46 protein-coding genes, 1 tRNA gene, 1 other RNA gene, 2 pseudogenes, 2 riboswitches and 1 other annotated feature are annotated in these 52,510 nt (G+C 68.6%); of the genes and pseudogenes, 28 read left to right on the top strand and 22 right to left on the bottom strand.

Going from position 1 to position 52,510, the window contains the following annotated elements; genetic code table 11:
- Nucleotides 1-123: 123 nt before the first annotated feature.
- Nucleotides 124-978 (bottom strand): annotated as a pseudogene (locus tag Taqua_RS08540) (sigma 54-interacting transcriptional regulator); the annotation flags it as partial.
- 52 nt (nt 979-1,030) lie between these two features.
- Here Taqua_RS08540 and Taqua_RS08535 point away from each other — a divergent pair.
- Nucleotides 1,031-1,498, top strand: coding sequence for an RNA-binding S4 domain-containing protein (locus tag Taqua_RS08535; protein ID WP_144326272.1), 468 nt, complete (start codon nt 1,031-1,033; stop codon nt 1,496-1,498).
- A 24-nt stretch (nt 1,499-1,522) separates the two neighbouring features.
- Complete coding sequence (locus tag Taqua_RS08530) at nt 1,523-2,110, top strand: peroxidase-related enzyme (RefSeq protein ID WP_144326271.1); 588 nt, start codon at nt 1,523-1,525, stop codon at nt 2,108-2,110.
- 14 nt (nt 2,111-2,124) lie between these two features.
- On the opposite strand, the gene Taqua_RS08525 is transcribed toward Taqua_RS08530, so the two are convergent.
- Nucleotides 2,125-2,550, bottom strand: coding sequence for an acyl-CoA thioesterase (locus tag Taqua_RS08525; RefSeq protein WP_144326270.1), 426 nt, complete (start codon nt 2,548-2,550; stop codon nt 2,125-2,127).
- A 152-nt stretch (nt 2,551-2,702) separates the two neighbouring features.
- On the opposite strand from Taqua_RS08525, the gene Taqua_RS08520 reads away from it, so the two are divergent.
- The 4 genes from Taqua_RS08520 (at nt 2,703) to gcvP (ending at nt 9,221) form a co-directional block, all read left to right on the top strand.
- Nucleotides 2,703-4,388 carry an electron transfer flavoprotein-ubiquinone oxidoreductase gene (locus tag Taqua_RS08520; protein WP_144326276.1) on the top strand — a complete coding sequence of 562 codons (1,686 nt, stop codon included), beginning with the start codon at nt 2,703-2,705 and terminating at the stop codon, nt 4,386-4,388.
- Between the two features lie 27 nt (nt 4,389-4,415).
- A riboswitch (glycine riboswitch) is annotated at nt 4,416-4,519 on the top strand.
- A 16-nt stretch (nt 4,520-4,535) separates the two neighbouring features.
- Nucleotides 4,536-4,668, top strand: a riboswitch (glycine riboswitch).
- Between the two features lie 50 nt (nt 4,669-4,718).
- Entirely contained in the window at nt 4,719-5,852 is a 1,134-nt protein-coding gene (gene gcvT, locus Taqua_RS08515) for a glycine cleavage system aminomethyltransferase GcvT (protein WP_144326269.1), read from the top strand.
- Nucleotides 5,853-5,893: 41 nt separating this feature from the next.
- Nucleotides 5,894-6,259, top strand: a complete 366-nt coding sequence (gcvH, locus tag Taqua_RS08510; RefSeq protein WP_144326268.1) for a glycine cleavage system protein GcvH — start codon at nt 5,894-5,896, stop codon at nt 6,257-6,259.
- A gap of 25 nt (nt 6,260-6,284) precedes the next feature.
- Nucleotides 6,285-9,221, top strand: coding sequence for an aminomethyl-transferring glycine dehydrogenase (gcvP, locus tag Taqua_RS08505; protein ID WP_144326267.1), 2,937 nt, complete (start codon nt 6,285-6,287; stop codon nt 9,219-9,221).
- A 33-nt stretch (nt 9,222-9,254) separates the two neighbouring features.
- Here the strand turns inward: gcvP and Taqua_RS08500 are convergent, their stop codons facing one another.
- Complete coding sequence (locus Taqua_RS08500) at nt 9,255-9,506, bottom strand: trimeric intracellular cation channel family protein (protein WP_144326266.1); 252 nt, start codon at nt 9,504-9,506, stop codon at nt 9,255-9,257.
- Between the two features lie 57 nt (nt 9,507-9,563).
- Between Taqua_RS08500 and Taqua_RS13725 the strand changes: the two genes are divergently transcribed.
- The 3 genes from Taqua_RS13725 to Taqua_RS08485 all read left to right on the top strand — a co-directional run bounded on the left by Taqua_RS13725 (nt 9,564) and on the right by Taqua_RS08485 (nt 12,093).
- Entirely contained in the window at nt 9,564-10,217 is a 654-nt protein-coding gene (locus Taqua_RS13725; RefSeq protein WP_281287776.1) for a tetratricopeptide repeat protein, read from the top strand.
- Nucleotides 10,218-10,403: 186 nt separating this feature from the next.
- On the top strand, nt 10,404-11,663 hold the full coding sequence (locus Taqua_RS08490; protein ID WP_144326265.1) for a D-amino acid dehydrogenase: 1,260 nt from the start codon (nt 10,404-10,406) through the stop codon (nt 11,661-11,663).
- Nucleotides 11,664-11,790: 127 nt separating this feature from the next.
- A complete protein-coding gene (locus Taqua_RS08485) occupies nt 11,791-12,093 on the top strand; it encodes a hypothetical protein (RefSeq protein WP_144326264.1) in 303 nt (100 codons plus the stop codon).
- Between the two features lie 34 nt (nt 12,094-12,127).
- Here the strand turns inward: Taqua_RS08485 and Taqua_RS08480 are convergent, their stop codons facing one another.
- The gene (locus Taqua_RS08480) at nt 12,128-12,934 is read right to left on the bottom strand and encodes a DODA-type extradiol aromatic ring-opening family dioxygenase (RefSeq protein WP_144326263.1); all 807 of its coding nucleotides are present in this window, start codon (nt 12,932-12,934) and stop codon (nt 12,128-12,130) included.
- Nucleotides 12,935-13,153: 219 nt separating this feature from the next.
- Here Taqua_RS08480 and aroE point away from each other — a divergent pair, with 219 nt between their 5' ends.
- The 6 genes from aroE (at nt 13,154) to Taqua_RS08450 (ending at nt 16,720) form a co-directional block, all read left to right on the top strand.
- Complete coding sequence (gene aroE, locus Taqua_RS08475; protein ID WP_144326262.1) at nt 13,154-13,987, top strand: shikimate dehydrogenase; 834 nt, start codon at nt 13,154-13,156, stop codon at nt 13,985-13,987.
- A 32-nt stretch (nt 13,988-14,019) separates the two neighbouring features.
- The gene (tal, locus tag Taqua_RS08470; RefSeq protein ID WP_068609018.1) at nt 14,020-14,976 is read left to right on the top strand and encodes a transaldolase; all 957 of its coding nucleotides are present in this window, start codon (nt 14,020-14,022) and stop codon (nt 14,974-14,976) included.
- Nucleotides 14,977-14,998: 22 nt separating this feature from the next.
- Complete coding sequence (locus Taqua_RS08465; protein WP_068609858.1) at nt 14,999-15,694, top strand: glutathione S-transferase family protein; 696 nt, start codon at nt 14,999-15,001, stop codon at nt 15,692-15,694.
- A gap of 42 nt (nt 15,695-15,736) precedes the next feature.
- A complete protein-coding gene (locus tag Taqua_RS08460; RefSeq protein ID WP_144326261.1) occupies nt 15,737-16,240 on the top strand; it encodes a MerR family transcriptional regulator in 504 nt (167 codons plus the stop codon).
- A gap of 10 nt (nt 16,241-16,250) precedes the next feature.
- Nucleotides 16,251-16,327: transfer RNA gene (locus Taqua_RS08455), tRNA-Pro, on the top strand.
- A 135-nt stretch (nt 16,328-16,462) separates the two neighbouring features.
- Nucleotides 16,463-16,720: a hypothetical protein gene (locus tag Taqua_RS08450; RefSeq protein ID WP_144326260.1), complete on the top strand. Its 258-nt coding sequence runs from the start codon at nt 16,463-16,465 to the stop codon at nt 16,718-16,720.
- 277 nt (nt 16,721-16,997) lie between these two features.
- Here the strand turns inward: Taqua_RS08450 and Taqua_RS08445 are convergent.
- The 5 genes and pseudogenes from Taqua_RS08445 to ompA form a co-directional block, all read right to left on the bottom strand.
- Nucleotides 16,998-17,371: pseudogene (locus tag Taqua_RS08445) on the bottom strand (transposase); the annotation flags it as partial.
- A 351-nt stretch (nt 17,372-17,722) separates the two neighbouring features.
- Nucleotides 17,723-18,099: a transfer-messenger RNA gene (gene ssrA, locus Taqua_RS08440) on the bottom strand.
- Between the two features lie 13 nt (nt 18,100-18,112).
- Nucleotides 18,113-18,781 carry an HAD family hydrolase gene (locus tag Taqua_RS08435; protein WP_144326258.1) on the bottom strand — a complete coding sequence of 223 codons (669 nt, stop codon included), beginning with the start codon at nt 18,779-18,781 and terminating at the stop codon, nt 18,113-18,115.
- The gene (gene ubiG, locus Taqua_RS08430; protein WP_144326257.1) at nt 18,781-19,497 is read right to left on the bottom strand and encodes a bifunctional 2-polyprenyl-6-hydroxyphenol methylase/3-demethylubiquinol 3-O-methyltransferase UbiG; all 717 of its coding nucleotides are present in this window, start codon (nt 19,495-19,497) and stop codon (nt 18,781-18,783) included. The genes Taqua_RS08435 and ubiG overlap by 1 nt, the downstream gene beginning before the upstream one ends.
- Before the next feature lie 146 nt (nt 19,498-19,643).
- Nucleotides 19,644-20,222, bottom strand: a complete 579-nt coding sequence (ompA, locus tag Taqua_RS08425; protein ID WP_144326256.1) for an outer membrane protein OmpA — start codon at nt 20,220-20,222, stop codon at nt 19,644-19,646.
- 342 nt (nt 20,223-20,564) lie between these two features.
- On the opposite strand from ompA, the gene gyrA reads away from it, so the two are divergent.
- The 9 genes from gyrA to lapB all read left to right on the top strand — a co-directional run bounded on the left by gyrA (nt 20,565) and on the right by lapB (nt 32,139).
- Nucleotides 20,565-23,195 (top strand): DNA gyrase subunit A, encoded by a 2,631-nt coding sequence (gene gyrA, locus Taqua_RS08420; protein WP_144326255.1) that lies wholly within the window; start codon nt 20,565-20,567, stop codon nt 23,193-23,195.
- 5 nt (nt 23,196-23,200) lie between these two features.
- Nucleotides 23,201-24,343, top strand: coding sequence for a 3-phosphoserine/phosphohydroxythreonine transaminase (gene serC / locus Taqua_RS08415; RefSeq protein WP_144326254.1), 1,143 nt, complete (start codon nt 23,201-23,203; stop codon nt 24,341-24,343).
- Between the two features lie 8 nt (nt 24,344-24,351).
- Nucleotides 24,352-25,470: a prephenate dehydratase gene (gene pheA, locus Taqua_RS08410; RefSeq protein WP_144326253.1), complete on the top strand. Its 1,119-nt coding sequence runs from the start codon at nt 24,352-24,354 to the stop codon at nt 25,468-25,470.
- Nucleotides 25,467-26,360, top strand: a complete 894-nt coding sequence (locus tag Taqua_RS08405; RefSeq protein WP_144326252.1) for a prephenate dehydrogenase — start codon at nt 25,467-25,469, stop codon at nt 26,358-26,360. The genes pheA and Taqua_RS08405 overlap by 4 nt, the downstream gene beginning before the upstream one ends.
- A 19-nt stretch (nt 26,361-26,379) precedes the next feature.
- On the top strand, nt 26,380-28,446 hold the full coding sequence (locus tag Taqua_RS08400) for a bifunctional 3-phosphoshikimate 1-carboxyvinyltransferase/cytidylate kinase (protein WP_144326251.1): 2,067 nt from the start codon (nt 26,380-26,382) through the stop codon (nt 28,444-28,446).
- A gap of 134 nt (nt 28,447-28,580) precedes the next feature.
- Nucleotides 28,581-30,260 (top strand): 30S ribosomal protein S1, encoded by a 1,680-nt coding sequence (gene rpsA, locus Taqua_RS08395; protein WP_144326250.1) that lies wholly within the window; start codon nt 28,581-28,583, stop codon nt 30,258-30,260.
- A gap of 121 nt (nt 30,261-30,381) precedes the next feature.
- On the top strand, nt 30,382-30,684 hold the full coding sequence (locus Taqua_RS08390) for an HU family DNA-binding protein (RefSeq protein ID WP_144326249.1): 303 nt from the start codon (nt 30,382-30,384) through the stop codon (nt 30,682-30,684).
- Nucleotides 30,681-30,995, top strand: coding sequence for a lipopolysaccharide assembly protein LapA domain-containing protein (locus Taqua_RS08385; protein WP_144326248.1), 315 nt, complete (start codon nt 30,681-30,683; stop codon nt 30,993-30,995). Before Taqua_RS08390 ends, Taqua_RS08385 begins: the two co-directional genes overlap by 4 nt.
- Entirely contained in the window at nt 30,985-32,139 is a 1,155-nt protein-coding gene (gene lapB, locus Taqua_RS08380; protein ID WP_144326247.1) for a lipopolysaccharide assembly protein LapB, read from the top strand. The genes Taqua_RS08385 and lapB overlap by 11 nt, the downstream gene beginning before the upstream one ends.
- A 26-nt stretch (nt 32,140-32,165) precedes the next feature.
- On the opposite strand, the gene Taqua_RS08375 is transcribed toward lapB, so the two are convergent.
- From Taqua_RS08375 to Taqua_RS08335, 9 genes are all read right to left on the bottom strand, one after another.
- A complete protein-coding gene (locus tag Taqua_RS08375; protein WP_144326246.1) occupies nt 32,166-32,879 on the bottom strand; it encodes a Crp/Fnr family transcriptional regulator in 714 nt (237 codons plus the stop codon).
- A gap of 148 nt (nt 32,880-33,027) precedes the next feature.
- A complete protein-coding gene (gene fba, locus Taqua_RS08370; protein WP_132963285.1) occupies nt 33,028-34,095 on the bottom strand; it encodes a class II fructose-bisphosphate aldolase in 1,068 nt (355 codons plus the stop codon).
- A 61-nt stretch (nt 34,096-34,156) separates the two neighbouring features.
- Nucleotides 34,157-35,362, bottom strand: a complete 1,206-nt coding sequence (locus Taqua_RS08365; protein ID WP_144326245.1) for a phosphoglycerate kinase — start codon at nt 35,360-35,362, stop codon at nt 34,157-34,159.
- A gap of 85 nt (nt 35,363-35,447) precedes the next feature.
- On the bottom strand, nt 35,448-36,470 hold the full coding sequence (gene gap, locus Taqua_RS08360) for a type I glyceraldehyde-3-phosphate dehydrogenase (protein ID WP_144326244.1): 1,023 nt from the start codon (nt 36,468-36,470) through the stop codon (nt 35,448-35,450).
- Between the two features lie 65 nt (nt 36,471-36,535).
- Nucleotides 36,536-37,264, bottom strand: a complete 729-nt coding sequence (locus Taqua_RS08355; RefSeq protein ID WP_246094664.1) for an HAD-IA family hydrolase — start codon at nt 37,262-37,264, stop codon at nt 36,536-36,538.
- Nucleotides 37,261-39,300, bottom strand: coding sequence for a transketolase (gene tkt, locus Taqua_RS08350; RefSeq protein WP_144326243.1), 2,040 nt, complete (start codon nt 39,298-39,300; stop codon nt 37,261-37,263). The genes Taqua_RS08355 and tkt overlap by 4 nt, the downstream gene beginning before the upstream one ends.
- Nucleotides 39,301-39,351: 51 nt before the next feature.
- Entirely contained in the window at nt 39,352-40,236 is an 885-nt protein-coding gene (locus Taqua_RS08345; RefSeq protein WP_144326242.1) for a phosphoribulokinase, read from the bottom strand.
- 50 nt (nt 40,237-40,286) lie between these two features.
- Nucleotides 40,287-41,369 carry a class 1 fructose-bisphosphatase gene (locus Taqua_RS08340; protein WP_144326241.1) on the bottom strand — a complete coding sequence of 361 codons (1,083 nt, stop codon included), beginning with the start codon at nt 41,367-41,369 and terminating at the stop codon, nt 40,287-40,289.
- A gap of 36 nt (nt 41,370-41,405) precedes the next feature.
- Nucleotides 41,406-42,131 carry an HAD-IA family hydrolase gene (locus Taqua_RS08335; RefSeq protein WP_144326240.1) on the bottom strand — a complete coding sequence of 242 codons (726 nt, stop codon included), beginning with the start codon at nt 42,129-42,131 and terminating at the stop codon, nt 41,406-41,408.
- 95 nt (nt 42,132-42,226) lie between these two features.
- Between Taqua_RS08335 and Taqua_RS08330 the strand changes: the two genes are divergently transcribed.
- Both Taqua_RS08330 and Taqua_RS08325 read left to right on the top strand, forming a co-directional pair.
- Nucleotides 42,227-43,168, top strand: a complete 942-nt coding sequence (locus tag Taqua_RS08330) for a LysR family transcriptional regulator (RefSeq protein WP_144326239.1) — start codon at nt 42,227-42,229, stop codon at nt 43,166-43,168.
- 382 nt (nt 43,169-43,550) lie between these two features.
- Nucleotides 43,551-43,856, top strand: coding sequence for a DUF167 domain-containing protein (locus Taqua_RS08325; protein ID WP_144326238.1), 306 nt, complete (start codon nt 43,551-43,553; stop codon nt 43,854-43,856).
- Here Taqua_RS08325 and Taqua_RS08320 read toward each other — a convergent pair.
- The gene (locus tag Taqua_RS08320; RefSeq protein WP_185969592.1) at nt 43,853-44,470 is read right to left on the bottom strand and encodes a TetR/AcrR family transcriptional regulator; all 618 of its coding nucleotides are present in this window, start codon (nt 44,468-44,470) and stop codon (nt 43,853-43,855) included. The two genes, Taqua_RS08325 and Taqua_RS08320, sit on opposite strands and share 4 nt — an antisense overlap.
- 115 nt (nt 44,471-44,585) lie before the next feature.
- Here Taqua_RS08320 and Taqua_RS08315 point away from each other — a divergent pair, with 115 nt between their 5' ends.
- Nucleotides 44,586-45,683 (top strand): efflux RND transporter periplasmic adaptor subunit, encoded by a 1,098-nt coding sequence (locus tag Taqua_RS08315; RefSeq protein ID WP_221933930.1) that lies wholly within the window; start codon nt 44,586-44,588, stop codon nt 45,681-45,683.
- On the top strand, nt 45,680-48,742 hold the full coding sequence (locus tag Taqua_RS08310; protein ID WP_144326236.1) for an efflux RND transporter permease subunit: 3,063 nt from the start codon (nt 45,680-45,682) through the stop codon (nt 48,740-48,742). Before Taqua_RS08315 ends, Taqua_RS08310 begins: the two co-directional genes overlap by 4 nt.
- Nucleotides 48,743-48,773: 31 nt before the next feature.
- On the opposite strand, the gene Taqua_RS08305 is transcribed toward Taqua_RS08310, so the two are convergent.
- The 3 genes from Taqua_RS08305 to Taqua_RS08295 all read right to left on the bottom strand — a co-directional run bounded on the left by Taqua_RS08305 (nt 48,774) and on the right by Taqua_RS08295 (nt 52,252).
- Complete coding sequence (locus tag Taqua_RS08305; RefSeq protein WP_185969591.1) at nt 48,774-50,147, bottom strand: hypothetical protein; 1,374 nt, start codon at nt 50,145-50,147, stop codon at nt 48,774-48,776.
- A 175-nt stretch (nt 50,148-50,322) separates the two neighbouring features.
- Nucleotides 50,323-51,581 (bottom strand): IS3 family transposase gene (locus Taqua_RS08300; RefSeq protein ID WP_144326234.1). Its coding sequence is split into 2 segments (ribosomal slippage): nt 50,323-51,299 and nt 51,299-51,581, totalling 1,260 coding nucleotides; the frame shifts between segments, so codons are not numbered across the junction.
- Nucleotides 51,187-51,303 (bottom strand) — a sequence feature (AL1L pseudoknot). Its footprint overlaps the gene before it by 117 nt.
- Nucleotides 51,578-52,252, bottom strand: coding sequence for a hypothetical protein (locus tag Taqua_RS08295; RefSeq protein WP_185969590.1), 675 nt, complete (start codon nt 52,250-52,252; stop codon nt 51,578-51,580). Before Taqua_RS08295 ends, Taqua_RS08300 begins: the two co-directional genes overlap by 4 nt.
- Nucleotides 52,253-52,510: the final 258 nt, after the last annotated feature.

The following is a 52,510-nucleotide window of genomic DNA, read 5'->3' as shown; positions in this document are numbered from 1 at the left end:
CGGCCTCCGCCTCACGCAGGAAGCCGATGATCTGCTCTTCGGTAAAACGCTTCTTCACGTCCAATCTCCTTGTCGTTGGGGATTGGACTCCAGATCGCGGCGCTACTCAAAACCGGGGGGACGTCGCAGCGCGCGCAGCAGCTTGACCTGCACCGCCGGCGGCATGTCGCCGATCTCATCCAGGAACAGGGTCCCGCCATCGGCCAGCTTGAACTTGCCCTCACGCGCCTTGCGGTCGGCCCCCGTGTAGGCCCCTGGCGCCACGCCAAAGAATTCCGCCTCGAGCAGCGTCTCAGGCACCGCGGCGATGTTGACGCCGACAAAGGCCCTCCCGGCACGGGCGGACGCGGCGTGGATGGCATGGGCTAGCAACTCCTTGCCCGTACCCGTCTCGCCCAGCAGCAGCACGGGGGAGGAGCTCTGCGCCGCGCGCCGCGCCTGCCGCTTGACCTCCAGCGCCGCCGGGCTGCGCCCGACGAAGCTGGCGAAGGTGTACTTGCTGCGCCGTTGTCGGGCCAGCTCGCGCCGGGCCTCGTCCAGATCCTGCTGCAATCGGGCAAACTTGGCGATCAGCGGCTGCACCGTCGTCTCGGGATGGTCGAACAATACGATGCCAAGCGCCCCGATGACTGCCCCGTCCGCATCGCGCAACGGGATGCGGCTGACGACGAACGTACCCGCGCGGTTGCTCAGCAGGTCGACCAGGATGGGCTGCCCGGTCTCCAGCACGCGGTGCATTTGCGTGTTCGGCACGACCGCGGATACCGGCTGGCCGACGAAGTCCGACTCGCGCTCGAAACCCAGCGCCGGTAGAAAACGCCGGTACTGGTCGTTGATCCAGACCACACGCGCCTGACGGTCCACCAGCATCATCCCCTGCGTCGCATTGGCAAACAGCTCGAACATCGAGCGCGCCGCCAGCTCCAGGATTCTGCGGGCATCGCTGGGTAATTCAACAGATAGGGGCTGTGCAAGCATTATGCGGGTATGGTAGCGGCTGCCTGCGGCCGGCGCGTTACCATAACCAGCCATGATCCGCCCCGCCAAGTTCGATCCCGACGACCGCCCCGGCCGCATCCGCCTGGACAAATGGCTGTGGGCTGCACGGCTGTACAAGACGCGGGCGCTGGCGGCGGAGATGATCGAGCGTGGGCGCGTGCTCGTCAACGGCGCACCGGCCAAGCCCAGCCGCGAGCCGCGCGTGGGCGATGTGATCCGCGCCCGCACCGGCGACGTCGACCGCACCGTGGTGGTGCGGGCGCTGTCCGCCGTCCGCGGGCCTGCCGCTCAGGCGGCTTTGCTGTACGAGGAAACCCCCGAGTCCATCGCGGCACGCGAAGCGCACGCACAACAACGCCGGCTGGCGCCGGAGCCCGGCGCGAGCTACCCTCGCGGCCGCCCCACCAAACGCGACCGACGCGAACTGCAGCGTTGGCGCAACCAGCCGCCGGCGCCACCCGCTTGGAACGAACGCTGGCGCGCCGCCCTGGACGATTGACCCCCTGCCACCCGAGGAGACTTCATGAGCCCCCGCTACCCGCTGCCCGACCTGGCCGACGTGCCCGAAGACATCCGCGCCCGCATCCTGGAGGTGCAGGCCAAAGCCGGCTTCGTGCCCAACGTCTTTTTGATGCTGGCGCGCCGCCCGGCCGAGTGGCGCGCGTTTTTTGCCTACCACGACGCGCTGATGATGCCCGAGACGGTGGGGCGGCGCTCCAACCTGACCAAGGGCGAGCGCGAGATGATCGTCGTGGCCACCAGCGCCGCCAACCAGTGCCTGTACTGCGTGGTGGCGCACGGCGCCCTATTGCGCATCTACGAAAAAAAGCCGCTGGTGGCCGACCAGGTCGCGGTCAACTACCGCAAGGCCGACATCACGCCGCGCCAGCGCGCGATCCTCGACTTTGCGATGAAGGTGTGCCAGCGCTCGCACGCCATCGACGACGCCGACTTTGCCGCGCTGCACGCGCACGGGCTGGACGATGAAGACATCTGGGACATCGCCGCCATCACGGCGTTTTTCGGGCTGTCCAACCGCATGGCCTCGTTCAGCGGCATGGAGCCCAACCCCGAGTTTTACCTGATGGGCCGCCTGCCCAAAGGCGCCTGAAGCGCAGCGCCGCTTTAGCCGGCGGTCAGCCGCTGGCGCAGCGTGGGCGGCAACGGCACCGAGCGTTGCGCCGGGAAATCCACCCACACCACGGTGGCGCCGCCGTTGGCATACACCGTATCGCCGCCGTCGGTGCGCAGCATCTCGTGGAACATGTCAAACGAGCGCTGCCCCACCGCGCCCACGTAGCTGCGCACGACCACCTCGCCCGGGTATTCGAGCTGGCGTAAAAAGTTGCAAAACGCGTTGACGATCACCGGCCCCTCGCCCCTGGGGTTGGCCGGCATGCCCCAATCGCCCATCCACTGCAGCCGCGCGCATTCCATATAACGAAAGTACAGCGTGTTGTTGACATGGCCCATCGCGTCCATGTCGCCCCAGCGTATCGGTATCGTCATCGTATGCACCAGCCGGCGTTCGGTGGGCAGTTCCAAGCGCATCGTGTAACTCCTCGTTGGGTGCAGCGCGCTGTCGGCGCAACGACAACCATCGTACGCCAGCGGCCACTACAATGCGTCGCCAATCCGACAACCGCCTTGGGGTGCTGCGCCCACTGCGGCGGCGCCCCCGTCCCGAGGAAGACCCCAACGCCATGAAAACCCCGGCGCATCTGATCGAACAGTACGGCCCGCGCGAGGCCATGGAGTACGACGTCGTCATCGTCGGGGCCGGCCCGGCCGGGCTGGCCACGGCCATCCGCCTCAAGCAGCTGGCGGCCCAACACAACAGCGACGTCAACGTGTGCGTGCTGGAAAAAGGCGGCGAGCCGGGCGCGCACATCCTGTCCGGCGCGGTGATGGACCCGCGCGCGTTGACCGAATTGATCCCCGACTGGAAGGAGCGCGGTGCGCCGCTGAACCAACCTGTCACCGGCGACGAGGTGCTGTTCCTACAGCCCGACCGTGTGCTGCGCACGCCGTCGTGGGCCATCCCCGAATGCTTTCACAACGAGGGCAACTACGTCATCAGCCTGGGCGCGGTGACGAAGTGGCTGGCCGAGCAGGCCGAGGCGCTGGGGGTGGAGATCTTCCCCGGCTTTGCCGCCGCCGAGGTGCTGTACGACGAACACGGCCGCGTGATCGGCGTGGCCACCGGTCACATGGGCCTGGGCAAGGACGGCCAGCCCACCGAAGCGTTCCAGCTCGGCATGGAGCTACGCGCCAAGTACACCGTGTTCGCCGAGGGTGCGCGCGGCCACCTGGGCAAGGAGCTGATCGCGCGCTACCGCCTGGACGAGGGCAAAGACCCGCAGACCTACGGCATTGGCATCAAGGAGCTGTGGGAGATTCCCGCCGACAAGGCCAAGCCTGGCCTGGTGGTGCACACCGCCGGCTGGCCGCTGGACGAGCACACCTACGGCGGCGGCTTCCTGTACCACCTCGAAGGCAACAAGGTCACGCTGGGCTTCGTCGTCGGGCTCGACTACCAAAACCCTTGGCTGAGTCCGTTCGAGGAGATGCAGCGCTGGAAAACCCACCCGGCGATCCGTGCGCACCTCGAGGGCGGCAAGCGCATTGGCTACGGCGCGCGCGCCATCACCGCCGGCGGGCTGCTGAGCCTGCCCAAGACCATCTTCCCCGGCGGGGCGCTGGTCGGCTGCGACGCGGGCTACCTCAACGCCGCGCGCATCAAGGGCAGCCACGCCGCCATCAAGACCGGCATACTGTGCGCCGAGGCCGCCTTCGAGGCGTTGCAGGCCGGCCGGGCGCACGACGAGCTGACCGCCTACCCCGCCGCGTTCGAGCGCAGCTGGTTGTACGACGAGCTGCACCGCGCGCGCAACTTCAAGAGCTGGTTTAAAAAAGGCAACACCATCGGTGCGCTGATGACCGGCATCGAGCACTGGCTGCTGCCCAAGCTGGGCATCCAAAGCCCACCGTGGACCGTGCGGCGCCACACCCCGGACCACGCCCGGCTGCACGCCGCCAGCCAGGTCGAACCGATCCGCTACCCCAAGCCCGACGGGGTGCTGACGTTCGACCGCTTGAGCAGCGTGTTCCTGTCCAACACCAACCACGAAGAAAACCAGCCCGCGCACCTGACGCTGAAAGACCCCACGGTGCCGGTGGCGGTCAACCTGGCGCTGTACGGCGGCCCGGAAGGGCGCTACTGCCCCGCGGGGGTGTACGAATTTGTCGAGAAGGACGGCGCGCCGCAGCTCGTGATCAACGCGCAAAACTGCGTGCACTGCAAAACCTGCGACATCAAAGACCCCACGCAGAATATCGTCTGGGTCACCCCTGAAGGCGGCGGCGGCCCCAACTACGCCGGCATGTAAGCCACGCTGGGCAGGCACTCGGCTACAATCGCGCCATCAGGAGAGAGCCGCCGCGCGCCCTGGGTGGGCGTGGGTGGCCGCCGAAGGCGCAGGCCCGCGGGCCGAACGCTCAGGCAAAAGGACTGATGCAGCGCCCCTGCCCCGGGGCGCTTGCCTGCTGGAGAGAGGCGTGCCACCGCGACCCCGGTGCTCGCCCACCGAAGGAGCAAACGCCGACACGCCGACCCGAGGGGTGCGGCGCTGCGTGAATCTCTCAGGTAAAGCGGACAGCAGGTGGCCCGACGCTCCCTTGGAGGGCGCCGGTCGAACCACCATTGCCTGGATACCGTCATGTCCGCCGAACCGACCCCGCTGCTGCACACTCCCTTGCATGACCTGCACCTGGCGCTGGGCGCGCGCATGGTGCCCTTTGCCGGCTACGCGATGCCGGTGCAGTACCCCAAAGGCTTGTTGCACGAACACCAGCACACGCGGCGCGCGGCGGGGCTGTTCGACGTGTCGCACATGGGCCAAATCACCCTGCACGGCCCCGACGCCGCTGCCGCGCTGGAAAGCCTGATGCCGATGGACGTGCTGGGTCTGGGGCAACACCGGCAGCGCTACGGCCTGCTGCTGAACAACGACGGCGGCATCCTCGACGACCTGATGTTCGTCAACCGCGGCAGCGACCTGTACCTGGTCGTCAACGGGGCTTGCAAGCACGCCGACTTGGCGCACCTGCAAGCGCGCATCGGTCAGCGCTGCAGCGTGCAGCCGCACTTCGAGCGCGCCTTGCTGGCCTTGCAGGGCCCGCTGGCGGCGCAGGCGCTGCAGCGGCTGCTGCCCGAGGTGCATGCCCTGGTGTTCATGACCGGCATGCCGGCCCGCTGGGAAGGCGCCGACCTGTACATCACCCGCAGCGGCTACACCGGCGAAGACGGCTTCGAAATTGGCCTGCCGGCCGAGGCCGCGCGTGCCTTCGCCGAGGCGCTGCTGCGCCAGCCCGAAGTCGAACCGGTGGGCTTGGGCGCGCGCAACTCGCTGCGGCTGGAAGCCGGCCTGTGCCTGTACGGGCAGGATATCGACACCACCACCACCCCGGCCGAAGCCGCCTTGGGCTGGGCGATTCAAAAGGTGCGCCGCAGCGGCGGCGCGCGTGCGGGGGGCTTTCCTGGCGCCGAGCGGGTGCTGGCGCAGCTCGACGGCCGCGAGCCCCCGTCGCGCTTGCGCGTGGGTTTGCGGGCGTTGCAACGCGTGCCGGTGCGCGAGCCCGCCGCGCTGCACCTGCCCGGGGCCGACGCCCCCGTGGGCCACGTCACCAGCGGGCTGCTGTCGCCCACGCTCGACCAACCGATTGCAATGGGCTATGTCGCCCGTGACCACACCGCCACCGGCACCGTGCTGCATGCCATCGTGCGTGGTAAGCCGGTGCCGACGGAGGTGGTGCCGCTGCCGTTCGTCACCCCACGCTACCACCGCGGCTGAACCCTTGCCACCGTTGCCAACCTGTTGCTGGAGAACCCACGATGACCCTGCGCTACACGCCCGAACATGAATGGATCCGCGTCGACGGCGACATCGCCACCGTCGGCATCACCCACCACGCCCAGGACGCGCTGGGCGATGTGGTGTTCGTCGAGCTGCCCGAGGTGGGCAAGTCGCTGCAGCAAAAAGACGTGGCCGGCGTCGTCGAGTCGGTCAAAGCCGCGGCCGACGTCTACGCCCCGGTCAGCGGCGAAGTGGTCGAAGTCAACGAGGCGCTGCGCGCCGACCCCTCGCTGGCCAACAGCGACCCGCTCGGCGCGGGTTGGTTTTTCAAGGTGCGGCTGAGCAACCCCAGCGAGCTCGACAGCCTGCTGGACGAGGCCGCCTACCAACAAATCGCCCACTAAACAGCCCGCCCCGGGAGCCCCCGCCATGACCGCCCCCACCCCGCTGTCGGCCCTGGAGCCGGCCGGTGAATTCATCGCCCGCCACATCGGCCTGGACGATGACGACCAGGCCCGCATGCTGGCCGCCATCGGCGAAGCCAGCCTGGATGACCTCACGCGCAGCATCGTGCCACAGGCCATCGCGCGCATCGACGCCATGCAGCTGCCGGCGCCGGCCAGCGAGGCCGAGGCGCTGGCCGAGCTCAAGGCCATCGCCAGCCGCAACCGGCTGCTCAAGAGCTTCATCGGCCAGGGCTACTACGGCACCCACACGCCCGGCGTCATCCTGCGCAACATCCTGGAAAACCCCGCCTGGTACACCGCCTACACGCCGTACCAGGCCGAAATCTCGCAGGGGCGCATGGAAGCGCTGATCAACTTCCAGACCATGGTCGCGGAGCTGACCGGCATGGACATCGCCAACGCCTCGCTGCTCGACGAGGCCACCGCCGCGGCCGAAGCGATGACCCTAGCCAAACGCTCGGTCAAGGCCGGCGGCGCGGTATTCGTCGTCAGCGCCGACTGCCATCCGCAGACCATCGAGGTGGTGCGCACGCGCGCCGAACCGCTAGGGCTGCAGGTGCTGGTGACGACCAGCCGCGAGCAGTGGCTCGCCGCCCTGGCGCGCGACGACATCTTTGCCGTGCTGACGCAGTACCCCGCCACCACCGGCCGCATCGACGACTGGCGCGACGACGTGGCCACCGTGCACGCCAAGGGGGCGGCCTTCATCGTGGCCACCGATTTGCTGGCGCTGACGCTGCTGACGCCGCCGGGCGAATGGGGCGCCGACATCGTGGTCGGCAGCGCGCAACGCTTGGGCATGCCGATGGGAGCGGGCGGGCCGCACGCGGGCTTTTTGGCTTGCCGTGACGCCTTCAAGCGCTCGATGCCTGGGCGGCTGGTGGGCGTCAGCGTCGACACCCACGGCCAGCCCGCGTACCGCCTGGCGCTGCAAACGCGCGAACAGCACATTCGGCGCGAGAAGGCCACCTCCAACATCTGCACCGCGCAGGTGCTGCCGGCCGTCGTGGCCAGCATGTACGCGGTCTACCACGGACCGCAGGGGCTGCGCCGCATCGCCGAGCGCGTGGCGCGCTACACCGCCATCCTGGCCGCGGGGCTGACGCAACTGGGGCACGCCCCCGCCAACGGCACCGCGTTCGACACCCTGACGCTGTACCTCGGCCAAGGGGTGGCCGCGGCGCTGGCGCGCGCCCGCGCCGCTGGCTACAACCTGCGCGATATGGGCCACGGCAACGTGGGCATCGCGCTGGACGAAACCACCACCCGCACCGACGTGCAAGCCCTGTGGCAAGCGCTGGCGCTGCCGGGGCAAGCGCTGCCGGACTTCGACGCCCTGGCCGAGCGCGCCGAGCCGTTGCTGCCCGCCACGCTGCGGCGCACCTCGGCGTACCTCACGCACCCGGTCTTCAACACCTACCACAGCGAAACGGCCATGCTGCGCTACCTGCGCCGGCTGGCCGACAAGGACTTGGCGCTGGACCGCACGATGATCCCGCTGGGCTCGTGCACGATGAAGCTCAACGCCACCAGCGAGATGATCCCCATCACCTGGCCGGAGTTCGCCCACGTGCACCCCTTTGCGCCAGCCGACCAACTCGAAGGCTACCGGCTGCTGGACGAACAACTGCGCGCCTGGCTGTGCCAGGCCACGGGCTACGCCGCCATCAGCCTGCAGCCCAACGCCGGCTCGCAGGGCGAATACGCCGGGCTGCTGGCCATTCGCGCCTACCACGCCGCGCGCGGCCAGGCGCAGCGCGACGTGTGCCTGATCCCCACCTCGGCGCACGGCACCAACCCAGCCAGCGCCCAAATGGTCGGCTACCGTGTCGTGCCGGTGGCGTGCGACGCCCAGGGCAACGTCGACATGGCCGACCTGCGCGCCCAATGCGAGCGGCACAGCGAGCGGCTGGCCTGCGTCATGATCACCTACCCCAGCACGCACGGCGTGTTCGAAACCGAAGTCGCCGAGCTGTGCCGCATCGTGCACGCCCACGGCGGCAAGGTGTACATCGACGGCGCCAACATGAACGCGCTGGTGGGCCTGGCCGCGCCGGGCCAATTCGGCGGTGATGTCAGCCACCTGAACCTGCACAAGACGTTTTGCATTCCCCACGGTGGCGGCGGCCCCGGTGTGGGGCCGGTGTGCGTGGTGGACGACCTGGCCCCCTACCTGCCCGGGCACGCCAGCGCACACGCCGCCGGCGCCTACACGGGTGGCGCGCGCCCCGACGCTGCGGTGGGTGCGGTATCCGCCGCGCCGCTGGGCAACGCCGCGGTGTTGCCCATCAGTTGGATGTACATCCGCATGATGGGTGCGCAGGGCCTCAAGCGCGCCACGCAAACGGCGATCCTGGCGGCCAACTACATCAGCGCCTGCTTGCGCCCGCACTACCCGACGCTGTACGCCAGCGCCAACGGGCACGTGGCCCACGAGTGCATCCTGGACTGCCGCGGCTTCAAGGACAGCGCGGGGATCATGGCCGAAGACATTGCCAAGCGTCTCATCGACTATGGCTTTCACGCGCCCACGCTGTCGTTCCCGGTGCCCAACACGCTGATGGTGGAGCCCACCGAAAGCGAAAACCTGGCCGAGCTGGACCGCTTCATCGACGCGATGATCGCCATCCGCGAGGAGATCCGCGCGGTCGAGCTGGGCGTGTGGCCGCGCGACGACAACCCACTCAAAAACGCGCCCCACACGGCCGAGCACTGCCTGCAGGGCGATTGGCGCCACCCCTACCCGCGCGAGCAGGCGGCGGCCCTGCCGTTTCACCGTGCGCACGGCGGCGCGGGCAGCAAATATTGGCCGCCGGTGGGCCGGGTGGACAACGTTTACGGCGACCGCAACCTGTTTTGCAGTTGCGTCCCCGTGGCGGAGCTGGCCGAGCAGGCTTGAGGTGCGGCGCGGTCACCGGGTAGGCGGCCCCGGTCACGGCTCGCGTGGGCGCCAACCAGGCAACCGCCAACCCAAGGCCACGGCCAGCAACCGACTGCCCGTGGCCACCACCACGCCGACCAGGCTGGCCCACCCCGGCCCCACCAGCAAAGCCGTCAACCCCAGATACACGGCGCTGCCCGCCAGCGCGCACAGCGCGTAGGGACGGTGGTCGCGGTACACGTGGGGCACCTCGTTGCACAGCACGTCGCGCGCCACCCCGCCGACGCAGGCGGTTTTCAACACCCGGCATGCGCGTTAAGCTCGCATGCGTTCTGCGATCAGAAAAGAGGAAAGCGCAACATGATGCAGGCTTTTTTATCGAAACTCGTAACCTTTGGCTGTGCCATCACGCTTGCCTTCGGCACCCTGTCGGCGCATGCGGGGTTTGACGAAGGTCTGGCTGCATACGAACGCGGTGATTACGCAACCGCCCTCAAGGAGTGGCGACCACTTGCACGGCAAGGACATGCCTCCGCGCAGTACAACCTCGGGGTCATGTACGACCAAGGCCGCGGCGTGCCGCAGGATTATGCCGAGGCGGTGAAGTGGTACCGCCAAGCGGCGGCGCAGGGGCATGCCAAAGCGCAGTCCAACCTCGGGCTCATGTACGCGAAAGGCCGCGGCGTGCCGCAGGATTATGCCGAGGCGGTGAAGTGGTACCGCCAAGCGGCGGCGCAGGGGCTTGCCGCCGCGCAGTACAACCTCGGGGTCATGTACGACGAAGGCTGGGGCGTGCCGCAGGACAAGGTGCTTGCCTATGCCCTGTACAATCTCTCGGCGGCGGGCGACCCATCCAAAGACAACAAAGCACCCCGTAACCGCGAGAGCATTGCTCAGGGCATGAGCCGCGAAGCAATCCTGGCCGGGCAGGCGCTCACGCGCGAGCTGGCTAAGCCGGGGAATTTCGCCCAAGCACTCGATGCCCATCTTAAAGCAAGCCGAAGACCGCGATAAGCCCAACGCGAGCGGCATCAAAAGATCCCTATCCTCCGGGTCGGCCACCGTCAGCCGATCCACCGCAGGAGCAAGTGGCAGCCAGCGGCCCGCCATGAATCTCTCAGGTTCCAAACAGAGGGGGCGCACGCCGCACGCACGGTGCGGGCGGCGCGCTGATCCACCCGACGACCTGGAGCCTGAACCATGCAATCGATCGCCGTCATCGGCGGTGGCATCACTGGTGTCACCACGGCCTACGCGCTGGCCAAGCGCGGCTTTTCCGTCACCCTGTTCGAGCGCCACCGCTACGCCGCGATGGAGACCTCGTTCGCCAACGGGGGGCAGCTGTCCGCCTCCAACGCCGAGGTGTGGACGCACTGGTCCACGATCCTCAAGGGCCTGAAATGGATGCTCAAGAGCGACGCGCCGCTGCTGGTCAACCCCAAGCCCAGCTGGCACAAGATCAGCTGGTTCGCCGAGTTCATCGCCAGCATCCCCGACTACCGCCGCAACACCATCGAGACCGCCCGGCTGGCCATCGCCGCGCGCGAGCACCTGTTTGCCTGGGCGGATGCCGAAGGGATCGATTTCGACCTCAAGCGCCAGGGCATCCTGCACATCTACCGTGACAAACAGGGCTTCGACCACGCGGCCGAGGTCACCCGACTGCTGGCCCAGGGCGGGCTGTCACGCCGGCCCGTCACCCCGCAAGAGATGCGCGCCATCGAGCCGACGCTGGCCGGCGACTACTACGGGGGCTTTTACACCGAGAGCGACGCCACGGGCGACATCCACAAATTCACCGTCGGCCTGGCGGCGGCGGCCGAGCGGCTGAGTGTGCGCTGCCACTGGGACAGCGACGTTGTCCGGGTGCGCAGCGATGGGCGACGGGCCAGCGTCACCCTGCGCACGGCCGATGGTGAACAGATTCAAGACTTCGACGCGCTGGTGGTGTGTGCGGGGGTGGGCAGCCGCGCCATCGCCGCGCAACTGGGGGACCGGGTCAACGTCTATCCGGTCAAGGGCTACTCGATCACGGTGAACCTGCTGGACGAAGCCAGCCGCCGCTCGGCCCCCACCGTCAGCCTGCTCGACGACGAGGCCAAGCTCGTCACCAGCCGGCTGGGCGTCGATCGATTCCGCGTCGCCGGCACCGCGGAGTTCAACGGCTTCAACCGCGACATCCGCGCCGACCGCATCCGCCCACTGATCGACTGGGTCAATCGCTGCTTCCCCGGCATCAACACCCGCCAGGTGGTGCCGTGGGCCGGCCTGCGCCCGATGATGCCCGACATGATGCCCCGGGTGGGCGCGGGCCGGCAGGCCAACGTGTTCTACAACACCGGGCACGGCCACTTGGGTTGGACACTGTCCGCGGTCACCGCAGAGCTGGTCGCGGCGCAAATCAGCACCCGGCGGCGCCGGACGGTGCTGGGGCCGATGACAACGCCAGCGTCCGCGTAAGGGTGGAGGCAGGGCACGTGCATGGCCGCCCCCGCATCCGATCGGTGCCACGTCGGCGGGTGCTGCGCAAAAGACGACATCCGAGGTGGGTTGCAGCCTCAGGCGGCTGTGCGCATAATGGCCCATCATGGCCGACACCGACGCACACACCCTGTTGCCGCAGACCGAAGCGTGGTTGCGTGCCGTGCCGGGGTTGAGCTATCCGCAAGCCCTCGTGACGCAATTTCCTCGCATCGCCAACCAGTTGGCCGAGGTGCGGCACGACCCCGAAGCGCTGCGCGCCGCGTTCCATGAGCTGCTGCACGATCATCGTGGCGGCCGGCGCGGTTTTCCATTCGACGTATTGATGAACCTGATGGCCCTGCGTGAAGCCCTGGTCAAGGACGACACCCCGCCCGAAGTCGACGACGCCACCAAGTGGGTCTCGTAACTCCTAAGGTGGTCGCCGTGGTGCGGGGGGACGGTCATCCGAACGCGTAGCTGTCCATCGCCAGGTAACGGTACTGCACCTCGCGCGTGATCGCCTCAGCCTTCGAACCCGCCTGCGGCCAGCGCGCGGCCCCGAGCGCGAAAAACAACGGCATGAAGTGCTCGTCGGTGGGGTGAGCGCGCACGGCGTGCGGCGCGCGCGCACGGTAGTCCAGCAACGCGGGCAGATCGTTGGTCTGCAACGCTTGCCACACCCACGCCGAAAACGCCTGCACATAAGGCTCGGCCGGGTCGTCCAACCCCGGGCGCCCGCCAAAAAACTCCATCAGGTTGTGGGTCAGGCTTCCCGAACCCACCAGCAGCACCCCTTCCTCGCGCAGCGGGGCCAAGGCGGCCCCGATCGCGTACACGTCGGCGGGGCGCGCATCGGCCGGCAGCGCCACCTGCACCACCGGCCAGCGCGCCTGGGGCAGCACAAACCGCAACGGCGACCACACCCCGTGGTCGCGCGGGCGCTGGGGATCCTCCGCGGCGGCGATGCCGGCGTTGCGCAGCCGCTGGGCAACCGTGCGGGCCAACCCCGGGTCGCCCGGCGCCGGGTACTGCAACCGGTACAGCGCTGGCGGAAATCCGCCAAAGTCGTGCCATGTCGGTGGCATTGGGTGGCTGCCCACCGCCGCCACGGTGTCCATCCAGTGCGGCGACATCACCACCACCGCGCGCAGATCCCCTCGTGCGGCCAGCCCTGCGCCCCACTGCTGCAACGCCACCCCGGCCGCACCGGGCTGCAACGCCATCATGGGCGAACCGTGTGAAACGAACAGCGTTGGCAAACCCGTCATCCACCACCCCTTGCCGTTGAATGATGCGCCAGTGCTTGGGGATGCTGCGCCACCACAGGCGCAGCATCGCCGCCCCGTGGGGCTGGCGCATCGGACCCGCGCATGGTACGTCGCCCGGCACAGCCGAGGGTTGCACAGCGTTGAGCCCAGCATCCAAAACGGCTGCATGCAGGCGGGCACGTCAGCGTCGTGTGAGGGTGCATCGGCGACAATGTCGCCATGGACCGCTACGCCGTCATCGGCCACCCGATTGGCCACAGCAAGTCGCCACTCATCCACACCCTGTTCGCCCAGGCCACCGGCCAGGCCATGGAATACACCGCCATCGAAGCACCGCGGGACGGCTTTGCCGCCACGGTGGATGCGTTTCGGGCCGCGGGCGGCCGTGGGCTCAACGTGACGCTGCCCTTCAAGCTGCAAGCGCACGACTACGCCGACGAGGTCAGCGAGCGTGCCCGCGTGGCCGGTGCGGCCAACGCGCTGGCGTTTGACGGCGCGCACTGCCGTGCCGACAACTTCGACGGCGTGGGGCTGCTGCGTGACATCACCGTCAACCTGGCACGGCCCCTGGCGGGCCAACGCGTGCTGGTGCTGGGCGCGGGCGGTGCCGCCCGCGGCGTGCTGCAGCCCCTGCTGCAGGCCAACCCCGCCAGCTTGGTCGTGGCCAACCGCACCCCGGCCAAGGCGCACGACCTGGCCGAGCACATTGCCGCCCACGGCCTGGGGGTTGGCGTACTGCGCGGTGCGGGGCTGGACGAGCTGACCACACTGGGCGCCTTCGATGTCGTCATCAACGCCACCGCCGCCAGCCTGGACGCGCAGGCCCTGCCGCTGCCCATCGGTACCTTCGCCCCAGGCGCGCTGGCCTACGATATGGTCTATGGCCAGGGTCTGACGCCGTTTCTGCGCCAGGCCCGCGAGCAAGGCGCCACCCGGCTGGCCGATGGCGTAGGCATGCTGGTCGAGCAAGCCGCGGAGGCCTTTGCCTGGTGGCGCGGCGTGCGCCCGGACACCCGGCCCGTGATCGATCAACTGTCCGTTCCCCTGACCTGACCCCGCGCACTCCCCTTCCCCTGCACGGCACCATGAACCAGCTCGACGCCCTCAAGCGCCACACCACCGTCGTCGCCGACACCGGCGACTTTCTGCAGATCGCGCAGTACCAGCCGCGCGACGCCACCACCAACCCGTCGCTGATCCTGAAGGCCGCGCTCAAGCCCGACTACGCCCCGCTGGTGGACGAGGTGCTGGCGCGCCATCGCGACCGCCCGCTCGACGAACGCGTGGACCGGCTGCTGGTGCGCTTCGGCTGCGAGATCCTGCGCATCGTGCCGGGCCGCGTCTCCACCGAGGTGGATGCGCGCCTGAGCTTCGACGCCGCCGCCACCGTGGCGCGCGCCCGCCGCCTCATCGCGCTTTACGAGGCCGAGGGCGTGCCGCGCGCGCGCGTGCTGATCAAGATCGCCGCCACCTGGGAGGGCATCCGCGCCGCCGAGCTGCTGGAGCGCGACGGCATCCACACCAACCTCACGCTGCTGTTCAGCTTCTGCCAGGCGGTGGCCTGCGCCGACGCCGGCGTCCAGCTGATCTCGCCGTTCGTCGGCCGCATCTACGACTGGCACAAGGCGCGCGCAGGCGCGCAGTGGGACGAGGCCGCGATGGCCGGCCCGAACGACCCCGGCGTGCAGTCGGTGGCGCGCATCTGGCGCCACTACCGGCACTTTGGTATCCGCACCGAGGTGATGGGCGCCAGTTTCCGCAACACCGGCCAGATCCTGGCGCTGGCCGGCTGCGACCTGCTCACGATCAGCCCGGAGCTGCTGGCGCGCCTGGCTGCCACCCCGGGCGACGTGCCGCGCGCGCTGGACGAGGAGGAAGCCCGCCGCGCCGACCTGCCGCAGGTGCACTACCGCGCCGACGACGAGGCGGCGTTTCGCCTCGCGCTCAACGACGACGCCATGGCCACCGAGAAGCTGGCCGAAGGCATCCGCCTGTTCTGCGCCGACGCCCAGCGGCTCGATGCGCTGATCCGGTCCCGCTGACCCAACGGAGCCCCCCATGACCCTGCTGGTCGTCCACCACCTGGAGCACTCCCGCTCGCACCGCGTGCTGTGGTTGCTGGAAGAACTGGGCGTGGCCTATGAGCTGCGCACCTACCCCCGCGACGCCCGCACCCGGCTGGCGCCGCCCGAGCTGAAGGCCATCCATCCCCTGGGCAAGGCGCCCGTCATCACCCACGGCGACGTCACCGTGGCCGAATCGGGCGCGATCCTTGAATACCTGGCCGAGTCCTTTCCGCCCGCGCCGGACGGCGAACTGGGGAATCTGGTGCCGCCGCCGGGCACCGCCGCCCACCGCGACAACCGGTTCTGGATGCACTTCGCGGAAGGCTCGCTGATGAACTGGGTGGTCATGAAGCTCGTGTTCGTCAACATCCCCAAGCAGCGCATGCCGTTCTTCGCACGCCCGATCGCGCGCGAGATCAGCCGGCAGGTGCTGCAGCGTTTTGTCGACCCCAACATCGACGCCGCGCTGGGCCTGCTGGAGCAGACGCTGCGCGACCGCCCCTGGCTGACGGGCCAGCGGCTGGCCCTGGCGGATTTTCAGATGAGCTTTGCGGTGGAGGCCGCACTGGCCCTGGGCGGACCGCAGACGGCTGCACGCTTCCCCGGCGTCGCCGCCTACCGCGAGCGCTACCGTGCCCGACCCGCGTACCAGCGCGCGCTGGCCAAGGGCGGGCCGGAAATCATGGGCGTCTGACGCGGTTGCGGTAAATTTGCGGGTTTGGGAGTCCCGAACACCATGTCCAGCGACGACGCGCTGCCCCCCATTCCGCCCAAGCGCTACTTCACCATCGGCGAGGTGAGCGAGCTGTGCGGCGTCAAGCCGCATGTGCTGCGCTACTGGGAGCAGGAGTTCACCCAACTGCGCCCGATGAAGCGCCGCGGCAACCGGCGCTACTATCAGCACCACGAGGTGCTGATGATTCGCCGCATCCGGGAGCTGCTGTACGATGAAGGCTTCACCATCCAGGGCGCGCGCAACCGCCTGGCCGACTGGGCGCGCCAGCAACGCCAACAACGTCGCCCCGGCGGGGACGACACCTTGCCGCCCGCCGACCCGGACGACGACAGCGCTACAGCGGCGCTGGCCGACGGCCTGGACCGGTTGGCTGCGGCCCTGCGCCAACTGCCGGCCGAGGCACAGCTTGCGCTGCGCGCGGAGCTGCAAGCCATCCGCGACCTGGTGGCCGAAGCCGCTGCCGACCAGCCCCCGTCCGCGCGAGGCCCCGCGGTTGCCGTATAATGGAGTTCTTCGGCGTGTAGCGCAGCCTGGTAGCGCACTTGCATGGGGTGCAAGGGGTCGCGAGTTCGAATCCCGCCACGCCGACCATTCACCGCAAGGGCTTGCATGGCACACCATGACGAGCCCTTGTTTTTTGCGCCACCGCACCGAGGTCGCGCCGTCGGTCACCTCGGCCAGCGGCGGATCGTGGGCGCACCCGATAATGGCCCGACCGCAGCCTCCATGGGATGGCTGGTCAACGCGCAGTCGCTGGTGCAGGCGTTGCGCAGCGGCACACCCATCACGCTGGCCGACGGCACCGGCGCTGGCTCCACCGTGAATAACCCATCGCGCCCATTGGGCTACGGTGAGATCGCCATCGCATTGGGTCTGGCGCAACAGTCGCTGGCCGCGCAAGGCATCACATCCCCACGCCCGCCCAGCTGCAGGCAGCTTTGGTGGGTGGCTTGGTCACCCTGGACGGGCGAACCGTCAACATGACCGGCATCCTTGCCCAACGCGCTGCGGGCATGGGTTGGGGCCAAATTGCGAACGCGATGGGCACACGCTTGGGGGCTGTGGTCAGCGCGCTGCACACCCAGCGCCCCGCCGAGCCCCCCGGGCTGGCTGCCCGGCGCGACGACCACACGCCATCAACCCGTGCCCCCTGGGGCTCCTGCAGGCTCCCCCAGGGCCGACGGACGGGGTGACGGGCGCGAAGGTGGTCACACGGGTGGTGGTCGCGGCCACGGCGGCGGTGGGGGCAACGGCGGCGGCGGTGGCGCTGGCTGTCACGCGACAGGCCCACCAAGGTGCACGCCCGTCGTTCGCTGATCGAGGTCTCTTGCAGCATCTTGCCCACCGCCTGTCTCTTGGCCGGTGGGCTCAGCGCCTTACCCCGAAGGCCACCTTCAGCGCTTCGTTGTCCAGGGCCGCCTCAGCCAGCAGCTTTTTCAGCCTGGCGTTCTCCGCTTTCAGCTCGCGCAGCCGCTTCGCGTCGCGGGCCTCCATGCCGCCGAACTTGGCTCGCCACTTGTAAAACGTGGCCGTGCTGAAACCTTCCTTGCGGCATAACTGCGCCACGTTCACGCCAGCGTCAGCCTGCTTGATGAACCCGTTGATCTGCTCTTGCGTAAACCTGCTCTTGCGCATCGCGCTTCCTTTGCGTTGCGCGGATTTTGTTCGTTTGCGCTGGCACGGAATTCGGGGGGGGGCAGGGCTCTACTTCTCGGAGCGCTGGATTTCGGGGGGATTACCGTTGTACTGTTGACCGGCGACCTTGGTTGACGATGAACCGCAGCACGTAGGCCATTGATTTTGAATGATCAGGTGCTGCGGCTACCCGCAGGCCAAACGGAGAACAGAGACGGCTTGGGCCGAGAAAACGGCCGATGTCGGGCGCTCGGGCCGGGCTTCACCCGCAGCACGGATGGCCGGAACCCCGCGTGGTGCGGGGATTTCAGGCAAGAAAAAGGGCCCGGAGACTTTCCGGGCCTTGGTGATTGGTGGAGCTGGGCGGAGTCGAACCGCCGTCCGCAAGCCTTCCTCGCGCAGTTCTACATGTGTAGCCGTCTGTTTTGGGTCTCGCCCCCGGCGTCGCGCAGCGGCACGCTGCGCCTGGGGCCAGCAACCTTGGATCTCACTTCACGGCAAGTTGCCCGCCGTGAAGCCAGCCGATGAGAGTGCCCTTGCTGCCGGCAGACCTTGCGGTCCGCACGGCCCGGCCTATCGGCCGACCGGTGCAAGGCTCGCCGCGATCAGGCGGCGAGGGCGAAACGTTCGTCGTTCGCAGTTACTTGTTTGCTGCTGTTTTACGAGGTCACAGCACCTCGACATGCCCTGCTGCGAGTCTGCACCCACGTCGAAACCAGTGCAGCCCCGTGTCCGCTTAGTTTACGGCAAATCCAAAAAGTTCAAGAGTTCCAGCGGATGATCGATATGGGCGTCGGCGCCCCACCGCGCCACGGCGTTGTCCTGCCCGAGGTACCCGTAGCACGCGGCCACCGTGCGCATGCCCGCGGCGCGCCCCGCCACGATATCGCGCTCGTCGTCGCCCACGTAGATGCAGTGCGCGGGCGCCACCCCGAGGCGGCGCGCGGCCTCGTGCAACGGCGCGGGGTGCGGCTTGGCGTGCGGCGTAGTGTCGCCTCCGATGACGACGGCGGCGGCCGGCAGCGGATGCACCCGCGCGGCAATCGGCAGGGCGAAGCGTTCGATTTTGTTGGTCACCACGCCCCACGGCAGCGCCAGCGCCTGCAGGCGTTGGGCCAGCTCCAGCACCCCGTCGAACGGCGCGGTGCGCTGCAACATCACCTGCTCATACACCTGCAGGTATTCGGCTTTGGCCGCTTCGAATTCGGCGTCGTCGGGACCCAGCCCCAGGCCCACCGCCAACATGCCTCGGGCGCCGCTGCTGGCGTGAGGACGGTAGGCATCCAAGGGCAGCGGCGCCAAGCCACGGCGCTCGCGCAGCACGTTGGCGGCGTGGCCCAGATCCGGTGCACTGTCCAGCAGGGTGCCGTCGAGGTCGAACAGCACCGCTCGCACGTCGCGCCAGCGCATCAGCCCTGCCCCCGCTGGGTGGCCATCAGGTAGTTGACGCTGGTGTCACTCGCGAGCGCGTAGCGCTGGGTCAGGGGGTTGTAGGTCAAGCCCCGCAGGGCGCGCACGTCCAGCCCCGCTTGGCGCGCCCAGCCAGCCAATTCGCTGGGACGGATGAATTTGCGGTATTCGTGCGTGCCGCGCGGCAGCAGTCGCAGCACGTACTCCGCGCCGACGATGGCGAACAAAAACGCTTTGGGGTTCCGGTTGAGCGTGCTGAACATCACCCACCCGCCGGGTTTGACCAGCCGCGCGCAGGCGTTCACGATCGAGGCCGGGTCGGGCACGTGCTCCAGCATCTCCATGCAGGTCACCACATCGAACGTGCCCGGCTGTTCATCGGCCAGCGCTTCGGCGCTGACGGCGCGGTAGCGCACGTTGGCGACCTGTTGTTCGAGTGCGTGCAACTGCGCCACCTTGAGCGGCTTGTCGGCCAGGTCGATGCCCAGCACATCGCCCCCCTGGCGGGCCATCGCCTCGGCCAGGATGCCCCCGCCGCACCCCACGTCCAGCACCGCGCGGCCACGCAACGGGCCGGCCAGCGATTCAATCCAGCCCAGCCGCAGCGGGTTGATTTGATGCAGCGGGCGAAACTCGCTGTCCGGATCCCACCAACGGTGGGCCAGTTCGGAAAATTTGGCCAGTTCGGCCGCGTCGGCGTTGAGTCGGGCGTCCATGGCGGCATTATCCCTCGGCCGGCGCGGCCAACGGGGGCTAGGCTCCGCGCACGGTCACCGGGCCATGAAAGAACCCCGCCACGCAGGGCGGGGTTGTGCCATCGGCGCGGGCGCAGGCCTGCGCGGCCTGCCGCTTGCCACAGCGATCAGCGTGTGCCGACGACTTCGACTTCCACGCGACGGTTCTTGGCGCGACCTTCGCGCGTGCGGTTGTCGGCCACCGGCTGGGTTTCACCCTTGCCTTCGGTGTAGATACGGTTGGCGTCGATGCCCTTGCTGACCAGGTAGGCCTTGACGGCTTCGGCGCGGCGCACGGACAGCTTCTGGTTGTAAGCCTCAGGCCCGGTGGCGTCGGCGTGGCCTACCGCGATCACCACCTCCAGCTTGATGCCCTTGACCTTGTCGACCAGGTCGTCCAGGCGCGCCTTGCCTTCGGGCTTCAGCACAGCCTTGTCGAAGTCGAAGAACGCTTCGGCCGCGTAGGTCACCTTGGCCGGGGCGGCCGGTGCCGGGGCGGGCGCCGGAGCCGGCACGATGGCGCCGTCGCATCCCTGGGCCGCCGTGGCCGGCGTCCAGGAGCTGTTGCGCCAGCACAGCTCGTTGGTGCCGTTTTTCCAGACCAGGTCGCCGGTTCCGTTGCGCCAGTTGTCGATTGTTTGGGCGCCGGCCGCCGACGCCATGGCCGCGGTTGCAAACAGAGCTGCAATTTTCGAGAGTTTGTTCATGGTGTTCCTCTTGGCACGGGGTGAAGCGATCAAGATCGCGGATCCGCTACGCAATCGACGGACCTGTGCGGTCTTCTCTTTATTCTGCCACAGCCTCCGAGCAGGGCAACCGCACGTCGACGCTACGGTGGCACATCTCGCCTTCGCATGCGGTGCACTGTCGCTGCGACGCAACAAACAGCGCCCGGCGCCAGCCCTTTGGCGCCGCCTACAATAGCATGCAGGCGCCGTGCGTCCGGTCCACCGCGACCCCTCAGGTAACCCACCCAAGGGATGGACACCGCCCGGCAGCGTCCCCAACGGCCTCAACCCATTAGGCGGTGGCAAGCCGCCGCGGTTCCCATGACCTCACCCTTTGCCCACGAAACCCTGCCCGTCAGCCTCGAAGAGGAGATGCGCCGCAGCTACCTCGATTACGCGATGAGCGTGATCGTGGGCCGCGCGCTGCCCGACGCGCGCGATGGCCTAAAGCCCGTGCACCGGCGCGTGCTGTACGCGATGCACGAGCTGGGCAACGACTGGAACCGGCCGTACAAGAAGTCGGCGCGCATCGTCGGCGATGTCATCGGTAAGTATCACCCGCACGGCGACAGCGCGGTGTACGACACCATCGTGCGCATGGCGCAGGACTTCAGCCTGCGCCACATGCTCATCGATGGGCAGGGCAACTTCGGCTCGGTCGATGGCGACGCCGCGGCGGCCATGCGCTACACCGAAATTCGGCTGGCCAAGATCGCGCACGAGATGCTGGCCGACATCGACAAGGAAACGGTTGACTTCGGCCCCAACTACGATGGCAGCGAGCGCGAGCCGCTGGTGCTGCCGACGCGTGTGCCCAACCTGCTGGTTAACGGCTCGGCGGGCATCGCGGTGGGCATGGCCACCAACATCCCACCGCACAACCTCAACGAGGTGGTGGACGCCTGCTTGCACCTGCTGGCCCATCCCGACGCCACGGTGGACGAGCTGATGGAGATCATCCCGGCCCCCGACTTCCCCACTGCCGGCATCATCTACGGCATCCAGGGGGTGCGCGAGGGTTACCGCACGGGGCGTGGGCGCGTGGTGATGCGCGCGCGCTGCCACTTCGAAGACATCGACCGCGGGCAACGTCAGGCCATCATCGTCGACGAGATCCCCTACCAGGTCAACAAAAAGGTGCTGCTGGAGCGCATCGCCGAGCTGGTGCGCGACAAGCGCATCGAGGGCATCGCGCACATCCAGGACGAGTCCGACAAGTCCGGCATGCGCGTGGTCATCGAGCTCAAGCGCGGCGAAGTGCCGGAGGTGGTGCTCAACAACCTGTACAAGCACACCCAGCTGCAGGACACCTTTGGCATCAACATGGTGGCGCTGGTCGATGGCCAGCCCAAGCTGTGCAACCTGAAGGACCTGCTGGACATCTTCTTGCAGCACCGCCGCGAGGTGGTGACGCGGCGCACGGTGTTCGAGCTGCGCAAGGCGCGCGAACGCGGCCATGTGCTGGAGGGGCTGGCGGTGGCGCTGGCCAACATCGACGAATTCATCCGCATCATTCGCGAGTCGCCCACCCCGCCGGTGGCCAAGGCCGAGTTGATGGCGCGCCGCTGGGACAGCGCGCTGGTGCGCGAGATGCTCACCCGCGCCCGGGCCGATGGCAGCCGCGTCAACGCCGACGACTACCGCCCCGAGGGCCTGGCGCGCGCCTACGGCCTGCAGGATGACGGCTTGTACACCCTGTCCGAGACGCAGGCGCAGGAAATCCTGCAAATGCGGCTGCAGCGCCTCACGGGGCTGGAGCAAGACAAGATCGTCACCGAATACAAGGAGGTGATGGCGCACATCGACGACTTGCTCGACATCCTGGCGCGGCCCGAGCGCGTCACCGCCATCATCGCCGACGAGCTGCGCGCCATCCGCGCCGAGTTCGGCCAGACCCCGCAGGGCATGCGGCGCAGCCAGATCGAGCCCAACGCGCAGGAGCTCGACACCGAAGACCTGATCGCGCCGCAGGACATGGTGGTGACGCTGTCGCACGCCGGCTACATCAAGGCGCAGCCGCTGGCCGAGTACCGCGCGCAACGCCGCGGCGGGCGCGGCAAGCAGGCCACCGCCACCAAGGACGACGACTGGATCGACCGGCTCTTCATCGCCAACACGCACGATTGGATTCTGTGCTTCAGCAACCGCGGGCGGCTGTACTGGCTGAAGGTGTGGGAGGTGCCCTCCGGCTCGCGCGGCTCGCGCGGGCGGCCCATTGTCAACATGTTCCCGCTGGCCGACGGCGAAAAAATCACCGTCGTGCTGCCCCTCACCGGTGAGTTCCGCAGCTTCCCGGCGGACCACTACGTGTTCATGGCCACCGCGCACGGCGTGGTCAAAAAGACCCCGCTGGACGAATTCAGCAACCCGCGCAAGGCCGGCATCATCGCGGTGGACCTGGACGATGGCGACTACCTGGTGGGCGCGGCGCTGACCGACGGCCAGCACGACGTGATGCTGTTTTCCGACGCCGGCAAAGCCGTGCGCTTCGACGAAAACGACGTGCGCCCGATGGGCCGCCAGGCGCGTGGCGTCAAAGGGATGACGCTGGAAGACGGCCAGCAAGTCATTGCCATGCTGGTGGCCGAGGACGAAACCCAAAGCGTGCTGACCGCCACCGAAAACGGCTACGGCAAACGCACGCCCATCGCCGAGTACACCCGCCACGGGCGCGGCACCAAGGGCATGATCGCCATCCAGACCAGCGAGCGCAACGGCAAGGTGGTGGCCGCCACGCTGGTGCGGGCGCAGGACGAAATCATGCTGATTTCCGACCGCGGCGTGCTGGTGCGCACGCGCGTGGCCGAAATCCGCGAAATGGGTCGCGCCACCCAGGGCGTGACGCTGATCAGCCTGGACGAAGGCGATCGCCTCAGCGGCCTGCAGCGCATCGCCGACGCCGACGCGGGCGACGACACGCCCGAGGGTGCCGACACCAACGGGCAGGAGTGACCGCCATGGCGCGTCCCTACAACTTTTCGGCCGGCCCGGCGGCGATGCCCGAAGCCGTGCTGCGGCAGGCCGCGGCCGAGATGCTGGACTGGCACGGCTGCGGCATGGGCGTGATGGAGATGAGCCACCGTGGCAAGCACTTCGGCGCCATCCTGCAACAGGCGCGCGACGACCTGCGCACGCTGCTGGCCGTGCCTGAGAACTTCCACATCCTGTTTTCGCAAGGTGGGGCGCTGGCGCACAACGCCATCGTGCCCCTGAACCTGGCCGGACGGCACCCGGCGCGCGCGATGGACTTCGTCGTCACCGGCGGCTGGAGCGACAAGTCGGCCAAGGAAGCGCGCCGCTATGGCGATGTGCACATCGCGGCCAGCAGCGCCGAGCAGGGCTACACCACCATCCCCGACCCCACCTCCTGGCAGCTGCGCGAGCGCCCCGCCTACGTGCACCTGTGCGGCAACGAAACCATCCACGGCGTCGAATTCCACACCCTGCCCGATCTGGCCGCGCTGGGGTGCGAAGCGCCGCTGGTGATCGACTTCTCATCGCACGTGCTGTCGCGTCCGATCGACTGGAGCCGCGTCGGGCTGGCGTTTGGTGGGGCGCAAAAAAATATCGGCCCGGCGGGGTTGACCATCGTCATCGTGCGCGAGGACCTGCTGGGCCACGCCCTGCCCCACTGCCCCAGCGTGTTCGACTACCGCGTGCTGGCCGAGCAGGATTCGATGGCCAACACGCCCCCCACCTGGGGCATTTACGTGGCCGGGCTGGTGTTCCAGTGGGCGTTGGCGCAGCGCGAGGGCGACGCGCAGGGTTTGGCGGCGCTGGAGCTGCGCGCCCAGCGCCGCGCGCAACTGTTGTACGACGCCATCGACGGCTCGCAGCTGTACGTCAACCTGGTGCACCCGGCCCACCGCTCGCGCATGAACGTGCCGTTTTTCCTGCGCGGTGACGATGGCGAGCCGCTGCGCGACCCCAACCACCCGCGCAACGCGGCCTTCCTACGTGGGGCTGAAGCGCGCGGCCTGCTGCAGCTCAGGGGCCACAAGTCCGTCGGCGGCATGCGCGCCAGCCTCTACAACGCCATGCCGTTGGATGGGGTGCAAGCGCTCGTGGACTACATGCGCGAGTTTGAACGCCAGGCTTGAGCCCGACCATGACCACCCGCGACCAGCCCCCGACGCCCAGCGCCAGTCCGCAGTTGCTGGCGTTGCGCCAACAAATCGACGCCATCGACCAGCAACTGCTGCAGCTGCTCAACCAACGCGCGCGCATCGCCCAACAGGTGGGCGAGGTCAAGCGCGCCGAGGGGTCGCCCTTTTTCCGCCCCGACCGTGTGGCGCAGGTCATCGCCAACATCGAGGCGGCCAACCCCGGCCCCCTGCACAACCGTCACGTCGCCGCCATCTGGCGCGAAATCATGTCGGCCTGCCTGGCGCTGGAAGCCCCAATGCGGGTGGCGGTGCTGGGCCCCGAAGGCACGTTTTGCGAGCAGGCCGCCATCGAGTACTTTGGCAGCGCCGCTGAGCTGATCCACTGTCCCAGCTTCGACGAGGTGTTCCACGCCACCGCCGCCGGCACGGCGCAGTTTGGCGTGGTGGGCGTCGAAAACTCCACCGAAGGGGTGGTGGCGCGCTCGCTGGATCTGTTTTTGCGCTCGCCGGTGCACATCGTAGGCGAGGTGAGCTTGCTGGTGCGCCACAACCTGCTGCGGCAGGTACCCAGCCTGGACGGCATCGAGGTCGTCATGGCCCACCCTCAGGCGCTGGCGCAGTGCCAGGGCTGGCTCACCACCCACCTGCCGCACGCCGAGCGGCGCGCGGTGGCCAGCAACGCCGAAGGCGCCCGGCTGGCCACGCACAACCCGGCCTGGGCCGCCATCGCCAGCGAGCGCGCCGCAGCGCAGTACGCGCTGCATATCGTCGCGCACGCCATCCAGGACGAGGCCTACAACCGCACGCGCTTTGCCGTGATCTGCCTGCCGCAAACGATGGCCATGCCCGGCCCCAGCGGCCACGACTGCACCAGCATCGTCGTGTCGGTGCCCAACCGGCCCGGCGCCGTGCACGACCTGCTGCGTCCGCTCAAGGAGCACGGGGTGTCGATGACACGCTTCGAGTCGCGCCCGGCCAAATCCGGCCAGTGGGAGTACTACTTCTACATCGACATCGCCGGCCACCCGTCGCAGCCCCACGTGGCCGCCGCCCTGCAGGAGCTGCAGGGCCTGTGCGCGTTTTACAAGATGCTGGGCGCGTACCCGGTGTCGGAATCATGAGCGCCCCCGACCTCGCGCCCGTGCGGCGGTTGGCCATCATCGGCTGCGGGCTGATGGGGGGCTCGTTCGCGTTGGCGCTGCGGGCTGCCGGCGCCGTGCGGCACACAGTGGGCGTGGCACGCTCGGAGCGCGCCCGCGCGCAGGCGCTGGCGCTGGGGGTGGTGGACCAGGCGTGTGCCGACCCCGCCATGGCCGCCGCCGACGCCGACGTGGTGCTGCTGGCCGTGCCGGTGGCCGCCACCGAGGCAACACTGCGCACGCTGGCCCCCGCGCTGGCCCCCGACGCGCTGGTGATGGACGTTGGCTCGACCAAGGCCGACGTGGTGGCCGCCGCCCGCGCCGCGCTGGGGCAGCGCCTAGCGCAGTTTGTGCCGGCGCACCCCATTGCCGGCAAAGAAAAGGCCGGCGTCGAGCACGCCAGCGCAGCGCTGTACCGCGGCTGCCAGGTCGTGCTGACGCCACTGCCGGACACGCACCCCGAGCTGCTGGCGCGCGCCCAGGCGCTGTGGGCGGCCACCGGCGCGCGCGTGCGCACGATGACGCCCGAGGCGCACGACAGCGCGTTGGCGGCGGTCAGCCACCTGCCGCACCTGGTCGCTTTTGCCGCCGTGCGCGCCATTGCCGAGCAGCCGCAAGGCGCGCAGATGCTGGCGTTGGCGGGGCCCGGTTTTCGGGACTTCACCCGCATCGCAGCCAGCGACGCCACCGTGTGGCGCGACATCTTGCACGCCAACGCCACCCAGGTGCGCGCGCAGGCGCAGGCGCTGCGTGCGGCGCTGGACGCGTTCGACGCCGCGCTGGACGACCCCGCGCGGCTGCATGAGATGATCGAAGACGCCAGCCGCGTGCGCCGCGCGTGGACACCGGCCGGCGCCCCGGACAGCCCTTGACGGCCCAGCCCCTTGCCCGATGTACACAACCGCGTTTCTCGACATCCCCCCGCTGCGGCGCGCCGCCGGCACCGTGCGCCTGCCAGGCTCGAAAAGCATCTCCAACCGGGTGCTGCTGCTGGCCGCGCTCAGCGCCGGCCGCACCGAGGTGCATGACCTGCTCGACTCCGATGACACCCGCGTCATGCTGCAGGCGCTGCAACAGCTGGGCTGCACGGTGCAGCGGTTGGGCCCCACGACGGTGGCGGTGCAAGGGCTGGGCGGCCAACTGGCGCAACGGCAGGCGCAACTTTTTTTGGGTAACGCCGGCACCGCCATGCGGCCGCTGACCGCTGCGCTGGCGGTGTTGGCCGCGCAGCACGGCGGCGTGTTCGAGCTCAGCGGTGTGCCGCGCATGCACGAGCGGCCCATCGGTGACCTGGTCGACGCGCTGCGACTGCTCGGCGCGGACGTGACGTACCTTGGGCAGGACGGCTACCCGCCGCTGCGCGTGCAGGGGCCGGCGGCGCTGCGGCTGCAGGCCCCCATCCGCGTGCGCGGCGACGTCTCCAGCCAGTTTTTGACCGCGCTGCTGTTGGCGCTGCCGCTGGCCGCGCAGCATCACCCGATCACGGTGGAGGTGGACGGCGAGCTGATCTCCAAGCCCTACGTGGACATCACGCTCAAGTTGTTGCAGCGCTTTGGCGTGGCGGTGCAGCGCGACGGCTGGCAGCGTTTCACGATCCCGGCCGGTGCGCGCTACCGCACGCCGGGCACCGTCCACGTCGAGGGTGACGCCTCCGCGGCCAGCTACTTCATCGCCGCCGGCGCGCTGGCCGCCAGCGACGCGGCGCTGACCATTGAAGGCGTGGGGTTGGCCTCAATCCAGGGCGACATCGCCTTTGCCGACGCCGCACGCGCGATGGGAGCGCACATCGACGGCGAGGCCAACCGCCTGCACGTGCGCCGCGGCGCCTGGCCGCTGCGCGCGCTGGACCTGGACTGCAACGCCATCCCGGACGCCGCCATGACGCTGGCGGTGATGGCGCTGTACGCCGACGGTCCCTGCACGCTGCGCAACATCGGCAGCTGGCGCGTCAAGGAAACCGACCGCATCGCCGCCATGGCCACTGAGCTGCGCAAGTTCGGCGCTGTGGTGGAAGAAGGCCCCGACTGGCTGCGCGTGCACCCGCTGGGGGCCGACGGCACGGGCTGGCGTGCCGCCAGCGTGTACACCTACGACGACCACCGCATGGCCATGTGCGCGTCGCTGGCCGCGTTCAACCCGGCGCGGCGGCCGGTGCGCATCCAGGACCCGCGCTGCGTGGCCAAGACGTTTCCGGACTACTTCGAGACCCTGTGGCAGGTGGTGCAGGCCGACCCGGCCGACATCCCGGTCATCTGCATCGACGGCCCCAGCGCCTGCGGCAAGGGCACGCTGGCCGCCGCCGTGGCGCAGCGGCTGGGCTACCACGTGCTGGACTCGGGCGCGCTGTACCGTTTGCTGGGTTTGGCCGCCCAGCGCGCGGGCGTGCCGACCGACGACGCGGCGCTGGCCGACGCGGCCGTGGCCGAGCGACTGGCGGCGCTGGCGGCGCAGCTGCCGGCTCGTTTTGCCGACGGCCGCATCTGGCTGGGCGACGACGACGTGACCGACGAAGTACGCTCGCAGGCCGCGGGTGCCGCGGCGTCGCGCGTATCGGCGCTGCCGGCGGTGCGTGCGGCGTTGCTGCAAGCCCAACGGGCCTGGCGGCGCCTGCCGGGCCTGGTGGCCGACGGGCGCGACATGGGCACCGTGGTGTTCCCCGATGCGCCGCTGAAGGTGTACCTGACCGCGGGCGTGGCCGAGCGCGCACGCCGGCGCTACGAGCAGTTGCGCGCGCGCGGCGAACATGCTAGCATAGACGATCTTTTGGCCGAGTTGCAAACACGCGACGCGCGTGACCGTGCGCGCAGCGTGGCGGCGCTCAAGCCGGCCGAAGATGCGCTGCTGCTGGACAACACGCACCAAAGCATCGAGCAATCGGTGCAAACGGTGCTGCAGTGGTGGCAACAACGGCGGCCGTTCGCCCCCGACCATGGGGCGGGCGACGCCGGTTCGTCGTAGGCCCCAACGGCGCCGCCACGGCCATTCACCACCGTGCACGCCGGCGGGTTCGTCAACCCAACCCCGTGCCCCGTGCCGGGACAACCCCCAACGCCGCGCGCCCTGCGGCCGCGGTTGCTACCCCAGGAACTTTCATGTCCGAATCCTTTGCCGCCCTGTTCGAAGAGTCGCTCAAGCGCGCCGACCTGCGCGTAGGCGAGGTCATCACCGCCGAGGTGGTGCGCATCGACCCCAACTTCGTCGTCGTCAACGCCGGCCTCAAGTCCGAGGCTTACATCCCGATCGAGGAGTTCAAAGACGACCAGGGCGAGCTCGAAGTGCGCGAGGGTGACTTCGTGGCCGTGGCCGTCGAGGCGGTCGAAAACGGCTACGGCGACACCATCCTGTCGCGCGAAAAGGCCAAGCGTCTGGCCGCGTGGGCGATGCTGGAAAAGGCGCTGGAGTCGGGCGAATTCGTCACCGGCACCACCACGTTCAAGGTTAAGGGTGGCCTCAAAGTCATGGTCAACGGCATCAGCGCGTTCCTGCCGGGCTCGCTGGTGGACACCCGCCCCGTCAAGGATCTGACGCCTTACGAGGGCAAGACCATGGAGTTCAAGGTCATCAAGCTGGACCGCAAGCGCAACAACGTCGTGCTCAGCCGCCGCGCCGTCATGGAAGCCAGCATGGGCGAAGAGCGCGCCAAGCTGCTCGAGACCCTCAAGGAAGGCGCCATCGTCACCGGCGTGGTCAAGAACATCACCGAATACGGTGCCTTCGTCGACCTGGGCGGCATCGACGGTCTGCTGCACATCACCGACATGGCGTGGCGCCGCGTGCGTCACCCGAGCGAGGTGGTGCAGGTGGGCCAGGAAGTCACCGCCAAGGTGCTGAAGTTCGACCCCGAGCGGCAACGTGTCAGCCTGGGCCTCAAGCAAATGGGCGACGACCCGTGGCTGGGCGTGGCACGCCGCTACCCGGCCGGCACGCGCCTGTTTGGCAAGGTTACCAACATCGCCGACTACGGCGCCTTCGTCGAGCTGGAGCCCGGCATCGAGGGCTTGGTGCACGTGTCCGAAATGGACTGGACCAACAAGAACGTGGCACCCAGCAAGGTCGTGTCGATCGGCGACGAGGTCGAAGTCATGGTGCTGGACATCGACGAAGACAAGCGCCGCATCAGCCTGGGCATGAAGCAGTGCAAGCCCAACCCGTGGCAAGAGTTCGCCGACACGCACCGCAAGGGCGACCGTGTCAAGGGCCCGATCAAGTCGATCACCGACTTTGGTATCTTCGTCGGCTTGGACAACGGCATCGACGGGCTGGTGCACCTGTCCGACCTGTCGTGGAACGAGCCCGGCGAAGTGGCCGTGCGCAACTACAAAAAGGGCCAGGAAGTCGAGGCCGTGGTGCTGGGCGTGGACGTCGAGCGCGAGCGCATCAGCCTGGGCATCAAGCAGCTCGACGCCGACCCGTTCACGACCTTCGTGTCGATCCATGACAAGGGCGCCACGGTCACCGGCACGGTCAAGAGCGTCGACGCCAAGGGTGCCGAAATCGACCTCGGCAACGACGTCGTGGGTTACCTGCGCGCCAGCGAGATTTCGCGCGACCGCGTGGAAGACGCCCGCAACGTGCTGAAGGTCGGTGACGAGGTCACCGCGGTGATCATCAACGTCGACCGCAAGAACCGCAGCATCCAGCTGTCGATCAAGGCCAAGGACGCCGCCGACCAGCAAGAAGCGATGGCCAGCCTGGCCAGCCACGCGGGCAACGCCGGCACCACCAACCTGGGTGCCCTGCTGCGTGCCAAGCTGGACAACAGCGGCAATTGACGCCGATCGCGCCATGCGTCGGCGCGCCGCCCCTGGGCGGCGCCGCCATGGCACAGCAACTTAGCACCCGCCGGTGGCCGCCGCAGGCCACGGCGGGTTTTTCGTTGGGCATAATCGCACCATGAACCGCAGCGATCTGTTCGACGCCCTGGCCGAGCACCATCCGCAACTCACGGCCGACGACGCCCAAGCCGCCGCCCGGACCATCCTGGAGGCCATGACCGAGGCGCTGGCGCGCGGCCAGCGCATCGAGCTGCGGGGCTTTGGCAGCTTTGCAGTCGTCGCGCGCAACGCGCGGCTGGCCCGCAACCCCCGCACCGGCCAAGCCGTTGCGGTGCCGCCGCGGCGCACGCTGCATTTCAAAGCGGGCAAGGCGCTGCGCGAGGCGGTGGACGCCGCAGCCCGTTCAGGCACCCCACGATGAAGCTGCTGGGCTGGCTGCTGCGTGCGGCGTTTTTTCTGCTGGTGTTTGCACTGGCGCTCAACAACCAGACGCCGGTGGTCGTGCACGGCCTGTTTGGCACGCGTTGGGAAGGGCCACTGGCGCTTGTGCTGTTGATCGTGTTGTTGCTCGGGGTGCTGCTGGGGGTGTTGGTGATGGTGCCGCTGTGGTGGCACGCTCGCCGTCAGGCACGCCTGTCATCCACCCCCACCTCGGCACCGCCGCCAGCCGCCGCCAGCCCGACACCTTCACCGGCCTCGCGGCCGCAGCCGGACCTGCCCGATGCCGTTTGATTGGTCCTGGTTGTTGTGGGCGCTGCCGGCGGCCTTTGCCCTGGGCTGGTTGGCGTCGCGGCTGGACCTGCGCCAGTGGCGCCTGGAAGGCCGCCGCGCCCCGCGCGCGTACTTCCGTGGCCTGCACCACCTGCTCAACGAGCAGCAGGACCAGGCCATCGACGCCTTTGTCGAGGCGGTGCGCAACGACCCCGACGCGGCCGAGCTGTACTTTGCCCTGGGGGGTTTGTTCCGCCGCCGTGGCGACTACGACCGTGCGGTGCGTGTGCACGAGCACCTGCTGGCGCGCGCCGACCTGCCGGCAGCGGATCGTCAGCGTGCCCAGCACGCGCTGGCGCATGACTTCCTCAAAGCCGGCTTGCTGGACCGCGCGGAGGCCGCGTTCACAGCCCTGCTGGGCACCCGCTACGACACCGACGCCCGGCTGGCGCTGCTGCACGTGTACGAGCGGGGCCGGGATTGGTCCCGCGCGGCCGAGATGGCCGAGACGCTGGAAGGCAGCGCGCACGGCAGCTTCCGGCTGCGCCGCGCCCACCACCTGTGCGAGCAGGCGATGCAACTGCAACGCCAGCAGCGCACCACCGAAGCGCTGGCGCTGCTGGAAGGGCTGGTGCAACGCACGCCCGAATCGGCGCGTGCCTGGGTGGCCTTGGCCGAGCTGCGGCAAACGCTGGGGCAAACCGAGGGTGCATTGCAGGCCCTGCAGGCGCTGGCGCAGCACGCGCCTGCACACCTGCCGTTGGTGGCGCACGCGCTGGCCCAGTGGTCGCGCGCGCTGGGCAAACCCCACGCCGCGCAGGCGCGCGCGCTGCTGCAGACGTGGGCCAGCCAGCACCCGCCCGCGCTGGACGTAACCCAGGCGCTGGCCACGCTGGACGACGACCCCGCGCACGGGCGCCGGCGCTACGTCGAGCACCTGCGGCACGAGCCTTCGCTGGTGGCGGCCAACCTGTGGCTGGCCGGTGTGGGCTTGGGTGACGACGAAGCCGAACCGCTGGTGCGGCGCGCGCTGGAGCGCGCCTGCGAACCGCTCAAGCGCTACCGCTGCGCGGCGTGCGGCTTCGAGGCGCGTCAGTATTTTTGGCACTGCCCCGGCTGCCAGGGCTGGGATACCTACCCGCCGCGGCGCGTCGAGGAGCTGTAGCGCGTCCCTGGGGGTGGTTCCTACCCTCAGCTGGCCGCCAGGTCCTGCAGGGACACCTCGTCGGCGATACGGTACAAGCGCCCCACCCGGTCCAGCGGCTGCAGCACACCACGCTTGACGAGTGCGCTGACTTCGCGGCTGACAGTCTCCAATTTCAAGTCCAGCATCGCGCCCATGTCCTCGCGCGAAAACAGCGTCACCACCGCGGGGTCGGAGGCGTGGCGCATCTTGAGCACGAAATTGGCCACCCGCTGGCGCGCGGTGCCGAAGTTGAGCTTGGCCAGCCAGTCGTCGGCTTCGCGCAGGGCCGCCTGCCATTTTTGCAGCAGGCGCATGTGCAGCCGTGGCGAATGCTGCGCCAGACGGTGGATCACCTCGGTGGGGATGCGGCACACCGCCACTTCGGTCAGCGCTACAGCCTCGCTGTCGTAGCGCGCGCCGGCCAGCGCCTCCAGACCCACGACGTCACCCGGTCGCTGCACGCGCAGCACGCGCTGGCGCCCGTCGGGGGTGCTGCGCACGAGCTTGACCATGCCCGTGCGCAGCGTGTACACGCTGTGCGCCAGCGCCGCTTCGCCATAGAGCGTCTGCCCGGCGCCAAACACCAAGTCGTCGATCGGCGCGTGGATGAGGTTGAAGTCCTGTTCGTTGAGGTCGGCAAACAGCACCATGTCGCGGATGCCGCACGCCTTGCAGTCCGCGGTGCCGCGCCAAGCGGATTCGACTTTGATCGGGATCATGCCTGCATTGTCGCCGTTGCCGCCCAAGCATGCTGGCGCCCGCTGGGCGATGCCCCCGCCGACATCAGCCAACAGGGCGCTTTCCCCGCCGCGAAAGCGCCCTGGGTTGGGCCGAGGTCCGTGGGACCTTGCGGGTTGCTCCCGCAGATCACGACACCCGCGGCGCCAGCTCGCCCTTTTCGTAGCGCTTGGCCATTTGCTCCAAGCTGTACACCTTGCCGATCTTGCTGGCCATCCCGGCGCTGCCAAAGGCCTCGTAGCGCGCCTTGCAAATGCCGCTCATGGCCTTGGTGGCCTCTTTGAGGAATTTGCGCGGATCGAAGTTCTTGCGGTCTTCGGCCAGGTGCTTGCGGATGGCCCCGGTGGCGGCCATGCGCAGGTCGGTGTCGATGTTGACCTTGCGCACCCCGTGCTTGATGCCTTCGACGATCTCCTCCACCGGCACGCCGTAGGTGGTGCCCATGTCGCCGCCGTAGCTGTTGATGATGGCCAGCCAGTCCTCGGGCACGCTGGAGCTGCCGTGCATGACCAGGTGCACGTTGGGGATACGGGCGTGGATTTCCTTGACGCGGTCGATACGCAGCACCTTGCCGGTAGGCTTCTGCGTGAACTTGTAGGCGCCGTGGCTGGTGCCGATGGCGATGGCCAGCGCGTCCACCTGGGTTTTTTGCACGAAATCGGCCGCCTCATCCGGGTCGGTCAGCAGCATCGAGTGGTCCAGCTCGCCTTCGGCGCCGTGACCGTCTTCCTCGCCGGCCTTGCCCGTCTCCAGGCTGCCCAGACACCCCAGTTCACCCTCGACCGAGACGCCGCAGGCGTGCGCAATGTCGGCCACCTGGCGCGTGACGCGCACGTTGTACTCGTAGCTGGCCGGCGTCTTGCCATCTTCCAGCAAGCTGCCGTCCATCATCACCGAGCTGAAGCCCGACTGGATCGAGCGCATGCACACGCCGGGCGAGGCCCCGTGGTCCTGGTGCATGCAGATCGGGATGTGGGGGTACATCTCGATGGCCGCCGCGATCAGGTGGCGCAAAAACGGCTCACCGGCGTACGAGCGCGCCCCCGCCGAGCCTTGCAGGATGACGGGGCTGTCGACCGCGTCAGCCGCCTGCATGATGGCGTGGATTTGCTCCATGTTGTTGACGTTGAACGCGGGCAGGCCGTAGCCATGCTCGGCGGCGTGATCCAGCAGTTGACGTAGGGTGATCAGTGCCATGGTGGTACTCCTCGGGTCTCGGTCGATGTCGTGATGGAAAGCGTGTTCGCCCCAGGCCGCATCAGCCACGCGCGCGCCGCGCCAGGATCTCGAACGCCGGCAGGGTCTTGCCCTCCAGCACTTCGAGAAAGGCGCCGCCGCCCGTCGAGATGTAGCCGACCTGGTCCTCGATGCCGTACTTGGCGATCGCCGCCAGCGTGTCGCCGCCGCCTGCGATCGAAAACGCCTTGGAGCGCGCGATCGCCTGCGCCAGCGTCTTGGTGCCGTTTTCGAACGCGGCAAACTCGAACACGCCCACCGGGCCGTTCCAGACGATGGTGCCCGCCGTCTCCAGCATCGCGGCCAGCGCCTGGGCCGTCTGCGGGCCGATGTCGAGGATCATGTCGTCAGGCCCGACGTCGGCCGCGGCCTTGACGGTGGCCGGGGCGTCGGGCTTGAACTCCGGCGCCACCACGACGTCGGTCGGGATCGGCACCTCGGCGCCGCGCGCGCGCATCGCTTCCATCACGGCCTTGGCTTCGCCGACCAGGTCGGGCTCGGCCAGGCTCTTGCCAATGGGCAAGCCGGCGGCCAGCATGAAGGTGTTGGCGATGCCACCGCCGACGATGAGGCGGTCCACCTTTTGCGCCAGCGACTGCAGGATGGTCAGCTTGGTCGACACCTTGGAGCCGGCGACGATGGCCACCAGCGGCCGCGCCGGCTGCTCCAGCGCGCGCCCGATGGCGTCGATTTCCGCCGCCAGCAGCGGGCCGGCACACGCCACCGGCGCATGCTCGGCGATGCCGTAGGTGCTGGCCTCGGCGCGGTGGGCGGTGCCAAACGCATCGTGCACGAAGATGTCGCACAGCGCGGCCATCTTGCGCGCCAGCTCCGGGTTGTTTTTCTTTTCGCCCGGGTTGAGGCGGCAGTTTTCCAACAGCACCACCTGGCCCGGCGCCACGCTGAAGCCGCCATCGACCCAGCGCTGGATCAGCGGCACCGGTTGCTGCAGCAGCTCGCTCAGGCGCGCCGCCACCGGTGCCAGCGTGTCCTCGGGCTTGGGTTGCCCCTCGGTCGGGCGGCCCAGGTGGCTGGTGACCATGACCGCCGCGCCGGCGTCCAGCGCCATGCGGATGGCGGGAATCGAGGCGCGGATGCGGGTGTCCTCGGTGATGCGTGCCACGCCGCCCTCGAACGCCAGCGGCACGTTGAGGTCGGCGCGGATAAACACGCGCTTGCCCTTGGCTTGGCCCTGGGCGCACAGATCGGCAAAACGGATGAAGTCCATGGTTCGGCTCGGCTCCACACAGGGCAGGGGCGGCGTGCGCCACGCCCTGCCCGGTTGCTCGGTGGGGGTTGTGCGTGCGTCAGTGTTACAGCAAGCGCCCCACCACGCGGGCCATCTCCAGGCACTTGTTGGAGTAGCCCCACTCGTTGTCGTACCAGGCCACCAGCTTGACGAAGGTGGGGTCGAGCTGGATGCCGGCTTCGGCGTCAAACACGCTGGTGCAGACCTCACCGCGGAAGTCGGTGGCCACCACCTTGTCTTCGGTGTAGCCCAGCACGCCAGCCAGCCCGCCCTCGGCCACCGGCTTGGCGGCCATCGCCTTCATCTCGGCACAGATGTCGGCGTACTGCGCAGGGTTGTCCAGCTCGCAGGTCAGGTCCACCACCGACACGTCGCTGGTCGGCACGCGGAACGCCATGCCGGTGAGCTTTTTGTTCAGGCTCGGGATGACCTTGCCGACCGCCTTGGCCGCGCCGGTGGAGCTGGGGATGATGTTTTCGAGGATGCCCCGACCGCCGCGCCAGTCTTTGTTGGAAGGGCCGTCCACCGTCTTTTGCGTCGCCGTGGCAGCGTGCACGGTGGTCATCAGGCCGCGCTTGATGCCCCACTTGTCGTGCACCACCTTGGCCAGCGGCGCCAGGCAGTTGGTGGTGCAGCTGGCGTTCGAGATGATGTCTTGGCCGGCGTAGCTGGTGTGGTTGACGCCGTAGACGAACATCGGGGTGTCGTCCTTGCTGGGCGCGCTCATGATGACACGCTTGGCACCGGCCTGCAGGTGCTTGCGCGCGCCCGCGTCGTCCAGGAAGATGCCGGTCGATTCGATGACGACGTCGGCGCCGACATCGCCCCAACGCAGGTTGGCCGGGTCACGCTCGGCGGTCAGGCGGATGCGGCGGCCGTTGACCACCAGCGTGTTGCCCTCCACCGCCACCTCGCCCTGGAAGCGGCCATGCACGCTGTCGTACTTGAGCATGTAGGCCAGGTAGTCGGGCTCCAGCAGGTCGTTGATGCCGACGATGTCGATGTCGCCCTGGAAGTTGCGCAGCGCGGCGCGGAACACCATGCGGCCGATGCGGCCAAAACCGTTGATACCGACGCGGAGGGTCATGGATGCAAACTCCTTGCAGATGGATGAAAAACCTCGAAATACAGCGTGCCGTTGCCGCCAACCCTTCAGGTGCAGCCCGCGCTGGCCGTGGCCGCGCGCAGGGCGGCCGGTCGCAGCGCGCCGAAATCCGGGATCACCCGGTCCGGCGCGCTGGCTTCGATCGGCTCGCCCATGTTGTAGCCGTAGGGAACGCACCACACCGCAACGCCGGCATGGCGGGCCGTGGCCACGTCGATCGACGAGTCCCCCACCAGCAACGCGCGGCTGCGGTCAACCCCATAGCGTAACAGGCTGTCGGCCACCGCCAGCGGGTTGGGCTTCTTGACCGGCAGCGTGTCGCCGCTGATGATGCGGTGAAACAGCGGTGCCATGCGGTGCGCGTCGAGCACGCGGGTGGTGTAGCGGGCTTCCTTGTTGGTGACCACGACCAGCTTGACGCCCTCGGCACGCAGCGCCTGCAACGCCTCGATGACGTGTGGATACGGATGGCTGCGGGTGCCGCAGCGCGCCTCGTAGTGGCGCTGGAACACGGCCTCGGCGGCGGTGAAATAGGTCGTGTCGGCACGCACGGCGTCGACCGTGCGGCCCAGGCGGGCCGCCAGCGCCTGCACCAGCAGCTCGCGCGTGCCGTGCCCGATCCAGCGCGTCACCTCGTCCAGCGACGCGCTGCCCAGCCCCAGCTCGGCCAGCGTGTCGTTGACCGCGTCGGCGATTTCGGGCGCGGTCTCGACCAGCGTGCCGTCCAGGTCGAACAGGATCAGGTCGAACGGCAAATTGGCGTGCGTCACGCTCACGCCAGCACCCCTCGCACGGCCTCGGCCACCTTGGCCGGCGTCAGGCCGAAAAACTCGTACAAGGCCGGCGCTGGGGCCGATTCGCCAAAGCGGTCGATGCCCACCACGCGCCCGCGGCGGCCCACGTACTTGGCCCACAGGTCGGGGTGGGCGGCTTCCACCGCCACCGCGGGCAGCCCGGGCGGCAGCACGCTGTCCTGGTAGGCGGCGTCCTGGCGGTCGAACACGCTGGTGCTGGGCATCGACACCACGCGCGTGGGCAGGCCTTCGGCGGCCAAAAGCGCCTGCGCCTTGAGCGCGATCGACACCTCCGACCCGGTGGCGATGATGACGGCGCGCGCCCCCTCCATGTCGCTCAGCACGTAGCCACCACGCGCGGCGCCGTCGGCGTGGGCACGCTGCGTGACCACCGGCAGGTTTTGGCGCGACAGGCACAGCGCCGTCGGCCCGTCACGACGTTGCACCGCGGCGGCCCACGCCACCAGGGTTTCCAGCGCATCGGCGGGGCGCCACACGTCCAGGTTCGGGATCAGGCGCAGGCTGGGCACGTGCTCGACGCTTTGGTGCGTCGGGCCATCCTCGCCCAGGCCAATCGAGTCGTGCGTGAAGACGTGGATGACGCGCTGGCGCATCAGCGCGGCCATGCGAATGGCGTTGCGGCTGTAGTCGGAAAACGTCAGGAACGTGCCGCCGTAGGGCAGGTAGCCGCCGTGCAGGGCGATGCCGTTCATGATGGCGGCCATGCCAAATTCGCGCACGCCGTAGCTGAGGTGGTTGCCCCAGCGGTCGCGGCCGGCGATCGTGCAGCCCTTGAAATTGGTCAGGTTGGAGCCGGTCAGGTCGGCGCTGCCGCCGAAGAACTCTGGGATCAGCGGCGCCAAGGCATCCAGCGCCAGCTGGCTGGCTTTGCGCGTGGCCACGGCGTCGGTGCGCGCGGCGGCCGCGTCGAGCAACGTGGGCAACCGCTCGGCCAGGTCGGCGCGCAGCTCACCACGCATGCGGCGCTGGAATTCGGCCGCCAGTTCGGGAAACTCGCGCGCGTAGGCGTCGAAGCGCTGCTGCCACGCGGCTTCGGCGGCCGCACCGTGGCCGCGCGCATCCCAGGCGGCGTAAACGTCGGCCGGCACCTCGAACGGGGGGTGCGGCCAGTCCAGCGCGGCGCGCGTGGCCGCCACCTCCGCCGCACCCAGGGCGGCGCCGTGCACGTCGTGCGTGCCCGCCTTGTTGGGCGAGCCTTGGCCGATGACGGTCTTGCAGCAAATCAGCGTCGGCTTGCCGTCCGGACGCATCGCCTGGGTACGCGCCAGCCGCAGCGCGGCGTCCACCGCGTCGGGGTCGTGACCGTCGACGTCGCGGATCACGTACCAGCCGTAGGCCTCGAAGCGCGCCGGCGTGTCGTCAGCGAACCAGCCTTCGACATGGCCGTCGATCGAGATACCGTTGTCATCGTACAGCGCGATGAGCTTGCTCAGCCGCAGCGTGCCCGCCAGCGAGCACACTTCGTGGCTGATGCCCTCCATCATGCAGCCGTCGCCCAGGAACACATAGGTGTAGTGATCCACAACGGTGTGGCCCGGGCGGTTGAACTCGGCCGCCAGCAGCTTTTCAGCCAGCGCCATGCCCACCGCGTTGGCGATGCCCTGCCCCAGCGGGCCGGTGGTGGTCTCCACGCCCGGCGTGATGCCCACCTCCGGGTGGCCCGGCGTTTTGCTGTGCAGTTGGCGGAAGTTTTTCAGCTCCTCGATCGGCAGGTCGTAGCCAGTGAGATGCAGCAGCGCGTAGATCAGCATCGAGCCGTGGCCGTTGGACAGCACGAAGCGGTCGTGGTCGGGCCAGGCGGGGTTGGCCGGGTTGTGCTTGAGGTGGCGGTTCCACAGCACTTCGGCGATTTCGGCCATGCCCATCGGGGCGCCGGGGTGGCCACTTTTGGCCTGCTCCACCGCATCGACGGCCAACATGCGAATGGCGTTGGCCATGCGGCGCGCCAGCGCGGGCGCGGGAGCGGGACGGACGTGGAGAGGTTCGTGGTGTTGCATGGTGTCGTTGGGGGACGTCGTCAAAGGCGTGATGATCGCACCTTTCGGGCGTCACGCCAGGCCCAAGGCACGCCGCCGGCGCTCCATCATGCGCCAGATGAACGGGGTGAAGATCAGCTGCATGGCCAGCTCCATCTTGCCGCCGGGCACGACGATGGTGTTGGCGCGGCTCATCCACGAGCCGTCAATCATGCTGAGCAGGTACGGAAAGTCGATCCCCTTGGGCTTGGCGAAGCGGATCACGCACACGCTCTCGTCGGCGGTGGGAATGTCACGCGCGATGAAGGGGTTGGAGGTGTCCACCACCGGCACACGCTGGAAGTTGACGTGCGTCACCGCGAACTGCGGGCAGATGTAGTTGACGTAGTGGGGCATGCGGCGCAGGATGGTGTCGACCACCGCCTCCTGGCTGTAGCGGCGCTGCGTCTTGTCGCGGATGAGCTTTTGGATCCACTCCAGGTTGATCGAGGGCGCCACGCCGATGAGCAGGTCCGGGTACTGCGCGACGTTGACCTTGTCGGTGACCACGGCCCCGTGCAGCCCCTCGTAAAAGAGCATGTCGGTGTCGGGCGGCAGCTCCTCCCACGGCGTGAAGGTGCCAGGTTCCTGGCCGTACGGGGCGGCCTCCTCCTCGTTGTGCAGGTACTTGCGGCAGCGCCCGCGGCCGGTTTCGGCGTAGGTTTTGAACAGGTTTTCCAGCTCTTCGAACAGGTTGGCCTCGGGGCCGAAATGGCTGAAGTGCCGGTTGCCCTTGGCCTCCTCTTCGGCCATGCGCTGGCGCATTTCCTTGCGATCGTAGCGGTGGAAGCTGTCCCCCTCGATGATGGCGGCTTTGACGCCTTCACGCCGGAAAATGTTGGCGAAGGTGCGCGTCACGGTCGAGGTGCCGGCGCCGGACGAGCCGGTGATGGCGATGATGGGGTGTTTTTCGGACATGGCTGCGTTCTCCTCGGGTGCTTCGAATCCGGTGCGCGCTGCCGGCGGCTTCAGTCGCGAAACAGGGTGCGCTCGGCAAACAGCGGGTTGTCGTCCTTCAGCGGCGCGGGCTCGCGGTGGTAGCGCTCAATGCGCTCGACTTCGTTTTTGCTGCCAAACACCAGGCCGATGCGCTGGTGCAGCGAGGTCGGCCGCACCTGCAAGATCGGCTCACGCCCGGTGCTGGCGCGCCCGCCCGCCTGCTCCATGATGAAGCCCACAGGGTTGGCCTCGTACAGCAGGCGCAAGCGGCCCGGTTTGCTGGGGTCTTTGGTGTCGCGCGGGTACAGAAAGACGCCGCCGCGCATGAGGATGCGGTGCGCCTCGGCCACCATGCTGGCGATCCAGCGCATGTTGAAGTCTTTGCCGCGCGGGCCGGTTTTGCCCGCCAGGCACTCGTCCACGTAGCGCTTGACGGGGGGCTCCCAAAAGCGGCTGTTGGAGGCGTTGATGGCGAACTCCTGCGTGTCGGTCGGCACGCGGATATCCGGGTGCGACAGAAAAAACTCACCCAGGTTGGGGTCCAGCGTGAAGCCGTGCACCCCGGTGCCCACGGTCAGCACCAGCATCGTCGAGGGGCCGTACAGCGCGTAGCCCGCGGCCAACTGCTGGCAGCCCGGCTGCAAAAAGTCCGCCGCCGTAACGTCGCGGCCGCTGTCGATGACGTCCTGCGGCGCGCGCAACACCGAAAAGATGCTGCCCACCGAGACGTTGACGTCGATGTTGCTGGAGCCGTCCAGCGGATCAAACACCAGTAGGTACTTGCCGCGTGGGTACACGCCGGGGATGTTGTACGGCTCGTCCATCTCTTCGGAGGCCATGCCCGCCAGGTGGCCACCCCACTCGTTGGCACGCACGAACAGCTCGTTGCTGATGACGTCGAGCTTTTTTTGCTCCTCACCCTGCACGTTGATGGCGCCGGCTTGCGCGCCCAGCACCCCACCCAACGCGCCAAAAGCCACGCTGCGCGCGATGGCCTTGCACGCCAGCGCCACGTCCAGAATGAGCGCGTTGAAGTCCCCGCTGGCGCTCGGGAAGCGGCGCCGCTGTTCGATCAGGAACTGGGTCAGCGTGGTGCGTTGGTCCAGGGACATCGGGTTCTCCTCGGGTTCTTCGTGTCGTGTCGGGGATCAGGCCGGGGCGCCGACCGCTTCGGCGTGCCACTGACGCAGCGTCGGCAAGGTCAACCCCTCCAGACTGGGCAGCACGCGCAGCGCGCCACGCACATCGTGGTGCGCGGTAAACGCGTTGGGCGTGACGATGGTGGGCAACCCGCAGGCGCGCGCGGCCTGCAGGCCGTTGGCGGAGTCTTCGAACGCCACGCACGCCGCCGACGGCAGGCCCAGCCGCGTCAGCGTTTGCTGGTAGACCTGCGGGTGCGGCTTTTTGCGCGGCGCGGTGGAGGCGTCTTCGATGACGGCAAACGCGCGTTGCCAGTCCGGCCCCATGGCCGCGCGCAGCAACGCCGCGATGTTGACGGGCGACGTGGTGGTGGCGATGGCCAGCCGCAGCCCCTCGCGCTGCGCGGCTTCGATCAGGGCCAGCACACCGGGCCGCAGCTGCACCGCGCCCTGGCGCACGGCCTCTTCGTAAAAGGCGGTTTTGACCTCGTGCAGCCGGTCGATCAAGGCGCGCAGCTCGTTGCCGTCGATGTCGCGCCGCTCGGGGTACACCTGTTGCCAGTAGTGCTGGATGCGCTCCTTGCCGCCCGAGACTTCCAGCAGCCGGGTGTACAGCGCCTCGTCCCACCGCCAATCCAAGCCCTCGGCGGCGAAGGCGGCGTTGAACGCCGCCAGGTGCGCGCGCTCGGTGTCGGCCAGGGTGCCGTCGACGTCAAAAATCAGGGCTTGCAGCATGGCGCCACTCCTACGTTGCGTGGCACCACTATAAGCACAGCATGACATAAGGTAAATTCACAATTTCTTTATTTCAACTTCAGGTTTGACTGAATATGCGCAACGCCACCTTCCGCCAACTGCGCGTCTTTGTTGAAGTGGCGCGCCACCTGAGCTTTTCGCGCGCGGCCGAGGCGCTGCACCTGACGCCGCCGGCCGTGACCATGCAGATCAAAGAGCTGGAAGGCCACGTGGGACTGCCGCTGTTCGAGCGCCAAGGGCGGCGCGTGGCCCTGACCACCGCCGGCGAGTACATGCTGGTGTACGCGCGCAAGGTGTTGGCCACGCTCAAAGACGCCGAGGACACCGCCGCGCGCCTCAAGCGCCTCGAAGCCGGTCAGTTGACGATCGGCATGGTGGGCTCGGCCCAATACTTCTTGCCTTACCTGCTGGCCGCGTTTCGGAGGGAACACCACGGGGTGGACGTCAAGCTGATCACCGGCAACCGGGAACAACTGCTGCGCCTGCTGCAAGCCAACGAGCTGGACGTGGCCATCATGGGCCGCCCCCCCACCGAGCTGGCCGTGCGCGCCGAGCCGTTCGCGGCCCACCCGCATGTGTTCGTGGCGCCACCCGCACACCCGCTGCTGCGCATCGGCCACCCCTCGCCCGAGGCCTTGGCACCGTACCGGTTCATCGTGCGCGAACGCGGCAGCGGCACCCGCGCGCTGCTGGAGCAGTTTGCGCACAAGCACGGCCTGGAGCTGCGCGTGGCGATGGAGCTGCCCGACAACGAGGCCATCAAACAAGCCGTGATGGCCGGCTTGGGGCTGGGGTTGATTTCGTTGCACGCGCTCAAGTTCGAGCTGGAGCACGGCCTCATCGCGCGCTTGGACGTCGAGGGCACGCCGCTGGTGCGCGCCTGGCACGTGGTGCACACACTGGCCAAGCTGCTGTCACCGGCGGCCGAGGCGTTTCGCTACCACGTGCTGGAGCACGGCGAGGCGTTTTTGGCCGAGCGCTACGGCGCGCTGCTGGCACTGCAACCGTCGGCCTGACGCGTTGCGCGTCGGCGCGCGCGGTCAGGCCGGTCGATGCCGGGCACGCCAGGCATGCACCCGCCGCGCCACGTCGCCCGCCTGGGCCACCACGTCCACCCCCGGTAGCCCACGTCTCGGGCTTGTGAAGATGAACTCCCCCATCGCATCCCGCTTCACCGACGACACCAACGCGACGGCGCTTGGCGGCCGCAACCCTGGCCCACGGCGCAGGCGCCCCGGCATGCGCGTGCAAGCGCAAGCCATCGTGCAACGGCACGGCTCGCGCCGCCTGAGCAACTCAGCCTGTGGTGAGTCCGCACCGCCTGCGCCGCGCGACCTTGCGCGGAGGTACACTGCATGCTCACCCACGGTGACCCGTGACGCCGCGTCGCGCCGCCCCATGCCCCGTCCAAGCCCTGCCCCCGAATGCACGTTGACCCTGTACTGCCAACCGGGCGCGCGCCAGACGCGCCTGGTCGGCTGGCACGGGGGCTTGCCCAAAGTCCAGTTGGCGGCCCCGCCGGTGGATGGCGCGGCCAACGCCGCGTTGCTGGCGTGGCTGACCGAGCGCACCGGCTTGCCCAAGCGCGCCGTCACACTGGTGGCCGGCGCCACCGCACGCACCAAGCGCGTGCGGCTGCACGGTCTCGACGCCAACCAGGCGTTGGCGGCGCTGGGTGCCGCGCCGCCCCCTAACCAGGGTTAGCCGCCCGCCTGCCGCCCGGGACCGAGCGCCAGCCCGGCCACGAAACGCCGCACCACCCACACCAGGTGGCAGCGCCGCGCCGCGGCACGCTGGTGCCTGGGGGGCTGTTGGTACAGCACCCGCGCCATGTCCAGCCCCATGGCCATGCCGATCAGTGCCTCGGCCTCGCGTGGCGCCTCGGCGCACACCGCCCCGCGCTGCTCGGCGTAGCGCTGCAGCAGCGCCGCCACTTCGTCCACCGCCTGCTGCGGCCCCAGGAGCCAGATGCGCCGCAAATCGGCGCGCCGCTGCGGCAGCGCCGCCACGGCCTGCAGGTAGCGGCGGTACGCGGGCCGCGTCACGAAGCGCAGCAGCCCATCGAGAAAACGCACCAACGCCCGCACCAGCGCTTCCTCATCGGGTGGCACGGTGTGCAGCGTGTGCAGCAGCGGCGCGGCCTCGTGCGCCACCAGGGCGCGCAGCAAGGCGTCGCGGTCAGGCCAGCGGCGGTACAGCGTCGCCTTGGACACGCCGCTGGCCTGCGCCACCGCCTCCATCGTCAACTGGGCCGGGCCGCCCTGCAGCAGCAAGCGGCGCGCTGCGTGCAGGATCGCCGCGTCTTTGCGCACGTCCATCGGACGCCCGGGCGCGGGGTGGCACCCACAGGCAACGGCAACAAGCGGTGTGGACATATCAATTAGTGTACGATACCGTTCACTAATATTCCACACCCAACGCGGAGATATGTCCATGGAGCGGTTGCGAGTGTCGATCGTTGCCGTTGCGCTGCTGGCCACGGCGCTGCTGGGGTGCCAGCGTGCCCCAGAACGCGCGACCAGCGCCGACGAACGCCCCTGGGTCGTGACCGCAGCGCCGCGCCCGCTCGGCGGCCAGGCCTTGGGGCTTTCGGGCACCGTGCGCGCGCGCATCGAAGCGCCGCTGGCGTTCCAAGTCGGCGGACGCATCGTCAAGCGCCACGCGGATGCGGGGCAGGCCGTGCGCGCGGGGCAGGTGCTGTTCGAGCTCGACGCGGCCGACCTGGAGCAAGCCGTGCGCGCCGCCCAAGCCGACCTGGCCGCTGCCGAAACCGCCGCTCGCACCGCACAGGCCGACCTGGATCGCGTGCGCGCCCTGCAGGCGCAAAGCTTTGTCAGCGCGCAAGCGCTGGAGCGCGCCCAGTTGAGCGCGCGCGAAGCCGCCAGCCGACGCGACGCCGCCCAGGCGCGGCTGGCGCAGGCGCGCAACAACCGCGGCTACGCGGCGCTGCGCGCCCCCGCCGACGGGGTGCTGACCGACGTCACCGGCCAGCCCGGACAGGTGGTGGCGGCCGGGCAGTCGGTGGCCACACTGGCCCAGGCTGGCGGGCGCGAAGTCGAGGTGCAGTTGCCCGACGGCGTGATGCCCCCGCCGCGTGGCGAGGCGCAGTTGCCCGGTGGACACAGCGTCGCGCTGACGCTGCGCGAGGCCGCCCCGGTCGTGGACCCGCTGGGCCGCACGCGTCGCGCACGCTACCGGGCGCCGGACCTGCCGGCCGAGCTGCCGCTGGGCAGCGTGGTGGCGGTGCGGCTGGCGGGCCCGAACGCGCCCACCTCCGCGCCGACGGCCCCCGCGCCCGAAGCCGGTGCCGCGGCCTGGGTCGTGCCTGTGGGGGCGCTGGACGAACGCGCCGAAGGGCCGCGCGTGTGGCGCGTGCGCGAAGGCAAGCTGGAGGCGGTGCCGGTGCGCGTGCTGCGCGTGGACGACCGCCAGGCGCTGGTGGTGGCGCCGCTGGCGCCGCAGGATCGCATCGTGGCGCTGGGCACCCACCTGTTGCAACCGGGCATGGCGGTGCGGGAGCGCGCGTCATGAGCTTTCCGAACCTGTCGGCGCTGGCCGTGCGCGAGCGCGCCGTCACGCTGTTTTTCCTCATCCTCGCCGTGTTGGGCGGCGTGTACGCTTTTGCCACGCTGGGGCGGGCCGAAGACCCCTCGTTCACCGTGCGGGTGATGCAGGTCAACGTCGCCTGGCCTGGCGCCACGCCCGAGCAGTTGCAAACGCAAGTGGTGGACCGGCTGGAGAAAAAAATCCAGGAGGTCGAGTACCTTTACCGCATCGAAACCACGATCCGCCCCGGGCAGGCCACGCTGCAGGTGGAGTTTCACGACTACACCCCGCAGGCCAAGGTGGCCGAGCTGTTTTACCAGGTGCGCAAGCGCATGTGGGACGCGCAGCGCGAAATGCCCGCTGGCGTCATCGGCCCGGTGGCCAACGACGACTTTGCCGACGTGTACTTCAGCTTGCTGGCGCTGACCGCGCCCAAGCTGCCGCACGATGAGCTGGTGCGCGAGGCCGAGCGGCTACGCGACCAAATCCAGCGCATCGAGGGCGTGCATAAGGCGCTGATCCTGGGCGAGCGCACGCAGCGCGTATACCTGGAGTTCGACAACGCGCGGTTGGTCAACCTGGGTCTGTCGCCGCAAGCCATTTTCGAAGCCATCGACGCCAGCAACCGGCTGCTGCCCACCGGGCGGCTGGAAACCGACGGCCCGCGCCTGCACATCCGGCTGGATGCCGACCTGTCCGACCCCGAGGCGCTGGCCGCGCTGCCGATACGCGCCGGCGGCAAAGTGATCCGGCTGGGCGACATCGCCACCATCCGCCGCGGCTACGAAGAGCCGCCTTCGTACCTCGTGCGCGCGCGCGGGCAAGACGCCGTGCTCATCGGCGTGGTCATGAACAAGGGTGAAAACGGCCTGCAGCTCGGCCAGCGTCTGCAAGCGTACCTGGAGCGCGAAAAGGCCGACCTGCCGCTGGGGCTGGAGCTCACCCAGCTCACCAACCAGGCCGACGCCATCGCCAAGGCGGTGGACCTGTTCCAGATCAAATTTTTCGTCGCCGTGGCGGTCGTGATGGGGGTGAGCATGCTGGCCATCGGGCTGCGCGCCGGTCTCATCGTCGGCATCGCGGTGCCGGTGACGCTGGGGTTGTCGTTCGTGGTGTTCAAGGCCATGGGCATCAACCTGGACCGCATCACGCTGGGGGCGCTGATCATCTCGCTGGGTCTGCTGGTGGACGACGCCATCATCGCCGTCGAGATGATGCTGGTGAAGATGGAAGAAGGCTGGGACCGCATCCGCGCCGCCGCGCACGCCTGGAACGTGACCGCCACGCCGATGCTGTTTGGCACGCTGGTGACGGTGGCGGGCTTTTTGCCCATCGGCTTTGCCCGCTCGGGCGTGGGCGAATACGCCGGCAACATCTTCTGGGTGTTGGGCGTGAGCCTGCTGGTGTCGTGGCTGGTGGCGGTCACCTTCACGCCCTACCTGGGCGTCAAGATGCTGCGCGACGTGCCGCCCGCGCAGCGCCACAGCCACGAAGGGATCTACCAAACGCCGCTGTACCAGCGCCTGCGTGCCGTCGTGGCGTGGTGCGTGACGCACCGCAAAACGGTGGTGGCGGGCACGGTGGGCCTGTTGGTGATCTCGGCCATCGGCATGGCCAAGGTCGTGCCCAAGCAGTTTTTCCCCAACAGCGACCGCACCGAGGTGTTGGTAAGCGTGTACCTGCCGCAGGGCACCAGCGTGCGCGTCACCGACCAGACGGTGCGCCGCCTCGAAGCCATCCTGGCGCCGATGCCGGAGGTCAAGACCCTGTCCGCCTACGTCGGCGCGGGCGCGCCGCGCTTTTTCATCTCGGCCAACCCCGAGCCGCCAAACCCGGCGTTTGGCAAGCTCATCGTCGTCGCCCACGACGAAGCGGCGCGCGACCGTATCATCGCGACGCTCGAAGAACACATCCGCAACGGCGAATTCGCCGAGGCGCGCATCCGCGTGGCGCGGCTGTTGTACGGGCCGCCGGTGGCCTGGCCGGTGCAGTTCCGCGTCTTTGGCCCCGACCCGGTGCAGCTGCGCGCCATCGGGCACCGTGTGCGCGAGATCATGGCCGCCAACCCGCATGTGGTCGATGCGCACCTGGAGTGGGACGAGCGCGTCCCGGTGCTGGCGCTGCGCACCGACCCCGACCGCTTGCGGCTGATGGGCCTGACGCCCCAGGACGTGGCGCAACAACTGCAAACCCTGCTGGAGGGCGCGCCGGTGACGCAACTGCGCGTGGGCAACCGCACGGTAGAGCTGACCGCGCGCGGCGCGCTGCAGGGCGGCCGCGTCAGCGCCGACACCTTGGGGGCGCTGGAAGTGCTCAACCGTGACGGCCGCAAAATCCCGGTGGCGCAATTGGGCACGCTCGAGGTGCGCTACGAAGAGCCCGTCATCAAGCGCTACAACCGCGAGCCGTTCGTGGCCGTGCAGGCCGAGGTGCGCGGCGCCCAGCCCAACGACGTCACGGCGGCGGTCTGGCAGGCGCTGGCGCCGCTGCGCGCCGAGCTGCCCGAGGGCTACCGCGTTGCCATCGGTGGCTCGGTCGAGCAGTCTGAAAAGGCCAACCTGTCGATCCAAAAGCTGCAGCCGCTGATGGTGGCCGCGATGCTCGTGTTCATCATGCTGCAGATGCGCTCGTTTGCCGGCACGTTCATGGTGGTGGCCACGGCGCCGCTGGGGCTCATCGGCGCGGTACTGGCGCTGCTGGTGTTTTGGCAGCCGTTCGGCTTCGTGGCGCTGCTGGGCCTGACCGGTCTGGCGGGCATTTTGATGCGCAACACGCTGATCCTGACGCAGCAGGTGGCCGACAACTTCGAGGCGGGCATGGCGTCGTTTGAGGGCGTCGTGGAAGCCGCCGTGCAGCGGGCGCGGCCCGTGGTGCTGACGGCACTGGCGGCGGTGTTGGCGTTCGTGCCGCTGACGCACGACAGCTTCTGGGGGCCGCTGGCCTATGTGCTGATCGGCGGCGTGGCCGTCGGCACGGCCATCACCCTGCTGTTCGTGCCGGCGCTGTACGCGCTGTGGTTCCGCATCCGGCCGGCGGCGGGTTGAACCCGCCACCACTTTGGAGGGCCGTCCCCCTTCATGTTGTGGCCAGAGCGGCGAACAGTTGATCGAGCTGTGGGTTGCTGGTGACCAGCAGCAGCTTCTTGATCGTGGTGGCCTGGTTGATCTCCAGGCGCGCGAAATGCTCGCCACCGGCAGAGGATTGCTTGCGGATCAGCTGGATGCGCCCGAACAGCGCACCGCGCTTTTCCGCAAACTTCGCCAGCCCGACGGCTTTCTCGAAGTTGTCGCTGCGGCTCGGGTCGTGGGGTTCCAGAATGTCGATGACAAAGTCATTGCCGACTTTGCGCACCACAACCAGATCCGGGAACATCGGGCGCACGTCACCCCCCGTCTCATACGGGATTTCCAGCGACCACGGCTTCTTGGGCAGGTTACGCAGCCAGCCCACCACTTCGGGCTTGGCAAGCTCCTCACGCAGCACATCGGCTTCCCAGGGGCCGAGTTCGGCGCGGAACTGGCCGTTGCTCTCCACGTAAAGGTGGCGGTCCCAGAGCGGCTCCGCCGTAGAGCGCTTGAAGTCGATGGATGCAGGCAGCCGCCATGGGATTTCGTTGGGCTTGGCCGTCGCCAGCCGCAGCTTTTCGTAATTGAGGCGCCGCTGCTCCTTGAGTTGGTAGATGGCCTTTTTGTGCTGATCGTAAAGCGCGTCGAAGGCTTGTTCTGCCAACGACTCCAACACCGCCATTTCTGCCGCGTGGCGGGCCAGCACGATGGCCTCGACCTTCACCTCCAGCGCATCGCGATCCGCGTGGGCACGCCAGTATTCCATCTGCAAGCCGTGGCTAAAGGCCCGCCCGGCCTCTTCGAACAGCCGGTCGATGTCCACGTCCGAGGCATCGATATGATAGTCCGCCGTCGGCTCAGCCACGCCAGTGCCGTTGTTGACGGCCAAGGTCCGCAGGCTCACCTGCGTGATCGCTTTGGCCGCCGCGTCAAACTGGCCTGCCGCCTTGATCGCTGCAATGCGCTGGCCCATCCACTCCACAATCTGCTGCTTGGCACGGCCCCAGGCATCGTCATCGATCCCATCGATGGTCAGGCTGCGCGAGATGGCCATATACCGGCGCAGCGGGCTTTGCGCCCGGGCGGCATTCACGCGGTAGGTGATCAATTCGTCAAGTGCCGCAAAGATGGACTCGCAACCCTCACGCCGCTTGAGCACCACCAGATTGCGGCTGGAGCCCGTCTCAGAAGGCGGCACCTCTTCCGCGTTGGAGAGCGAGGCCACCACGCTTTCCACGGCGCCCGTATCGAAGTAGGGCAAAAACAGATGCACGTCATTGAGCGCGGCATCTTTTTCGATGCGCCGTGCCAAGGGCGTGCGCACCATCCGGCCCAGCAACTGGGCGATGTAGGTGTGATCCTCCGCACGGCGGAACGACATCATCACCTCGGCACGCGGGCAATCCCAGCCGGTGGACTGAACCGCACCGGGTTTCGAGGAGGCCTGTTGGCTTGAGTCAGACCGGCATGGTCTGACGGTTCCTGGGTTCTGGTTTTCTCTCTTTCAGCCCCCCGCAGGGGCCGCCGGAGGCCCTCCGGTTGGGCCATGTACTCATGGTTCAACCCTCCTGTGGCGCTGCTTGTTCAGCAGGCTTCGTTGATGCGATGGCCTCGGCGTACTGGCGCCAGTAGTGTGCCTCGGCTTCGGCCGGCGGGATGTAGCCGATGGGTTCGAGCAAGCGATGGTGGTTGAACCACGAGACCCACTCCAGCGTCGCCAGCTCGACCGCCTCTCGCGTCTTCCACGGCCCGCGCCGGTGGATGATTTCGGCCTTGTACAGCCCGTTGATGGTCTCGGCCAGTGCGTTGTCGTAGCTGTCGCCGGTGGAGCCCACGGAGGGCTCGATGCCGGCCTCGGCCAGGCGTTCGCTGTAGCGGATCGAGACGTACTGACTGCCGCGGTCGCTGTGATGGGTCAGGCCACCGTCGCGCCAGGGCTGGCGCGCATACAGCGCCTGCTCCAGCGCGTCGAGCACGAAGTCGGTCTGCATCGAACTGCTGACGCGCCAGCCCACGATGTAGCGCGCGAACACGTCGACGACGAAGGCGACGTACACGAAGCCCTGCCAGGTCGAGACGTAGGTGAAGTCCGCCACCCACAGCTGGTTCGGCCGGTCGGCGCGGAACTGCCGATTCACCCGGTCCAGCGGGCACGCCGCCTTGGCGTCGGGCACCGTCGTGCGCACGTCCTTGCCGCGCCGCACACCCTGCAACCCGAGCCGGCGCATCAGCCGCTCGACCGTACAGCGCGCCACCGCCACGCCTTCGCGCACCAATTGCCGCCAGACCTTGTCGGCGCCATAGACGCGCAGGTTGGCGTCGAACACGCGTTGCACTTCGGGCAGCAACTGGGCGTCGCGCTGCGCACGCGCGCTCAGCAGCGCGGGCTCGCGCACGCGCGCGGCATGGCGCCGGTACGCCGACGGGGCGACCTGCAGCGCTGTGCAGATCGGCTCGACCCCGTGAGCAGCCCGGTGCTCGTCGATGAAGGCGTTCACTTCCTGTGGTGGCGGTCGAGCTCCGCCTGGGCGAAATACGCGCTGGCTAGCTTCAGGATCTCGTTGGTCTTGCGCAGCTCGCGAACCTCGCGCTCGAGCTCCTTGATGCGCTGCTGCTCGGCCGTCGTCGAACCTGGCCGCAGCCCGCTGTCGCGCTCGCCTTGGCGCACCCACTTGCGCAGCGTCTCGGCCGTGCAGCCGATCTTGCCGGCGATCGACTCGATCGCCGCCCACTGCGACGGGTACTGGTCTTTGGCGTCGAAGACCATGCGCACCGCGCGCTCGATCACCTCGGGGGAAAACTTCGGGGACTTCCTCATATCGGCTCCATTCTCAATCGAAGGAGCCTCCTCAAAATCCGGGGCGCTTCAGACAGGCTGGTCTTGAAGAACACCACGCCGATGTTCTTGTCCGCGTCAATCCGCGAGGCTTCCACCTTGCGCACCCGTCGGCCGCCCACGTCCAGGTCGCCCGTGTCATGCATCGCATGGGCGACCTCGCCCTCGTTCAGGCGGCGGCCAATGGCGCTCTCGATCACGGCCAGCGCTGCGCCAAGGTCGGTCTTGGTCAGTTGCCGGTCCGTGCCGTTTTCCACCTGAACCACCAGCACCGGCCAGACGGTTGGCTCTTTTTCCTCTTGGCAGTAGGCGCCCCAGGCGGCCGTCATCTGGCCCCAGCGCCGGGCGGCCTCTTCCAAAAGCGCCATCTCTGCCGTGGTGGCGGCTTCAGGGTGATGGATCAGGATGCGGTCCTTCAGCAGGCCGGACTTGCGCACCTCTTCTGCGGGAACCGCCACCTTGTGCGTGGTCACGGTGTGCTCGGCATTGGCCATCAAGTCCAGAAAGCGCTTGGGCGTGGCCGACACCCCAATCACCATCGGCATTTTGACCAAGCCGACCTCGGGGCAGCCCAGCAAGAAGCGCTGCATCAAGGTCTGCGCAGCCTGCGCCCCCTTGCCCGAAGTCATGCCGCGGTGCGCCTCGTCGATCACCACATAAAAGCGGTCGGGAATGGCGCGCGCGGTATTGGTCAGCGTTTCCCAGATGAGGTGCTCGCGCCCATCGCCCCGGTTGGTCAGCGGCTGATTGACGGCGAGCTTTTGCGTGTTGATGAAATAGTCGCCCCTGAAAAATTCATTTTCACGCCGCCCTTAGCCGCAGCTGGGCAGGGTTGGCGCCACTGGTCTCGGTTGGCCGCCGCTGGGCGAGCCACCGGCCGATGAGGCGCACGGCCGCAATGAGGCGCAAAA

The sequence above is a fragment of the Tepidimonas aquatica genome, assembly GCF_007556585.1.
Classification (GTDB): Bacteria; Pseudomonadota; Gammaproteobacteria; order Burkholderiales; family Burkholderiaceae_C; genus Tepidimonas; species Tepidimonas aquatica.
Note: the sequence above shows the minus strand (reverse complement) of the source record. Positions and strands in the feature narration are given on the sequence as shown.

Excerpts from the sequence above, each read along its gene's own strand:
- Taqua_RS08325 (WP_144326238.1), top strand. The coding sequence starts at position 43,551 with ATGCCCCGTCCAAGCCCTGCCCCCGAATGCACGTTGACCCTGTACTGC.
- Taqua_RS08340 (WP_144326241.1), bottom strand. The coding sequence starts at position 41,369 with ATGTCCCTGGACCAACGCACCACGCTGACCCAGTTCCTGATCGAACAG.
- Taqua_RS08320 (WP_185969592.1), bottom strand. The coding sequence starts at position 44,470 with ATGGACGTGCGCAAAGACGCGGCGATCCTGCACGCAGCGCGCCGCTTG.
- Taqua_RS08490 (WP_144326265.1), top strand. The coding sequence starts at position 10,404 with ATGCAATCGATCGCCGTCATCGGCGGTGGCATCACTGGTGTCACCACG.
- Taqua_RS08375 (WP_144326246.1), bottom strand. The coding sequence starts at position 32,879 with ATGATCCCGATCAAAGTCGAATCCGCTTGGCGCGGCACCGCGGACTGC.
- Taqua_RS13725 (WP_281287776.1), top strand. The coding sequence starts at position 9,564 with ATGATGCAGGCTTTTTTATCGAAACTCGTAACCTTTGGCTGTGCCATC.
- Taqua_RS08480 (WP_144326263.1), bottom strand. The coding sequence starts at position 12,934 with ATGACGGGTTTGCCAACGCTGTTCGTTTCACACGGTTCGCCCATGATG.
- Taqua_RS08535 (WP_144326272.1), top strand. The coding sequence starts at position 1,031 with ATGATCCGCCCCGCCAAGTTCGATCCCGACGACCGCCCCGGCCGCATC.
- tal (WP_068609018.1), top strand. The coding sequence starts at position 14,020 with ATGAACCAGCTCGACGCCCTCAAGCGCCACACCACCGTCGTCGCCGAC.
- Taqua_RS08460 (WP_144326261.1), top strand. The coding sequence starts at position 15,737 with ATGTCCAGCGACGACGCGCTGCCCCCCATTCCGCCCAAGCGCTACTTC.
- rpsA (WP_144326250.1), top strand. The coding sequence starts at position 28,581 with ATGTCCGAATCCTTTGCCGCCCTGTTCGAAGAGTCGCTCAAGCGCGCC.
- Taqua_RS08385 (WP_144326248.1), top strand. The coding sequence starts at position 30,681 with ATGAAGCTGCTGGGCTGGCTGCTGCGTGCGGCGTTTTTTCTGCTGGTG.
- serC (WP_144326254.1), top strand. The coding sequence starts at position 23,201 with ATGGCGCGTCCCTACAACTTTTCGGCCGGCCCGGCGGCGATGCCCGAA.
- Taqua_RS08435 (WP_144326258.1), bottom strand. The coding sequence starts at position 18,781 with ATGCGCTGGCGCGACGTGCGAGCGGTGCTGTTCGACCTCGACGGCACC.
- Taqua_RS08405 (WP_144326252.1), top strand. The coding sequence starts at position 25,467 with ATGAGCGCCCCCGACCTCGCGCCCGTGCGGCGGTTGGCCATCATCGGC.
- pheA (WP_144326253.1), top strand. The coding sequence starts at position 24,352 with ATGACCACCCGCGACCAGCCCCCGACGCCCAGCGCCAGTCCGCAGTTG.
- gcvT (WP_144326269.1), top strand. The coding sequence starts at position 4,719 with ATGTCCGCCGAACCGACCCCGCTGCTGCACACTCCCTTGCATGACCTG.
- fba (WP_132963285.1), bottom strand. The coding sequence starts at position 34,095 with ATGGCACTGATCACCCTACGTCAACTGCTGGATCACGCCGCCGAGCAT.
- gap (WP_144326244.1), bottom strand. The coding sequence starts at position 36,470 with ATGACCCTCCGCGTCGGTATCAACGGTTTTGGCCGCATCGGCCGCATG.
- Taqua_RS08390 (WP_144326249.1), top strand. The coding sequence starts at position 30,382 with ATGAACCGCAGCGATCTGTTCGACGCCCTGGCCGAGCACCATCCGCAA.
- gcvP (WP_144326267.1), top strand. The coding sequence starts at position 6,285 with ATGACCGCCCCCACCCCGCTGTCGGCCCTGGAGCCGGCCGGTGAATTC.
- Taqua_RS08400 (WP_144326251.1), top strand. The coding sequence starts at position 26,380 with ATGTACACAACCGCGTTTCTCGACATCCCCCCGCTGCGGCGCGCCGCC.
- tkt (WP_144326243.1), bottom strand. The coding sequence starts at position 39,300 with ATGCAACACCACGAACCTCTCCACGTCCGTCCCGCTCCCGCGCCCGCG.
- gyrA (WP_144326255.1), top strand. The coding sequence starts at position 20,565 with ATGACCTCACCCTTTGCCCACGAAACCCTGCCCGTCAGCCTCGAAGAG.
- Taqua_RS08345 (WP_144326242.1), bottom strand. The coding sequence starts at position 40,236 with ATGTCCGAAAAACACCCCATCATCGCCATCACCGGCTCGTCCGGCGCC.
- Taqua_RS08450 (WP_144326260.1), top strand. The coding sequence starts at position 16,463 with ATGGGATGGCTGGTCAACGCGCAGTCGCTGGTGCAGGCGTTGCGCAGC.
- Taqua_RS08310 (WP_144326236.1), top strand. The coding sequence starts at position 45,680 with ATGAGCTTTCCGAACCTGTCGGCGCTGGCCGTGCGCGAGCGCGCCGTC.
- Taqua_RS08315 (WP_221933930.1), top strand. The coding sequence starts at position 44,586 with ATGGAGCGGTTGCGAGTGTCGATCGTTGCCGTTGCGCTGCTGGCCACG.
- ompA (WP_144326256.1), bottom strand. The coding sequence starts at position 20,222 with ATGAACAAACTCTCGAAAATTGCAGCTCTGTTTGCAACCGCGGCCATG.
- lapB (WP_144326247.1), top strand. The coding sequence starts at position 30,985 with ATGCCGTTTGATTGGTCCTGGTTGTTGTGGGCGCTGCCGGCGGCCTTT.
- Taqua_RS08365 (WP_144326245.1), bottom strand. The coding sequence starts at position 35,362 with ATGGACTTCATCCGTTTTGCCGATCTGTGCGCCCAGGGCCAAGCCAAG.
- Taqua_RS08525 (WP_144326270.1), bottom strand. The coding sequence starts at position 2,550 with ATGCGCTTGGAACTGCCCACCGAACGCCGGCTGGTGCATACGATGACG.
- Taqua_RS08485 (WP_144326264.1), top strand. The coding sequence starts at position 11,791 with ATGGCCGACACCGACGCACACACCCTGTTGCCGCAGACCGAAGCGTGG.
- Taqua_RS08305 (WP_185969591.1), bottom strand. The coding sequence starts at position 50,147 with ATGATGTCGTTCCGCCGTGCGGAGGATCACACCTACATCGCCCAGTTG.
- ubiG (WP_144326257.1), bottom strand. The coding sequence starts at position 19,497 with ATGGACGCCCGACTCAACGCCGACGCGGCCGAACTGGCCAAATTTTCC.
- Taqua_RS08335 (WP_144326240.1), bottom strand. The coding sequence starts at position 42,131 with ATGCTGCAAGCCCTGATTTTTGACGTCGACGGCACCCTGGCCGACACC.
- aroE (WP_144326262.1), top strand. The coding sequence starts at position 13,154 with ATGGACCGCTACGCCGTCATCGGCCACCCGATTGGCCACAGCAAGTCG.
- Taqua_RS08330 (WP_144326239.1), top strand. The coding sequence starts at position 42,227 with ATGCGCAACGCCACCTTCCGCCAACTGCGCGTCTTTGTTGAAGTGGCG.
- Taqua_RS08530 (WP_144326271.1), top strand. The coding sequence starts at position 1,523 with ATGAGCCCCCGCTACCCGCTGCCCGACCTGGCCGACGTGCCCGAAGAC.
- Taqua_RS08520 (WP_144326276.1), top strand. The coding sequence starts at position 2,703 with ATGAAAACCCCGGCGCATCTGATCGAACAGTACGGCCCGCGCGAGGCC.
- gcvH (WP_144326268.1), top strand. The coding sequence starts at position 5,894 with ATGACCCTGCGCTACACGCCCGAACATGAATGGATCCGCGTCGACGGC.